Source organism: Agrilactobacillus composti DSM 18527 = JCM 14202, assembly GCF_001436375.1.
Taxonomy (GTDB): domain Bacteria; phylum Bacillota; class Bacilli; order Lactobacillales; family Lactobacillaceae; genus Agrilactobacillus; species Agrilactobacillus composti.
This window is the reverse complement of the sequence record NZ_AZGA01000057.1, coordinates 213167-255154: the sequence shown is the minus strand read 5'-3', so window position 1 is coordinate 255154 and position 41988 is coordinate 213167. Positions and strand designations below refer to the sequence as shown.

Here is a 41988-nt window from a genome sequence, read left to right as displayed (position 1 = left end):
GCAACCGTTCATTGATGATTCTCCAGTCGGTCACTGTCCCAACTGACTTGTTCAGGTGGGGGAATATCGGCGTTTACGAAATCGACGAAAAACGTAGCTTAACGGTCTAAATCTGAAGCAGTACCATAGACCGGATATGATCACACTTGATCACATTTGTATACGTTTTAGAAAGCAGGCGTTGTCTTGGAAAAACTAAGATTACAGGTCACCATCGACCGGCCCATGGGCTATCAAGATAGTTACGGGAATGTCTATCCCCTGAATTATGGCTATGTGCCGGGCATCATCGGTGGGGATGGGGAAAAACAAGATGTTTACATCATTTCCAAGCAAGTCACAGGCCCAATTCAGGTCTTTGAAGGCGTATTGGTGGCCATTATCTATCGCCAAGACGACGTGGAGACAAAATGGGTGGCCACAGCTGTTGGAGAAACAATTTCAGCCGCAGCAATTAAAGCAGCTACCCATTATTTGGAACAATATTTTCAATCGACTATTGAGATGTTGTAGCAATGATAGCCATCAATAAATAACGATTTATCCCAAGCAAGTATGCAATAAAACCGGGGAGGAGTTCATTGCATACGTTGCATGAATGGATTATTATTAAGATGAAAGATAACAATTGTGTAACCGCCTGACGCCATGTGTTGACACGTCGACAAGCATAGAAATCGGGGATGGCCATGAAGGACACAATCAATAAATTCTTAAGTGATGAGATTTATTGGCTAGCGGCACTTGATTTGAGTATTGCGCTGGTGATCGTTATACCTGCTTTTATCACCATGCGGTTCTGGACAATGTTCCCTTTGCTTTTAGTGTCGTTGTTACTGGCACCACTTTTGGCTTGGCCGTTTCGCCAGATCGATCAGCGGGCCAAGCAACGGACAACGATCACGATCGTAGCGTGGACTATTATGATTATCTTGTGGCTCGTTGGGTTGATTTTTGCAGCCGATAAATTTAAAATCGTTGTGTCAATTCTAGCAGTTACTGGGTCTTCATGGGGGCTATATCGAAGTAAGCAAAAACAAAATTCCAAATAATCACCGCAACCAAAACCAGGCTTCATCCCGCAATTTGAGATGAAGCCTGGTTTTTTAGACTTGCAATTTTATTCCAAAGATTCTTCGGCGGCAATGCGTTCCTCCACATGGACCCGATTCAAAATGACGTAGGCGATGCCACCCACCACAAAGCCGATGATCCAAGACAGGTCCACCTGCAAAAGGGCGGCGCAGGCCCCGATCAACAGGGCAATGGGGGCGTTCCATTGGACGCTCTTTTGCCGGGCTTCATCATAGAGAGCAGTCAAGTTTACTTTCTGGTGCCGCTCTAAGTAAAACTCGGTGAGGATGATCGCCGTCATTGGCCCTAGGAAAATCGAGTAGGTCCGGATGAAAATGGCTAAACCCGTGGCGCTGGAAGCTTGCACCAATAACCAAGGGAAGGAGCCGATGGCTAAGAGGCCCACGATGGTCATGGCTAATTTTTGCGGGATTTTAAACAATGAGGTCAAAACATAGGTTGGGGGCATAATGTTGGCCACCATGTTGGTGGTAATGACCCCTAAGACGATGAACAAGGAGACAAACAGGGTCAAACCATTGTTGTTAAACAACTTGGCAATGGCCCCTACAGGACTGGAGATGCCAGTGACGGCGGCTAACATGGCCCCGGTGGTCAAGGTCATGCCATAGGCCAAAGTGATGGGTAAGAAGTATAGCAAGCCCCGATGTTTGTCACTTAAGTTGGGCCGCAGTTCCCGGGCATAATCCGCGGCTGATTCAAAAATGGTGGTGTAATTACCCAAGAAGGCCATGATGAAGCCAAAGAAAGTTAAGCCCCAAGTGCCATGGACATTCACCAATTTGGTGCCGATGACCGCTGAATGTTTGGTCACTAGGATCACGAAGACACTGACCAGGGCCACCATGACAATGGTGGAGATGATGGTGGCCACGATTTTAATGGATTTGAAGCCCTTTAATGCTAACAGGATTTGTAAGGCTTGGAGGAACAAGAAACAAATGGCGGTGTTATTAAAGCTACCACCAGTCATGATCTTGGCGATTTGATTTAAGGCCAAAGCCCCGGTCCAACTTTGAAAGCCAAACCAGACGATGGCGGGGATGCCCCGGAGTAAACTGGCCGCTTTAGCGCCGTTTTTACCAAAGGATAGGCGCAGCTGCATCACATAAGGGGCCCCGGTATGATAGCCGAAGCGATCATTTAAGGTGAAAATCACCGCAATGATCAAGATGGCAATGGCCGCCGCCATCAGAGTTTGCAACAGGTTCATGGTGGCCACCCCGGCCACTACTAAAGAAGAGCCCAGGGTGATGTTGCCAATGTTAAAGCCATCCCCCAGCCACATGGCCATGTAGGCGATGACGCCGACTTTACGTTGGTCTGCGGGGATGGGTTTTAAATCTTCAGCGATAGGGGATTGATCAATTGAGAATTTCCTGTTGGCGTTTACTGTGGTCTGCATAAGCTGTGCCTCCTTGGCTGTTTTGATTGACTAAAAATGTCCCGGTGGGTTGGGTCATAAACCCGTCATCTAAGGTATAGATGGTTTGGCCCCGCAACAGGGTTTGGGTGATGCGACCGCCAATTTTAAAGCCCACATAGGCACTGATTTTATTTTTGTAGTACAGATCTTCTGGAGATAACACGTAACTTTGATTAGGGTCGTACAAGGCAATGTCCGCATCTTTGCCGATAACGAGCTCCCCCTTGTCCTTTAAGCCAAAGAGAGCTGCAGGGCCCGCGGCGATCAATTGGACGAATTGAAAAATGGTTAATTTCCCGGAACGCACCGCCACATCGTAGAACAGATCCACGTTGTTCTGGGCGCCACTGATGCCACCCCACACGTCGAAAATATTGTGGTTGGGGTCTGCCTTCATGCTGGCGGGGGCTGGCGAGTGGTCCGATGTCACGGCATTAACGGCGCCGGCTTGGACTTTTTGCCATAACTGGGTCTGCACCGCTTTGGTTCTAAGTGCAGGGGAGCACTTGGCCAAGGGGCCGATTTTTTCAAAATCCTGGCCCGTTAGCGCTAAGTAATGGACGCAGGTTTCACAAGTCACGTCTTGTCCAGCAGCCCGAGCTAATTGCACCTCGTTAACGGCTTCACCCGTGGATAAATGAACGAAGTGGAGTTTACAGCCGGTCATTTTAGCCAAGTATAAAGCTCGGCGAACGGCCTCGACTTCCACTAACGGTGGTCTAGAGTCTAAGTAATCTTGAATAGTCGTCTTGCCCTGGGCGATTTTTTCGGCAGCTAGCCGGTCCGTTAAGACGGCGTTTTCGGCGTGGAGGGACAGGCGTAACCCGGTTTTGGCGATGGCTTGCATCCCCCGGTATAAGTCGTAATCATCCACGTTTTTAAAGTCTCCGGGTAGCGTTGACCCGGTGGTGGCCATGAAAGCCTTGAAGCCCGCCGCCCCACTGGCGGCCATCTTAGGGATCTCTTTTAAGTTGCCAGGGACCAGGCCCCCATAAAGGGCGAAGTCAATGTAAGATTTCCCCGTGGCAATGGCTTTGTGCCGGTCAAATTCAGCTTGAGTGGTGCGAGCTGGCAAGGCGTTTAGGGGCATCACCACCATGCTGGTGGTGCCCCCGGCGGCTAGGGCTTGGCTGCCGGTGTGGTAGTCTTCCCAATCCGAGCGGCCGGGTTCGTTGATATGTACATGGGCGTCCACCATCCCTGGTAAGACCAATTGGCCCCGGGCATCGATCACCTCAGCCCCGGCGGTATTTAAACCTTGGCCAATGGCGACGATCTTACCGGCTTTAATTGCTAGGTCCCCTTGAACCAAGGTCTGTGGCGTTACAATTTGACCATGGGTAATTACTGTATCGTATGTCATGTAAAACAGCCCTTTCTATGTGAATGGCATGTGTTATTTTTAATTTTCTTAACTGATTCTCATTCTACAAGTTTACCGGCCAGACACATTAGGCAATATCCACAAAAAACAAGTCCCAAACTAGTAAAAAAGCATAAATTACGTTAGAAAAACTAACATAATTTATGCTATGCTGACAGTTATTGTTACCTTTGATCCAATAAAAGCAGGGCAATGAACAACCGCTGGGTCACTTCCGGGTCTTGCAAGTCGATAGCTAAGAGCTGTTGTAACTTTTTCAGCCGATAAACCACGGTGTTGCGGTGAATGTAAAGTTCCTGGGCCACTTTATTGATTTGTTGGTGATGGTATAAGTAAAGCCACAAGGTGTGTTGCAGGTCCTGGGCTTCGGATTGGTTTTTCATTTGTAATAAAGGCTGCAGAAGTTCGGCCACAAAGGTTTGGGCTTCATTGGCCGGGATCAAGTGCAGCAGTTCGGAGACTTCCTTAGGCCGGAAGCGCTGGATGGTGGTGGCGCTTTGTTCGGCTAAGGTATAGGCTTCTTTGGCCTCGGCGTATAGGTTGCCCAGCTGTGCCAGGGCTAATTTGGCATGGCTAACGCCAATTTTTAATTGGAAGCGGGGGTCGATTTTGGTCTGGAGGAACTGGGCCAAGGTTTTTAAGACATGCTGGGGGTTTTCCGAAGCCTGGATGATCAAAACCACTTGTTGTTGGTGGGTAAAGCTAGTGATCTTCAAGGCGTATTCGCTGATGAACCAGGTCACTAAGCGGCTTAGGTGTTCCACTTGGCGGGTGGACAACAAAGCCCCAGGGTCCACGGCCTTGACCCCACAAATACTGGTGAACACCACTTGGTTCAAAGCTAGATCATAGTGTTGCAGTTGCTCTTGGAGCATATCTTGGGGCAAGCCGCCCCCTAACATGTGGCTGAAGAATTCGGCCTGCTGGTGGGCGGCACTTTCATGCATCACGTCGGTGCGGCTGTTCATCAAACTCAAGGTGCTTTGGATTTGTTGCAGCTGCAGCTGTTTGGTGGCATTGGGTTGGCCGGCGTCAAAAACCCCGAAGAAGGACTTATTTTCCCCGTACATCACCATCAAGGGGTAAATGGTGAGCTGGCGCCCCAAACAAGGGATGGTGGTGCTGGTCGTCAAGGTCAAGTAGTTCACCTGACTATGGAGCCGTAACGCTGCCGTGATGGCCTGTTGCTGATTTTTCAAAGCCGGGTTGGTGTAACGGATACGAAAATGGCTGTCCAATAACAGCACATCGCTGCCTAAAAAACTGGCACATTGGGCTAAAACCGTGTCATATTTGCTGTTATTTAAGGCCAGTTGAGACAAAGTTTGATTTTGGTCTAAGACGCGGCTTAGGGTAAAGGCGTCGGATTGGATCACTACTTCGGTCAAGGCTTTGACGGTTTGGCTGAGGAATTCCTGGGCCGGGGTCAATAAGAGGGGAAAATCCAAACCATCAGCCAGCTGGATGATTTCCGGGGGCACTTGGGTGAAGTAGCGGTTGGCTTTAATGCCCAGGCCAGCACAGCCGGTGGCGGCCATTTTTTCAATGAGATTTTTCAAGCGCTTCAGGTCTTGATAGTAGTGGTAGCCGGTGGTGACCAATAGTTGGCCGGGCATTAAGTAAGCTTCAATATCCGGGGCTTCGATCATGCCGATGGCACTGACTTCCCGGGTTAAACCAGCACCCCCGGCAATCACTTGAATAGCGGCTAGTTCTGGGGCTTGCAGCATTTGCGCCATTTCCATAGATGCACCTTCTTTGGACAGATTGTTATTTTGTCTAGTTATTTTACAGCTTTTGTGCAAACTGAACAATGATTTTTTCTAATTTTCCTTTAATATTTAACTTATCAAAAGGAGCTGGTATTTTATGACACAAGTTGTTGAGCAAACAGCGATCCAATTATTAACAGAATTGGGCCAATTTGGCGGCCTGGCCAATGGGGGCGTGACCCGCTTGGTGTATGACCAAGCCTGGGTGGATGCCATGACCTATACCTTGAAAACAGCCGCCGCCCAAGGGATGCAGGTTCATATCGATGCCATGGGCAATGGCTTTATGACTTATCCCGGGGTGGACCAGACGGTGATTGCCGCCGGGTCCCATATCGACACCGTCCAACAGGGGGGCATCTACGATGGGGCTTACGGGGTAGTGGCAGCCAAGTTAGCCATGACCCAGCTGGTGGCTGAATTTGGCCAGCCTAAGCACACCATGACCGCCGTGGCTTTTAGTGAAGAAGAGGGCAGCCGTTTTCCCGTGAGCTTTTCTGGATCTAGGCATTACGCCCAAGTGGGGGATGTGGCCCCAGACTTAAAAGACGCCCAGGGCATCAGTTTTGATACCGCCCGCCGCCAAGCCGTGGCTCAATTGACCGGGAATTTTCCCCTGGCCGAACAACCTTTACCAAAGGAATGGTTAGAGCTACATATTGAACAGGGCCCTGTGTTAGAAGAAGCCGGCTATCCCCTGGGGGTGGTGTCAGCTATCTGTGAGCAAAAGCGTTTCACCATCACCTTGACCGGCCAAGCCAACCATGCCGGCACCACGCCCCAACATTTGCGCCGGGATGCCCTAAAAGCTGCCGCCCGTTTGATCGTCCAATTAGACGACCTGGCCCAAAAAATTGGGGAACCCTTCGTCTTTACCGTGGGGGAAATCAGCGTCACCCCGGGGTCCTCTAATGTCATCCCCGGCCAAGCCGTGTTTTCCGTGGACATCCGCCATCCCCAAAAAACGGTGGTGGATGAATTTGAAGCCAAAATGCGCCAAATGGTGGCTGACTCAGCCCCAGTCTCCGGCACCGTAGATTGCTGGATGGATTCCCGCCCAGCGGTGATGGACCCGAGGTTAGTCCGCCAATTTGAAAGCCTGCTCACCCAGCAAGGCTACCAATACCTGACTTTGCCATCCGGCGCCGGCCATGATACCCAAATCATGAACTTAAAAGTGCCCACAGCCATGTTATTCGTGCCCAGTCGCGGCGGTATTAGCCACGCCCCCGCCGAATACACAGCCCCCGCTGCCTTAGAGGCCGGGGTGGCCATGTTAAAGGCCCAGTTATATCACGAATGTTATTAAACTCAAATGTCTTAAAGGAGCGAAAATAGATGGATAGTTTACAAATCAACCAACGCCTGATTATGACCCCCGGCCCCGTTTTAGTGGACCCCCGGGTATCCCAAGCCATGAGCAACCAGATCCTGGGCCAATTTGACCCGGATTTCACCGCCATTATGAACGACACCATGGCTTTGATCCGCCAAAGTTTCGCCACCAAGAACCGCTGGGCCTTCCCTGTGGATGGCACCAGTCGCGCCGGCCTGGAAGCCGTGGTCAGCAGTATCGTCTGCCCTGGCGACAGTGTTCTAGTCCCCAGCATCGGCCGCTTTGGGGATTTATTTGTCGAATTGGCCCAGCGTGCCGGCGGTGTGGTCCATACCGTCAGTGCTCCCTGGGGGACCGTGCTGGCCCAAGCTGACATTATCGCGGCTATTGACCAATATCGCCCCAAAGTCGTCTGTATGGTCCATGGGGAGACTTCCACGGGCCGCCTGCAACCCTTAGATAAAATTGGGGCCGCGGTTCATCAATACGGGGGCTTCTTGGTGGTGGACGCCGTGGCTTCTTATATGGGCACCCCAGTCTTAGTGGACCAGTGGCAAATTGATGCGGCCGTGGGCGGGGCCCAAAAATGCCTGGCGATCCCCGCCGGCATCACCCCCATCACCTTTAATGACCGGTTTGCTGCTGAAATCAACCAGCGCAAACGGGTGGAACAAGGGGTGCGTACCAGCCAGGACCACCTCAGCGCGGCACCCTTGATCACCAGCAATTACTTAGATCTGACCCAATTACAAGACTACTGGTCCCCCCGGCGCTTGAATCACCATACCGAGGCTACCGCCGCGGTTTACGGTTTGCATGAAGGCCTGCGATTGGCTCTTGATGAGGGCCTAGACGCCCGTTATGCCCGGCATTTGCAAGTACACCAAGCCCTAAATACGGCCCTCAGTGCTTTAGGGTTGACTATTTATGGGGCCGGCGACCACGAAATGCCCATGGTGACCTGTGTCCAGATCCCTGCTGGCCTGGATGGGGAAGCTTTTCGCAGCCAATTATTAGCCCAATTCGGCGTGGAAATCTCCAGTTCCTTTGGCAGTCTCCAGGGTAAAATTTGGCGTATTGGCACCATGGGATACGTGGCCCAAAAGCCCTTTATCCTGAAGTTCATCGCCCTGTTTGGCGCAGCCTTACTGCAAGCTGGCGTCCCCGTGGACCTAAAGGCCGGCCTAGATGCCGTTTTGGACGCATTTGCCCCCAAGTCAGCCCCACAACTACGCCAAGTCAACGCTTAAATAGTGTTTTAAAAAAGGCAACATCTTAGCTGCAATGACTCAGTTTTGAGTCTCAGCAGTAGCGATGTTGCCTTTTTTGGTTGCCTTTATTTTGAGGTTCTGAATCTAAACGCTGGCCTTGATACTGTGCTGAGTAAAGGAAAAGTGTACCTCTTAAATTTACGAAAAGCAGACATCTAGGAAGCATAGTTCCTTATTTTGGTAAATAAGGCTATTTAAGGAAGTATACTTCCTTTTATCCTATAAATGTGTTAAAAATGAAGTATACTTCCTTTTATTGGAGATGAGCAGATTATGATTCAACGACCGTTTTATTTAAAACAGTTAGTACAATTAATGAATAACGATATGGTTAAAGTGATTACCGGTGTACGTCGGTCTGGCAAGTCAATTTTATTAGAATTATATCGGGACTATTTGAAAACACAGGGTGTCCCAGCAGATGATATTATTTATTTAAATTTTGAAGCATTTAATTTACTAAGCGTCAAAACAGAGGATCAGTTATTTCAGTTGTTGCAAGAGCGCCTCCATCACGACGCACATTTATATATTTTATTAGATGAAATTCAAATGGTTGACGGTTGGCAGCGGGTCGTCAATGGTGTTCGGGTGAGTTATGACTGTGATATCGTGGTGACTGGCTCTAATGCTAAGATGCTATCTGGGGAACTGGCAACACTATTAAGTGGCCGTTATGTGGAGAGTGGAGATTCCAATTTATCCATTTTCCTTTCGAGAGTTTCTGGAAGCTAAGGGTATTGCAACTGATGGGCGCCAAGTTGATACGGCCTTTGAAGAATATGAAAAGTATGGCGGTTTTCCCGCGGTAGTTTTGGCGGCTGAACCGATCAAAGATACTATTTTATCTGGTATTTTTGATACGATTGTTTTAAATGACGTTTCAATGCGCGCCGACATTCGCGATGTCACAACACTTCAGTCTTTGGTGGGCTTTCTAGCAGATAATGTGGGCCAATTGGTTCAGCCGGTAAAAATTGTAAATACTCTAAAAAGTACCGGTGTCCCAACGAATGCCCATACAATCACCCGCTATTTAACCTTACTTAAAGATGCATTTTTATTTTATCAGGGCCGACAATATGATATTCGTGGCCGGGAATACCTGAAAACGGCGGGTAAATACTACATCGTGGATTCAGGGTTGCGTCGTAATGCCATCGGACGCCGGCCAGGCAATTATGGGGGCCAACTTGAAAATATTGTTTATCTAGAATTATTACGGCGCGGTTATACCGTGGCAATCGGTAAATTAGATACGACTGAAATAGATTTTGTCGCCCGCCGGATTGATGAGGTTCTTTATGTACAAGTCACCTATGAAATACCCCATAACACTCATGAAACAGATAACTTATTGCATATCCCGGATAATTATCAAAAAATCCTGATTACACAACGTTACTATGATGTGCATGATATTGCCGGTATTCCGGTAATCAATATTGTTGACTGGTTATTGCAAGATGAACAGGGACCAGCCCAAGGACACTAAGCCATGCTGGGGCAATAGGACAAGTTACCATTTTCTAAATTGACAGTAAAATCAAAACCGCAACATTTTGCCGGTATAATGTTGCGGCTTTTTTACTGCCTTTATTTTGGCGCTGGCTGGGCGGTCAAAGTCACGGTACTCATACTGGTCAGCTCAGGGTTACCCACTAAATGAATGGCCACTTGATAGACCATGAGGCGCTGGCCCAAATGCAGCGGGGTGGCTTGGGCGCTTAATTCCCCCCCGGTGACCGCTTTGAGGTGATGGGTCTCGATATTGACACCTACTGCGACTTTTTCCTCGGGAAGGTAGGCGTTGGCGGCTAGGCTGGCGGCGGTTTCGGCTAAGACGCTGTTCATGCCGCCGTGGAGCAGGCCATAGGGTTGTTTGGTGCGATCGGTGACGGCCATGGTGATTTCGGTTTTTTGGGGGTCGAGGTGCTGGATTTTAATGCCAAAGTTCTCTAGAATGTTCATTGGACCAACTCCTATATTAAATTTAGAAAAAGAGGTTACATATATGGCTGAAGAAACGTTTCATTGGACCAAGGTCAAGGATTATTCGGAGATTATTTTTGAGCGCATGGATAAAATCGCTAAGATTACCATGAACCGCCCGGAACATCTCAATGCCTTTACACCGGTTACTGTACAGGAAATGATTGAGGCTTTCAATATTTGTCGCGACGATGCGTCCATTGGCGTGATTATTCTAACGGGTTATGGGGATCGGGCCTTTTCTTCGGGGGGCGACCAAACTGTCCGGGGTAACGGCGGTTACGTGGGTCCGGACCATATCGCCCGCTTGAATGTTTTAGACTTACAACGCTTGATTCGCGTGATTCCCAAGCCAGTCATTGCCATGGTCAAAGGCTGGTCTGTGGGGGGCGGCAATATTTTACAATTGATTTGTGATTTGACCATCGCCGCTGACAACGCCAAGTTTGGCCAAACTGGGCCGAAAGTCGGCAGTTTTGACGCGGGCTATGGTTCGGGTTATTTAGCCCGGGTCATCGGCCACAAGCGGGCCAAGGAAGTCTGGTTCTTAAACGAATTTTACACCGCTGAAGAAGCTTATAACATGAACTGGATCAACAAAGTCGTGCCGCTAGCCGATGTGGAAAAAGTGACCATTGACTGGTGTCGCACCATCCTCAAGCGCTCACCCACCGCTTTGCGTTTGATCAAAGCGGCGATGAACGCCGATACCGATGGGTTAGCTGGCTTGCAACAATTGGGCGGGGATGCCACCATGCTCTTTTACACCACCGATGAGGGCAAAGAAGGCCGGGATGCCTTTAATGAAAAGCGGGATCCTGACTTTGACAAGTTTCCGAAATTCCCTTAGAAAGAAGGCAGCGTAGATGCAAAACTGGCTGCAAAAACGGGTGTTACTTTCCGGTGGCAAAACCGCCCTTTATTATCAAGGCGCCCAGTATAGTTTTGCGGACTTAAAAGCCCAAGCGGATACTTGGAGCGAGAAATTACAGGGCTTGTCCCTGCCCCCCAAGGCACCCGTGGGTATTTTAGGGGCCAATACCCTGGCCACTTACACGCTGATTTTAGCCTGTTGGCAATTGGGGCGGCCCATTGCCCTGTTCAATTTTCGCTTGGCCCCGGCAGAATTAACCACCCAGCTTAAAGACGCTCAGCCCGCTGTTTTATTGGTGGATGATAGTTTGCCGGATTGGCCAGGAACCTTGGCACACTTGCCAGGACCAATCTTGAGTTACCCGCAATTGGCCCAGGGACCTAGGGCATCCTTTACCCCGGTGGCCGAATTTAATAACCACCAGGTGGCCGATGTGATGTATACCTCCGGTTCCACGGGGACGCCTAAGGGGGTTTTACAGACCTTTGGCAATCACTTTTATTCGGCCATTGGCACGGGTTTGAATTTCAAACTCACCAGTGACGATGCTTGGGTTTGTGCCGTACCGTTGTTTCACATCAGCGGCTTGTCGATACTCCTGCGTAGTTTGATTTATGGCTTAGGGGTCTATCTGGAGCCGAAATTTGACCCAGTACACATCAACCAGATCTTGGTGGACCAACAGGGAACCATTGTGTCAGTGGTGCCCTATATGCTGCAACAATTGTTGGCGCACCTCCCAGCAGGCGCTCACTACAATCCCCACTTTAAATGTCTATTTTTGGGTGGGGGTCCCATTGATCCCCAGACGTTAGAACGCTGTGTCCAGCGGGGGATTCCCGTGGTGCAATCCTACGGCATGACGGAGACAGCTTCCAATGTGGTGGCATTAAGTTTTGCCGATGCCCCCAACCACATTTGCTCGGCAGGCAAGGCCCTATTTCCCGTGGACTTGGCCATTGATAGTGCCCATCCCCAGACCCCTGGGGAAATTTTGCTCAAGAGTCCCACGTTAGCCCCGGGCTATTTACATCAACCGGCGGCCTACCAAGCTAAATTCACGGCGGCAGGCTGGTTTAAGACCGGGGATGTGGGTTATTTAGATGAGGCTGGCTTTTTATATATCAAGGGGCGCTTAGACACCATGTTTATCTCCGGGGGCGAAAATATTTTTCCCAACGAGATCACGGCGGTGTACAGCGCCTTTCCTGGGGTCGCCCAAGTGGCGGTTATTGGCCAAATTGATGCCAAGTGGGGGGCAGTGCCCGTGGCCTTGATCAAACCGGAGGCAGCCGTCCAGTTAGCCGCGGCGGCTTTGCGCCAGTTTGGCCAGGCCAGATTAGCCCACTATAAAGTGCCCAAGCGCTTTTACCAAGTGGCTGACCTGCCCAAAACCGGCAATGGCAAGCTGGATCTAGCGGCCTTAAAGCGGTTAGACTTGGCCAGCCTACCGGTTATCTCGTAGGGTAATTTACTTTCAAAAAGTAAGTTATCTTTGTGAAATCTTGACAGTATTTTATGAGGATTTTATGGCATACTCATGGCATGGAGATGTTCATCAATAATTGCGGTCCTTCCGATATGCATGATCGATGCATCTTCTCCCCTATTCCCCACATTGTAACAGCATCACAATTGGACGGGTGCAGCCGTCCCAAACCCCGAGAGCGCATTTGTCAGGTGCGCTCTTTTTTTGCGGGGTCGTTAATGGATTTACGACGTCATTTTTGATAAAATGACGTAGAAAAGGATGTGATGACTATGAAACCCTTTGATTACAAAACATTGCATGATTTAACCATCACACCGGAGATGGCCAGGAAAATTGAAACTATCGGCGAATTACGGGGACAATTGCACCAGGTGCAACAATTGACGCCCCCAGTTTTGGCGCGATTGATTGAGGTTGCTAAAATTCAAAGTACAGATGCGTCAAACCGGATCGAGGGGGTTTTTACCAGCGATACCCGCCTGCGCCAATTGGTTGCCAAAAAGACGACCCCACATAATCGGAGTGAAGAAGAAATTTCTGGTTATCGGGATGTGCTGGATTTGATTCATCAAAACCATGCTTATATACCGATCACCAGTAACTCAATATTGGCTTTGCATAAGCGGCTGTTTAGCTTCACAGCCAGCCGGTGGGGGGGCCATTTTAAAGATAGTGATAACCAAATCATCACGCAATTTTCTGACGGCACGGCTGAAGTTCGGTTTACCCCGGCCTCAGCTGTGATGACACCCCCGTTGATCACCGAACTTTGCCAAGCCTATCAAGCAGCACATCAGGCTGAAGACTTGCCACTGTTACTCATTTGTGGGGCGTTTGTTTTTGATTTTGTCTCAATTCACCCATTTCGGGATGGCAATGGCCGGATGTCCCGACTGTTGATGTTATTGGTTTTATATCAATCGGGTTATGATATTGGCCGCTATATTAGTCTAGAGGCCTTAGTTGAACGGACGAAGGCGAATTACTACGAAACTTTAAAGGCTAGTTCAGTGGGCTGGGCTGAGCAAACCAATGATTATCAACCTTTTTTAAATTATTTCTTAAGTGTGGTACTACAGGCTTATCGGCAGTTAAGTCAACGGGTTAATCCAACTGAAACCAGGAAAACAACAGCCCCTACCTTGATTGAAAATGCCCTACAAGCTGAGTTACGGCCCCTGTCTAAACGGGATCTGATGGCCTTGATTCCAAATTACAGTCAGACGACAATTGAGCGCGGCCTGCGTACCTTGATGACCCAAGGCAAAATTGAGAAGCTGGGGCAGGGAAGAGCCACTAAGTATGCCTTGAAGTTTTGATGTTATTTTTCTATTTGCGACGTCATTTCACCATAAATGACGTCGCAAATAGAATCGATGGGACATTAAAAAAGCTTGTCGACAAATTTTCGAAATTTAGCCCTTACCTTGACGACGTTGAAAAATTATGTTTTAATTAGAGAATATTAAATTACGGAAAGGAATCTTAGATATGCGACAATTACGGACAAACATTCAAACAAACTTTGGTTTTAGCAGCTTTAGATAGCGTCCGTATTGATCTTAGATGCGGACGACTTCCGGTCAGTCCGTGTCTAAGCCGCAAAGCCAAGATTCTTAACTTTGCCAACTAGACACCAGCAGTCTAGTTGCGAACCAGTATTTTCGCCAACTAGAAGGCTTTCTAGTTGGCTTTTTTGTTTCTCCAAAACGCAATCCAGAGAAAGGGCGAATTTATCATGATGCCATCCACTTCTTCAACCCAAGCTAAACCCCATATGAACCATCCTAAAATCCATACCCTGGGCCCAGATACCACCGATAGCAGCGCTGCCGCCGATTATTATCGGCGCCACTATGACAGCCAAGCCACCATTCAACTCCATGGCAGTTACGAAGCCATTTTGAAGCAGCTCAGTGACTATGACGGGGATTATTTGTTAATGCCCACGGCTTTTCAGTCCCGGCAACTTCAAGAATCCTGGGGGGACATCCATTATTGTCTCTTGGACCATTTAGAATTGGTGACCTCTTATACCACCCAACTGGATGATTTGATTTTGGTGGAAAACCCAGCGGCTGATAATCAGGTGGGCTACACCCATGCGGCCACGGCCAAATTACTGGCCCAGGTCCTGCCGGGCGTGGTGGTGCGCACGGCGGTGAGTAAGTACCAAGCCTATCAGCACTATTTAAAAGAACAGGCCCGCTATGTATTGACTAATTCTAAGAATTTGGACCTACAAGCCAATGAAACTATCTTGAAAACTTGGCGGCCCAAGATGGTTTGGTGTCTTTATGCCATCCACTAGACAGTCGTCAAATCCTGGGCTTTGTTATATACTTTAATAGACTTCAAGGGAGGCTATTATGGATAAATTATATAGTGTGTTAATTGGTTACGTGTTTGGCAACTTCTTGTTCGCCTACGTGATCTCTTACATAAAGACGGGTAAGAGTCCCAAAACCTTTGGCTCCGGCAATCCGGGCACAGCCAATGTGGGGGCGGAATTGGGTAAGATTTACGGTATTTTAGTTTTGGTCTTTGACCTGTTAAAAACCGGACTGGCGGTGTATCTGGCTTGGCGCTTGTTCCCAGCGTTACGGGTGGACCGCTTGGCCATCATTTACGCCGGCTTAGGGGTCACCTTAGGTCACAACTTCCCGATATGGCTGAAGTTTCAAGGGGGCAAAGGCGTGGCGGTGGCTGTGGCGGTGGTGTTGTTATACGACCCTTTGATCGGCTTTACCTCGCTGTTGATCGCCTTAGCGGTATTATTGTGGAGCCAATACTTAGCTTTGGGGGGCATCATGATTTTACTGGCGGACACGCTGTTTGGCCTCTTCGCCTATCCCACCCAAGCTTGGGTCATTATGCTGGTGATGACTGTGATCATGGCCATTCGCTTCCGAAGTGACCTGGTGGCCATCAAAAATAAGACCCAGAAAAAAGTTGATTTATTAAAGCGCTTTAAAAAAGCCCAATAATCCTGTAGAATGCTAATTGAGAGGTTTTCTCAATTGGCTTTTTTTTAGGTCAATTGGGCACCCCTCCAAGCGAACTGAATGGAGGACAATGCCATGACTGAAACGATTGACTTATCCAAGAGCGTTTACGAACTAGTAACTCAGCATCCGGAAGTGGGGGATGTTTTATATAATGTGGGTCTTGAAGATATTAAAAAACCCGGTATTTTAAATACCATGGGCCGCTTCATGACTATTCCCAAGGGGGCCGCCATGAAGCATGTGCCCCTGGATCAAATTATCACAGAACTGCAAAACCAAGGATTTGAGGTGCAACAATAATGGCAACTAATGAAGAGCTACATAACAGTGTCTATCGCCAAAAGAAAATTGTGGAAATCCTCAAGATGCTCCATGAAGGGGGCAAATTTGAAGACGCTAAAAAGGTCTTTGATGAAACCTTTTCCAGTGTAGATGTGTCTGAAATCACGTCGGCTGAGCGGGAATTAATTGCCACCGGCCTTAATCCTATGGAAATTCAAAATTTATGTAACGTCCATGCCTCAGTTTTTAAAGGGGCCATTAAAGATAACGGCAACGAATCCCCAGCAGCCCAAACCCCGGGCCATCCCATCGCCACCATGAAATTGGAAAATATGGTGATCAAATCCTTGCTGGATAACGAATTGCTCCCAGTGGTCAAACGCTGGCAGCAAAGCTCCGATGCCAATGATCAAGATATCTTAAACGGCCATGCCAAGGATCAGGCAACCCAAGATGCGGCTTACTTGAAACGGATTCAAAACGCCTTAAAGGATTTATTGACTATCAACAATCACTATGCCCGCAAGGAAAATCTGCTTTTTCCAATCATGGACCGTTATGGCATCACGGCGCCACCTAAGGTCATGTGGGGTGTGGATGATGACATTCGTGGCTATGTAAAGGCAGCTTACAACTTGGCCATGCAGACCCCACCGCCAGCCAAGTATGATTTGGAAGCGGCCGTGGAAAAAGCCGATAAAGAAATCGATGAAATGATTTTTAAAGAAGAAGAGATCTTGATTCCCATGGTGGATGAAGTTTTCACCCCGGATGATTGGGGGTTGATCGCCGCGGAAAGTAAAGAAACCGGTTATACCTTGATTCCTGAACCACTGCCTTGGCAACCCAGCGATGCTGACCGGGAAGCTGCGGCCAAGCGCAAACCTTCCAAGATGGCTGCCGAACTCAACGAAATGGCCAAAGCCATGGCCCAAGAAGACGTGGGTCAAAAAGCCACAAAAATTCAAGCTAAGGTGGCCAGCCATACAGCCGCCCCAGCGGCTAAGCCAGTTCCCGGCGCTAGTTCAGCTCAACCTGAACTGCCCCACCATCTGAAAGACCAAGCTGCTGCCAGCAAGTTGAAGGCCAAGAGCTATATTCAAATTGATGAAAATAGTACCGCTCAAATCAATTTCCCCACGGGGACCATGGATCTGACGGAATTGACCAATGTGTTAGCCTTACTGCCAGTGGATATCACCTTTGTGGATGACCAAGATATCGTTCGCTGGTTCTCAGACAACGGCGACCGGGTCTTCCCAAGGACCACCGCCGTTATCGGCCGGGCCGTGGTGAACTGCCATCCCCCTAAGAGCATGCCTAAAGTCCAACAGATTTTAGATGATTTCAGAGCCGGCAAGCAAGACCACGCCGACTTTTGGATCAACCTCCACGGGGAAAAATTCATCTACATCCGTTACTTCGCCGTCCGGGATGCGGACCAGCAGTATCTCGGTTGCTTAGAAGTGACCCAGGATGTGACAGAAATTCGCAATTTAACGGGGCAAAAGACATTATAATTTCAACGAAATCACGGCTTTGGTCGTGATTTTTTTGTCTAAAAATTATGGTACAATAACAGAAATTAAAGTTTTGAGGGGGTGATTCATCATCGCGGCTAGTACTACAGGTATCTTTTTACTGGAAGATAACGCTGAACAACGGCAGCATTACCAAGACACGATTGAGAAGTATTTAATGATCCAAGTTCAGTATAATATGCACTTTGTACTGGCCACCGCGGAGGCTGACGCGTTGCTGGATTATCTGGACCGTCACCGGGCGAGTTTGCACCAGCCTATTTTCTTTTTGGATATTGAACTAAATGGCCAGCAGCGCCAAGGCTTAGAAGTGGGGCTGAAAATCCGGGAGACCATGCCGGATGCCCAGATTGTATTTATCACCACCCATTCAGAACTAGCCCCATTAACCTTTGAATATCAAGTGGGCGCCTTGGATTATATTGTGAAGCATTCAGATGAGGCTCAGACCGACCAAGCTATCCGGAAGGTCTTAGATACCATTCAACGCCGGTTTGAAATTGCGGCTCAAGGCGATGTGCGCAATTTTGTGTATAAAATGGGACCTAAGCTGGTCCAAATCCCCCTAACAGATGTCATGTTTTTAGAAACCGGGCAACCCGCTACGGGGGATGTTATTCTACATAAACGGCAGGGTCGGGCTGAATTCCGGGGGTTATTGAAGGATTATCAAAGTCGCTATGCCACGTTGTTTCGGGCCCATAAACGCTATTTGGTGAATCCTGAAAGGATTGTGGACCTGGATCAAAAACAACGGCGTATTACCTTTGAAAACGGCGAAACTTGTACCATCGCCACGCGTAATTTGAGCAAACTTAACAATTTATTATGGTAGTGTCTAAAGTTCTATGAAAAACTGCCTGAGAAGTGGAAGGAGAATAATATGACAAAATTAACCGTACCAAAACATACCGGGGTATTAGGTAACTTAATAACAACGCTAAGCTATGATGATCAGTCTGATGATCCGTCACTGATTGAAACAATCATCGGTTTTTTCACAGGTAGATCTTAATCGTGTATCACCTTAATGAATTGGCATATTTTTTATCGATTCTCTTTTTCTATGCCATGGTCCTCTGGCTGCAAGTGCCGTTGGTCCCACAACGAATGACTGCCAAATTTTGGCTGAAAAATGTGGGTATCATGGTTATTGCCGCCTTAGTTGCTGATACCTTTCGATTGGAAGCGCTGGGGTATTTAGCCTATGCTGGTCTGTTGGCACTGCTTATCCGACGGCAACATTGGCGGGATAAGTTATTGACGTTGACGTTGATGTTATTAGCTTGCTTAATCCAAGAAGCGTTGATGTTGCTTAGCACAGTGCCGGTTTATTTGTTGGTGGCCAGAGAAGTTATGGTGAATCAACCCATTGTTTTATTATTCACCACGCTCCTTGAGTTCATCTTGACCCTTATTATTTTTGGAATATTGCACTATAACCTGTTTAAGCCAGCGGTTAAACGTTTTTTTAAAGCCGATCCTACCCGGCAACAAACCTTTGCCATCGCGACCATAATTGTATTTGCCGCCTTTCAGTTTATTCTGCTTAATGTGGAATATACCCGGGGGGAATATCGGCAGATTTGGCCGATTCTTGTGTTTATCGGCTTGATGAGTATCGGCGTGGTCTTTGGCACCCAGGCCTTCATTCACGGCCAACAACTGAAAGCCCAGGCTCAAAAACAACATTATGAAGACGAGTTGAATCGTCAGTTTTATGAAAATTTGGAACAGAATTACAGTGAATTACGGCGCTTTCGACATGATTTTCAAAATATATTGTTAACCCTGGATCAATTACTACAGTCGCAAAATTATCAAGGCGCTAGAACTTTTTTAAACCAAGTTCAAACCGATAAGACCGTGGCTAAAATTGCACTGGGGGAGCAAACTGATGATTTAATTGCGCTCAAAGTGCCCGCCGTCCAAGGTTTGTTTTTGCAGAAACTGCGCACAGCTTATATCCAACACATCGCAGTGCATTTTGAATGTCGGCAGCCAATTACAGATACGATACTGCCACCGGTGACCTTTAATCGCATCAGCGGTATTTTGCTGGACAATGCCCTGGAAGCGGCGAAAACCGCTGTAAACCCCGCTGTTCAGGTTGCCCTGATTCGCTATGACGCCGACAATTTGGAGCTGGTCATTAAAAATAATGGGGCGGCTCATTTTAAAGGGGATGTATTTCGATACGGCGTCAGTGCCAAAACCGGCCACGCCGGGATTGGTCTGAGTACTGTGGCTAAAATCGTCAATGAGACCCCAGGGCTAGCCCTAGACTATAGCCAGGCCGAAGGTAAGTTTAGCGTAGATTTAATGATTGCAAGAAAATAACGCCATACTGTGGGGGACTGCTGACAGTGTGGCGTTTTTAAATTGGGTTTATTTTAAAGGGCGCTTTTTATTGCCGGGTAAGAACAAGTTGATAAATCTAAGCCATAGCCTACGAAAATGCTGGTGTAATTTTTTGAAGAAATCTTTAGTGATGGTGGATTCCAGGGCCAATAAGCAAAAACCATAAATAACCGCATAACGATCCCACTTGTATTGGGTAGGTGTGCCAGTTTTACTAATAGCGTAGCCGGCTAAAATAATACCGATAAAATAGCTCGACCCCCAAAGTACACCTTGGGTTCGCATAGATAGTTTCTTCATAATGTACCCCCTCGAATGTGGCCAGTGATTTTTGTGAATTGTCAAAGGATTAAGCCGCTGCTATATTTTTTGGGATTATTTGTGACGCTTAAAAACGAAGTGTTTAAGACATAAAGCAACTACCACTATCGGAATAACGACCAACCAACGTGTTACTTTAGTCGAAGTATTTGTGAATAGTGTTAGATATAAAATGGCAAATAAATATGAGACACCAATTAATTGTATCCAAATTAAGTAAGGTGAAATCAGTTTTTTTCTTGGTTTCCAAACAAAGCGGTTTAAACATACACCTAAAGCGATTAGGAACGTTAGTCCTAGTAAAAACATGAACACCACATACTTTCTATGATGAAATCATTAATCATGCCAAACACCAATTGTGTAGAATAAATCGGTATTTATATTAATAGAAATTTTATCATTTGGATGTATAGACTGATTATAATTGAGGTCCGACGCTAGTTTCTCAAGGTATGTTGCAGTGATAGTTGCAGCGATTGTTACGCCTGGAAGTATTGCCGCCATCCCTGCCTCCGTGCCAGAAGTTTCAAGTTGATTAATTCAGGTATAAGTGAGACAAGATAAAGTTATTTACTATCAAATAATAAATGATAAGCAAAATGCTAATGATCATTAACAACCACATTATAAAACGAAAATAAGTGTAGTGGTAAAAAATGTGTTAAACGCGTAGATATTGCGGTTAAACGCATTTTCATAACGTTTATATTTGCTATAATCGAGTAAAACCTGTTTCAATAGATGCAAAAAAATAACGCCATACTGTGGGGAAATGCTGACAGTGTGGCGTTTTTTGGAGGGACGAAGCTTACAGAGATTAGTTGTGTTGTAAAGCATAATCAGGCTAAATTATGCCTTATGTTTCAGCTCAGCATAGTATTTTTAATCATAAATCCTAAAATTAACAAGAATAACAGCAAAATGGGCAGCAATAGTACGGTCAGCCCTGAGGTGAGCAGGGTATATATCAAAGCAGTACTCAGAAATAATAGACCAAGCAGGCCACTGCCCCATTTTAGCTGTTGAAATATTGGGCTATGGCGGTATTCTTTATTAGCCCAAATACCGAAGTTGAGGCAAGCTAGACTGATCAGTAAATAAGTGGGTAGGGTATTCAATGGCTGTCACCTCAATCATGGTTTAAATTGGTTAGAAGTTTGTGTTTTAATTTGTCATAAAAGCCCGTATAAAAAAGGATAGTAAACAGGCCTAAAATAACTATCAGCGCCACCAATAACAAAATATAGTTAAGCTGCTGGCCACGTATCAGTTCGATGATGATTGGAATCAACGCTACTGGCAATACTTTCAAAAATAAAGAACTGCCACGTTTTATCGCGATTCTCATAGAAGTCCTCCTTGAATGAATGGCTAAAAGGGATGCATTATTTCAATTGCCGTTTTTTATGCTTAGGCAAAAATAAGTTGATGAACCGAAGCCATAGTTTATGGAAGGTGTGGCAAGAACAGCATAGAAGTCTTTTGCGAAGGTAAAGTCCAGGAACATTAAGAAGATACCCCCGAAAAGATACCAGGGTGGGGCTGATGAATCTGTACGGGTGATTGAATAGCACACTAAGGCGATTACCCCCAAATAACTGAGACCCCAGATGATGCCTTGTATTTTGATGGGTAGTTTCAATCAGGTCACCTCATTTGTTAGGAATGTTTGTCATAATAAACTTCGGTTTTTAGGATATAAAACACAGGTTTAAGGTAAGTTGATCTCCGATGATCAAGCGCAGCCCAGATTCCGACTGCATGACCGCCGTATTTGGCAACGACATAGGCTTTGTAATATACGCCACCGCCTTGAAGATCAGACACATCCCAAGCACCTTGCTTTTTATGGGCCATAATAAATTTGTAATCCTTAGGGTTGTTGTTAAGAATCTTACGAACTTCTTTTTGATGCTTAGACCGGATCAATTCGTTAAAGGAAACGCCAATCATATCGCCGGGGAAAAGGTCGTATCTCACAAAGTGGATGCCCAGGGGAATTAGCATAACTAACAAGGCAAAGGCAATGATTAAAATGTGTTTTAATTTGTGCTTGTGCAAGACAGCATCTACCTTCTTTTGCAAAGTGTTATCTGGTGGCATTATCAATGACCACATTATAAAACGAGAATTAGTGTTGTGGGGAATATTTCAATGAACGCTGGATTTTTGCAGTTAAACGCTGTTTCTTTTCGCAGATGAGTCTAAATTTTTGAAACTGTCTAAAAATTGCAACAAAATAACACCCTGAAAATAGTGGGGAGAAATCCTATTTTCGGGGTGTCTTTGACAGAATTATTTGAGTTGCCGTTTTTTGCTTTCTGGTAGAAATAAGTTAATGAACTTAAGCCATATTTCATGCCAGGCCTGAATAAATTTTTTATAGAAGTCTTTGGTGATTGAATATTCGAGAACTAATAGGCAGAAACCACCAAGCAGATACCAGGGTGGCTCGGAAAAGCTTGAAGTTTTGAGTGAATAGATACTCAGAACAACCAGACCTAAATAACTGATGATCCAAATAACGCCTTGAACTCTAATAGATAAGCGCATGACGACCACCTCAGTTTGTGGTTGATTAGCACGGGTAAGACATATGATTGGTCAGTTGCTGATACAATTGCTAGCATCGAGGATTGATACCTATATTATAAAACGACAAAGCCTAAAAGGGTATTAAAACGACTGGCGAACTGCCTTAACTTTTAGCCCGCCGCTGTGCTTTTCTGGTCTGGGCATACAGGGCTGTTTTCTGGGTAGCTTCTGGAAATTTAGCTGTGGCTCGCAACCAAACAAGTCCCCGTTGAATCAATAGGGTTAACCCCAAATAGGTGAGGATCGTATCGCTGCTGCCGTTCCAAAGGTGATCCACCAAAACGTGGATGCCAATACCCAGCAACAACCAGACTATTCTGATCCAGAAACAAGCTAGTATATTGCTTTATGGCGCCTTTTGTAGTATCATACATTCCATGTAGATTCAAATATGAATGAAGGAGGAATACTGGATGAAGCCAAGAATTTTAATCCCTGCGGACGTCAACTTGGAAGAAGCTGAATTGATCAACCAAGTCCATGCTGACTATGTCCCACGTCCAGTCGTTGACGCGATTCAACGCGCCGGCGGCTTGCCAATTGTTTTGCCATACTCACTAAATGAAGATGATGTGGCTGCTTATATGTCTATGGGTGATGGCGTCATGTTCCTTGGCGGTCCAGATGTTTCTCCTAATCTCTATCATCAAAGATTGGGCGCTCACCTTGGCAAGACGTGTTTTAACCGGGATGAATTCGAAGTCATGATTTTAAATGCCGCGATTCAGACGCATAAAACCATCTTTGCTGTCTGTCGTGGGGCTCAATTGATCAACGTCGCTTTAGGCGGCGATTTGTACCAAGATATTGATACCCAAGTGGATTCTGCTTATATTGAACACAACCAATTGATTGCCGGGGATTTGCCCGCCCATGATATTAAAGTTGCCAGTTCAAGCCACTTATCCGATGTGGTCGGCACTAGACTTTACGTCAATTCCCGCCACCACCAAGCTATTCACAAAGTGGGCCGGGGCCTGCATGTGACGGCCAAAGCACCTGATGGCATCGTTGAAGCCATTGAAAGCAACAAAAATGACAACATCGTAGCTGTTCAGTGGCATCCGGAGAACTTAGCCGACCAACAAAGTGAAGATCAAGCCCTATTCGATGACTTCATTGCCCGGACAAAATTAAACATGGGCACCGTCACCTTGAGTACCAGTGGCTTACGCTCCATTTCTTAAGCTAAAAATAAAAGCTAGACCTGATTTAAATTCGGGCCTAGCTTTTTTGTATACTAGCAGTTGGTTACTCAGGTCGTGCAGGCTTCTTGGCTTCAAAGGTAATGGTTTGGCTAGGATCAGTGGGGTAGTGACCATAGTGATAGTTAGCCGAAATTGTGATTTCAGTAAAGCCAGTAGCCGCTAGAAGCAAACGGAATTCTTCGACCCCATACCATTTCAACGGGAACAATTCTAACTCTGTCGCCAGTAGCGCACCGCTTTGCCACTGCTCATAACGATTGTGATACGTATTCACTTGTTGGATGGCATCCGTGGCTACCAAAGTTTCTTCTAAGGTTATCAATTCATCAGGACCACTTACAAAAGTACGTTTATTGATAAACCCCTTTTGCGCAGCTTCTGGTAAAAAGATATCTACAAGCAGCCGACCATTTTCTGCCAAATGGCCATAAAAACAACGTAGTGCGGCTTTGGCTTTCGCTAGTTGGTCTAGCAATAAGAACGAACCAGTGGGGATAATAATGGCATCATAGACCTGCCCGATGGCAAAATCGGTCATATCTAGTTTTGATAGATTTGGGGTAAGACCGCGGCTTTGACAGTTGGCAACAGCTAATTGCAACATATCCTCTGAATAGTCGAAACCATCTACGGTTAAGCCCTTTTCCAGCAGGGGAATCATGATCCGGCCGTTACCCACGGCCGGTTCTAAGATCTTGCCGGCAACATTTTTAACGCGCTCATAATAATATTCAACGTCTCCAAAGGATTTCCCCACATATTTATCGATTTGGTAACACTTTGCAGACAGGTTTCGGTAGGCGTTCATAGATGTCGTTCCTTTCAGTTAATCATCATTGTTAGTTTCGTGGACCTTGACGGCTTTGCGTTCCCGCCGTGAGAGGGTCAAATAGCCAATACCGGATAAGGCGGACAGGGCGGCTACCACCATGTAAGAGGCTGTCCAGGATAAGTTGTCGGCTAAAATTGGCATGAGCCAGTTGGAACCCAGATTGCCCAGCATATAAGCCATTAAGCCCACAAAGCCCAATGCCGTACCGGCCACTTTTAAAGGTACGAAGTTCAGGGTCAAAATATTGACGATGAGTTGGGGGCCATAGATTAAAGTGCCTAATAATCCAGATACAATCAGTAGTTGAGCGTAAGAACTGCCACCGGTATTATGGATCGTTTCGTAGTAGAAGATAAGACCAGCCATTAAAAAGAGGCCAATGGCGCCGATAATGGTCATTTTATTGGCAAATTTCACAGCTAGCCAGGCAAATAAGAAGGAGCCGGGCACAGCTACCCATTCCAAAACAGAAATCGCTGTCAAAAATTGGGCGTCGCTAAAACCAGCCTCGTGGCTTAGATAAATCGGCATCCAATCCTCCACCCCAAAGCGGACGAAGTATAAAGCAGCGTTGATAAAACCCACCAGGAGAATACCTGGATTGAGGAAAACATATTTTTTGATTAAGGTCCAATAAGACAACGTCGTATCACTGTCTTCACCCACATTGGGTTCACCTTCATCCCCATACATTTCTTTGAGACTGTTCAAGCCCTCTGCTTCCGGATTATCGCCGCCTAATTTCCACATCAGAAACGCTAAGAGCAATACCATCACGCCAGGAACGATGAAAGCTAAGGAAATATTGCCAGGAGCAGCCACCCCTAAAACCCCGATAATCAGGGGCAGCATAGCCGAGCCTACATTTTGAGACACATTCCAACCGGCAATGGCGCCGCCCCGGCTTTTATTAGGAAAATAGTTGGCAATCATTGCTTGTGAACTTGGGGCCAAGGCGCCTTGAATCAATCCCGTCAAAATTAAGAGGATAGCGATAACCGCAAATTGGCGAGTAAAACCAATGGCGATACAAAGCAAGGCACTCATGCCCAACGCGCCAGCGAATAACTTACGAAGACTAACTCGGTCAGCTAAAGCACCCATAAAGAATTTTCCTAAGCCATAGGTCACAGTAAAGCAAGTTAGTAGAAAAGCGACATTTAATTTGTTCCAACCATAGACTTCGATCATATCTTTAGACATCAACTTGAAGTTGTTTCGGACTAAATACGCACAGACATAACCCACAAAAGCCACTAAAAAGACGACTTTTTGACGATATAGGAACCGGCTGAATTTTTCCGGTTCACGAGCTTCGTAACCTGTACCTGTTGTTCTCATTTTATCCACGCTCCCATTTTTATGTAAGCCATATCTGCAGTAATTTTTAGGTGCTGAACTTCCCGATTCAGCACCGGTTAACTAGCGGATAGTGACATTTATACCCCTTATTAATGCAATCGCTTACATTAATTATCTTATGACGCTTTTAAAGCGCCGTCAAGTAACAATAAAATTAGTCATAGCAATGCCTTAATGCGGGTAATCCCTTCGGTAAGACGCTGGGCAGCTAGACCAAGAAAAAACTATCTTAAGTAATTGCCACAAAGATTAAGTACTTGGGCAATTGCTTAGATAGTTTCTTCAAGATGAACCGCCGCGGCTTAACAAAACTACTGACGATTAAGTAATTATTGATGTATAGAAGATCTTGAGGCACCCTAGGGATTTATTACGATACATTCAAGCCGGACCATTAAAAGGCGGCAGTGGGTAATGCCTTGATTCAAGGCCATTAGGATATTTTTCAGCGGTTCCCATTTTGAGAGGGTCCTAGGTCTGCTTATGTTGTTTAATCAGGATGTATACCGCATATAAAATTACCGCAATGACAACGAGAGCTAGTAATGTTTTGGAATAAAGTTGAAATAAAGCCGAGACAATGAGTAACAAAACATAAGCACTGCCAATAAAATATATTCCGGGACCAATTAATTTCCGGTTCGATCTCCAAACAAAATGATTGAGAAGCAGACCAAGAATAAGTACGAGTGTAGTAGCTAACAAATACAATAGAATCACCTACCGTTGATAACGACAAGTAATAAACTAGACGTTAAGATTTGTGAACGAGCATATTATAAAGTAAGAATGGATAAAGCGGAGAAAAATGTCATGAGCGCTGGATTTTTGACGTTAAACGCTGGTCTTGAATGAATAACGTACAAAAAAGAGATGAGTTTTCCAGAAAAATGAAAACTCATCTCTTTAATTTGTTGGGTCAAGGCGTTTATTCCAGCCCCACTAAGACGAATGTTTCTTTTGGTTGATAATGTAAAGCAATACCACAATCAGGGTCAACATGCCATAAACAAGTTGTGTTAACGGATTGGTTAGGCCATAGATAAGCGTGGCAATTAAAGCAATCGTCACCGCAATCAATGCGAGAATCCGATAACCAAGGGACAATTTGTTCATCATTTTTACCACATCCCTGCAAAAACCTAATGTAACAGCAGAAATAGCGCAAACGAGCAACGTGAGAAAGCCTTTTCATTATTATTTTATGATCATGGTTCAGATGGGTCAAGCCATAACAATCAGGCTTGAGTAATTGATTGTCGATGTTTTTTATACACCAGTCCTAGTCCGGCTTTCGGAACTACGGCTTGATTCGAATGGTTTTCGGGTCTAGTGGTTTTTCTGAGGTGATCGGTTTGGTCAGTTCTTGATGGCGCTCAGCAGCTGATGGTAACAACTGCAGCATTCTAGCCAGTGCCTGATTCTCGCCCGTAGTGTCCGTGGCCGCGTAGTAACGCATGAGGCCAATCATAAAATCGGCCAAATCCAAATCATTGGTGGGTAGGATCAAATAGTCGCCAGATTTTAACGTATCAAAAGCCGCATTTGTGGCGATTAAAGCAGTTCTTTTATTGCCATCTTGAAAAGGTTGCAATTTTGCCAGCTGCGCGAATACCCGCCAAGCATCTCGCTCTTGTTGGGGCGAATGCTGATATTGGGTCACGATTACCTCTAAATCTTGCGGGGTGATTACCGCGGGGGGATAATAGGCAATTTTTGTTCTGGAACCTAAGGGAATGACAATTTTATCGTCAGTATGAATTTGGGCATTGCGCAGTCGGCCTGGTGCCGTGGGTTGTATTTTTGCAGGCGAGTCAAAAACCCGGTTGACAGCTATGATGCTTTGGGTATTGAAACCAATTTTTTGAATGGCCGCAATGCCCTTTAGCGCATCGGTAAAGATAGCAATGTCCGTTTCAGTTTGGCACAAGTAGGCCGTGCTATGGTGCGCCAACGCCAATTTCGTTTGATAAGCGGTACTACGATAATTATTGAATGACCCAAGTGCCATTATCAATCTGGCTAAGGCAGTGTACTGCATACAATCACCTCCAAAAATGAGTTATGGGTGTCAGCCATTGTACGCCAACAACAAATTTAGCACAAACCATAACAGCTGTTATCTAATCCCCCCACCAACCAAACCCGCGGCAAACCTTGCCAGCACTAGCCTACCAGCCCCAACCACTCCCCAGTGATTTACAGCAATCAAGTCAACCTGCTAAGCTAAAAACTATAAGAAAAATTAATGATAACGGTGTCATGGAGGTGGCGAGATGGGGCGCTTTTACAAAGGTAAATTGAGACTAGCACTCTTGTTAACGGTCATTGTCATTATTTTGGGGAACTTAGGCTTATTTACGTTGGTTCAGCACGACCACTTTGGCATGGGCCCTATCTTCAACCAACGTTTCACCAAAGAAATGGGCCAGCGCTTTGAAATGATGAAGGATGTGTTCACATTTCAGCGCTGAATCAAAATTAATCCGGGACTTTCCTATGTTTTTACCAAATCTAGTATATAATGGTACTTATAAGCACCAATGATGAGTGGAGGTGCCCCATTATGAGTATTTTTGTATTAATTTTAGACGTAGGGATGTTTGCCAGCGCGGCCTATAGCGTTTATTGGCAGTCCCAGATTATCTTGCGGGCGCGCTACAATTATTTCTCCGCAATTTTAGGTATTGTGTTTAGTGCTTGGATCCTTGCCACCCCAGCGGCCAGCAATTGGCCTTATATCGTGGCGGTATCCTTGTTTATCCTAGTGAGTATTATGAATGGGGTCGGCGGCGTTGGGTCCAGGCGGTTAGTGACCACGGGCTTTTTCTCCCGGGTCATCGACTACAAAACTTTTGCGGAAGTCACTTTGATCCCCATCGACTTGCCCGGGGGTAAAAACCGGGTGGTGGGCATCTTCATGACCAGTACCCAACAGCGGGTTCAATTGACTTTTAACCAAACGGTGGAAGCCATCCGCAGCGAGCTGCAAAAACACATACCGGATAATGTTGAAATTAACGTGGAGAACATTAACCAATTATAAGCAAAAAAAAAGAGATTCAAAACGGCCTAGCTTCGTTTTGAATCTCTTTTACTTTGCTACAAAATAGGTGACAAGAGGCGGGAGAAGTACTGTTTGAATTTCAACCAGCGCCCTTGATGTTCGATCATGTCATCGGTCAATAAAGTAGATTTCAGCATGTCATCAAAGAAAATTTCGGTCAATTGTTGGCTGACTTCGCTGTCATAGATATATGTATTACATTCAAAATTCAAAGCATAACTGCGGAAGTCCTGATTCATGGAGCCCACCGAACAAATTTCATTATCGATGACCAGGGTCTTAGCATGGAGAAAGCCATTTTCATAAATGTAAATTTCAATGCCTAGACGCTGTAAGAAATTGGCGTAATACTGGGTCGCCCGATAGATGAAAGGATGGTCGGGCATACAAGGAATCATAATTTTAATATTGATACCAGAGCGGGCCGCCACCATTAAGGCGTTGATCATGGGTTCGTCCGGAATCAAATAAGGGGATTGGATCAAAATAGACTTCTTTGCCTCTAAAATCGCTCGAATTGTGCCACCCTTTAAAATCTCTTCTTGACTGTCGGGGCCATCAGAGACCACTTGGATATTGCTGGTCCCGGTCAATAGGGGATCTGGCGTGCGGAAGTACTTTTCGTTGTAAGATACTTTTTGGTCCTCGTGTTTCACCGACGCATTCCAGTCCATGATAAAACGTTCCTGCAAGGAAGAACTGGCCGTGCCCACAATGCGAATGTGGGTGTCCCGCCAATAGCCAAATTTCTTCTTGCGGCCCAAATATTGGTCGCCCACGTTAAAACCCCCAGTCCAGCTGGTCATCCCATCCACCACCACGATTTTCCGGTGCAGATGGTAATTCAGCCGGGTTTTGGCAATGAGGTTTTGGGAGGTGATAAAAGGTGCCACTTCGCCACCGAGAGCCACAAAAGGGGCAAACCAGCGCTTGTTGGCCTTGGGCGAGCCCCAAGGATCATAAATCAAGCGGACCTCTAAGCCTTCTTTGGCTTTTTGTTCCAGCAGTCTTAGAAATTCATTGCCGATTTCGTCGTTGAAGAAGGAATAATACTCCACATGGATGGTTTCCTTGGCCCCCCGGATATCTTCGAACAGGGCTTTAAACTTCGCTTCCCCATCGGTAAAAATTTTTACCTTATTACGCTTGGTTAAAGGGGAGTCTTCGGTGCGGTTGAAGTAGTGAATCAACAACTTCGCCCGGTGGGTGGTGCTGGCGGGGTTGTCCCGTTGGCTTTCCAGTTTGTTATCGTTTAAAATCATGTGCTTGATCCGGGCCAAGCCAATGTGCTCTTGATGGGAGATGTCAAAGATATTCTCTTGGGCAATACCCCGGCCTAAAAAAGCATAAAGCAAAAAACCCACCACCGGCAGCAGCAATAGGGCTAACAGCCAAGCCAAGGTGGAAGTGATATTTCTAGGTCTATGGAAAACCGTCAGCATGGCGGTGACCGTATTGATGACCAATATGACAATTAATGCGTCCAAAATAATGCCCATAATTATCTCCCGTCAACGTGGTAACTTCTCATGTTTATAATGATGGAATAACTGTAACAGTTTGTCAAACGAAAAAAAGTGAGTACACAATTAAAGCTGTACTCACTGACATTTAAAGGGTCAATTATTATCCCGATTGTTGCCAAATAACAGCACCAATCTTAATAACTGTAAGAAAGTGGCTAGCGCCGCCGCCACATAAGTCAACGCTGCCGCGGTCAGCACTTTTTTAACCAAGGGGACTTCTTCGGAATTTAACAAATCCCCGTTGGCTAAAATCGACACAGCCCGCATGGAGGCGTTGAATTCCACCGGTAAGGTCACCAGCTGGAAAATCAAAGCAATGGCAAAAGCGGCGATCCCGATGTGAATCAGAGTTTGGTTCCAACTCATGATCACCCCTAAAATAATCAAGGGAAATGAGATGGTAGTGCCAATATTGGTTAAAGGCACTAAGCCCGCCCGTAAGCGCAGGGGCAAGTAATTGGTATGATCTTGAATGGCATGGCCCACTTCATGGGCAGCCACCCCGATGGCGGCCACGGAGGTGGAATCGGCCGTGGATTCGGACAAGCTTAGCAATTTGTTTTTAGCGTCGTAGTTATCGGTCAAATCACCACTGATCTGGCGGATCTGCACATCGTGAATACCAGCGTCATCTAAAATATAACGGGCGGCTTCAGTGGCAGTGACGCCCCGCTGACTGCGAACTTCATCGTATTTGCGGTACGTGCTGTTCACGTAAGCCGAGGCCATGCCAGACAGGGCCAAGCCCAAAATAACCAGGATAAAGGTGGGGTCAAAAAATGGCATGAACAATTCGAACACGTCCTTTCAATATCCCTATTGTCCCAAAAAGCCAAGGCAAAGTCATCAGTCCAAAGAATTATTTCCCCGCAGGCCCGGACTGTTCCAAGGTGTAAACCACGAATTTATCCGGGGACACACTGGGATCATGGTCCAGTACCGTTAAATCCTCCCGCACGTGGAAGCCGGCATTTTTCAACACCGCATCCGCCCCGGGTTGGTCTTGATAAATCACCGCCTGTAATTGGGCTAAGTGCAATTCATCAAAGGCAAAGCGGGTCATATGCTGCAAAATTTCCGACATGATGCCCTGTTGTTGAAATTGGGGTAGTAACTCGTATTGCACTTCGGCGGAATTAGCAGCCTTATCAAAGTTTTGGAACACAAAAATACCCAGGAAGGTCTGGTTAGACCGCTCCTGAATACCCCAGACGAGCTTTTTATCGCTCATAATTTGTAACATCTCATGGCTGACGTATTCCACCGTATCCGTCAAATGCACATCGGCGGGCCGATGCATGGCCTGGGCCACCGTGGCATCTTGGCGCAACGCATTGATTTCTTTAACTTTAAAGGCTGTGAGCCAATCTAAAGTATAGTGGGCCGTCATAATTGGATGATATTTTTCAAAACGTGCCATCTTGGCAAACCTCCTTATAAAAAATAATCTAGGAAGATTTTACCACAGCTTGGCGTTTTCAGACCTTTTCAAGCTCAGATTTAGACATATCCCCGGGATTGTTGGCCGCAAAGTCCGGCAATTTGTTTTCAAACTGGGTGATTTCAGCCTCGTGCTGTAGGGTGATGTCGATATCATCTAAGCCGTTGATAAATTTGTAACGGTACATTTCTTCAAAATCAAAGTGGAATGCCTTGCCCCTAAAAGTCACAGTTTGTTGGGGCAGGTCGATTTTAATTCGGTCTTGATCCGTGGCTTGGCCGATGAATTGAACGTCATCATGGCTGAGTTTGATGGGCAACAGGCCGTTTTTAGTGGCGTTCATGTAAAAAATCGGGCCAAAGCCTTCGGCAATGACCGTTTTAAACCCAAAGTCGGTTAACGCCCAAGCGGCGTGTTCTCTGGAAGACCCGCTACCGAAGTTGGTGCCAGCCACTAGGATCGTGGCATCCTTATATTCAGGTTTATTTAAAATAAAGTCCGGTCTAGGCTTGCCATTTTCGTCATAGCGCCAGTCGTAAAACAGGCTGATGCCGTAACCGGTTTTTAAAATATTTTTCAAGAATTGCTTAGGGATCAATTGATCTGTGTCGATGTCGTTGCGCATGATGACTGCGGGTTTACCTTCAAATACCGTGAATTTTTCCATTTAGATGGCTTCCTTTCGAATATCGATGAAATGACCGTGGATGGCGGCAGCGGCCACCATTTGTGGGCTGGCCAGGTGGGTGATGGAACCGGCACCTTGGCGGCCTTCAAAGTTACGGTTGGAGGTAGAAGCACAGTGTACTCCAGCTGGGACTTGGTCAGGGTTCATCCCCAAACAAGCTGAACAACCGGGCATGCGCCAGTCACAGCCGGCATCTTTGAAGATTTGATCCAAGCCAATGGCCTCAGCCGCTTCTTTAATGGCTATGGAGCCCGGGACCACTAGGGCGGTGAGTCCTGGCGCAATGTGGTGACCCTTTAAAATGTTAGCTGCAGCCTTTAAGTCCGCTAGGCGTCCGTTGGTACAGGAGCCAAAGAAGGCAAAACCTAATTTGATTTCTTCAGGACTATGGCCTGGGGTCAAACCCACATATTTATAAGCTTTTTCATCGTTGATATCTTTAGGTTCTGGGAATTGCCCATCAATGGGGATCGCCATCCCCGGATTAGTGCCCCAAGTGACATAAGGGGCCAGGGTGGACACATCAAAGTCCATGACCTGATCATAAGCACTAGGATCATCGGTATAAAATTGGGACCAATAATCAATGGCCGCGGCCATATCCCGTGGCGCATATTTGCGGCCCCGGACATAATCAAAGGTGGTCTGGTCCGGTTTCATCTGGCCCATCTTAGCCCCGCCTTCAATGACCATATTGCACATGGTCATCCGTTCTTCCATGGACATGGCATCAATGACATTACCATAGAATTCAATGGCGTAACCGGTGAAATAGTCAAAGCCGTTTTGACCAATCAACGCCATGATAATATCCTTGGCCGTGACCCCATTTTGCAAATCGCCATGGATATGAATGCCCATGGTCTTAGGTTTTTGCTGCCAAATCGTCTGGGTGGCAAAAACATGCTCCACCTCAGAAGTCCCGATTCCAAAGGCGATGGCCCCAAAAGCCCCATGGGTGGAAGTATGGGAATCCCCACAAACGATGATTTTCCCGGGTTGGGTCAAGCCCAATTGCGGCCCCACTACGTGGATAATCCCCTGATCCTCAGTGCCCACACTGGCCAGGGTCACCCCAAACTCTTCTGCATTATGCTGCAGGGTAGTCATTTGTTTCTTGGCAATCGCATCTTTGACGTTGAAGACATCTTTAGTAGGGACATTATGGTCCATGGTGGCGAAAGTTTTATCTGGCCGCCGCACCCGGCGCTGGTTTTCCCGCAGGCCTTCAAAAGCCTGGGGGGAGGTGACTTCATGGACCAAATGCAGATCCACATACATTAATTGGGGTTCACCGACTTTGCCGGTGATGACATGTTGATTCCAAATTTTATCGAACATCGTTTGTGGTTTTGACATAAGCAGACTCCTTCGTAGCTTCAATTGCTTTAATAATTGCTGTGGTCATGCTGGTCGTGGTGGCGTTCCCGCCAAAATCAGGGGTCAACGTCCCGGCTTCAATGGTTTGATTTAATGCGTTTTGAATGACCCCAGCGGTCTGGGTATCGTGGAAGGTGTTGGTCAGCATCATCACCACGGAATTGATCATGGCGATGGGGTTGGCAATGCCTTTGCCCGCGATATCCGGGGCGGAACCATGGATCGGTTCGTAAAGGTTTGGCCCCGCGATCCCCCGACTTTCAGAAGGAATCGTCCCAATAGAGCCGGTAATGGCGGCGGCTTCATCACTTAAGATATCCCCGAATAAATTCGAAGTGGCGATGACATCAAACTGGGTGGGGTTGCTGACGATTTTCATGGCTGCCGCATCCACGTATTCAAAGTCCATGGTCACGTCTGGGTAATTTGGGGCCACGGTGGCGGCCACTTGGCGCCAGAGCTTGCTGGTAGCCAACACGTTAGCTTTATCCAACACCGTCACATGTTTTTGGCGACTTTGGGCCATGGTGAAGGCTACTTCTAAGATGCGTTTGATTTCCGCCTCAGTATAATGGCTGGTGTCCACGGCGTCGGCAGTCCCTAAACGCCGGGGCTGGCCAAAGTAGATGCCAGAAGTTAACTCCCGGACGATGACAAAATCGGTATTCTTAGCAATGTCTGGTTTCAAAGGGGAATATTGCACCATACCTGGGGTGATTTTAGTGGGGCGAATGTTGGCAAACAGGTTTAAAGATTTTCTAATTTTCAATAAACCGGCTTCCGGCCGCTCCTTAGCATCGTTCCACTTGGGGCCACCAATGGCCGCTAATAACACGGCATCGGCAGCTTTAGCTCCGGCTAGGGTGCTGGCAGGTAAAGGTTCACCCACCGCATCAATAGCGGCGCCCCCAAAGGGATAACTTTGGATTGTGTAGTTGGTGTTGGTGACCTGTTGGGCTGCTTTGAAAATTTCCAGGGCAGCGTTCATAATCTCAGGTCCGATACAATCTCCAGGTAATACGGCAATATTTGGCATTCTTAGTTAGCCTCCTTGATCATTTCAGTAGGTTTATTTTCCATAATATTTTTCAAATCTTTTTCAGATACCAGATCCACGGTATCCGCAATGGCCTTGAAGGCTGGGAAAATGGCGCGCATGTCTTCACGGGTCACCTTATAGCCCATTTGGTTCAAGCGGGCCATGACTGCGTGGCTGCCGGACAACTTACCCAGGGGCATTTGGCTATGGTGCATGCCCACAGTTTCAGGGGTGAGGATTTCATAAGTGGCATGGTTTTTCAAGAAGCCATCTTGATGGATCCCAGATTCGTGGGAGAAGGAGAAAGGTCCGATGACCGCTTTGTTCTTAGGAATTGAAATTTCTGAGAATTCGCTGACCATGTCACTGATTTTTTTAGTTTCAGCCATGTTGATGTTGTTTTCACATTGATAGTAGTCTTTGCGGACGTACATTTGGGCAGCGACTTCTTCCAAAGCCGTATTGCCAGCCCGTTCGCCGATACCATTGATGGTACCTTCCACCCGACCAGCACCATGTTTGATGGCTGCCATGGCGTTGGCAGTGGCCATGCCCAAGTCGTTATGACAATGGGCAGAGAAGGTCACTCGGTTCGAATTAGGAATTTTGGCGATCAATTCGTCGAAGATGTGACCGAATTCTTCAGGATTGGAATAACCAACCGTGTCCGCGATATTAACCACGGTAGCCCCGGCATCAATAGCCGTCTGGCAAGCTTGGATCAAGTAGTCCATTTCAGTTCTGGTGGCATCTTCTGGTGAGAATTGGACGATGTCAAAGAACTTTTTGGCATAGCGGACTTTCTCATCGATTTCATGGAGGACTTGTTCCTTGGTCATATGTAACTTGGCTTCCCGATGGACAGGGCTGGTGGCGATGAAGACGTGGATCTGCTTGTTGGCGGCGTCTTTGGTGGCAGCGGTACAAGCGTCGATATCTTTAAAGGTCATCCGAGCCAACCCGGTGACTTGGGCGTGTTTGATGTTTTTAGAAATGGCTTCAACACATTTGAAATCGTTAGGTGACGCGATTGGGAAGCCGGCTTCAATGACATCAACACCCCAACGTTCCAATTGTTTAGCGATTTGTACTTTTTCAGTGATGCTAAAATTAACCCCTACAGTTTGTTCCCCGTCTCTCAATGTTGTATCAAAAAATTGAATTTTACGCATAGCCAAAACCTCCAAGTTTATTTTCAGTAAAATAAAAACGCCTCATTATGGAATGAGGCGTTTTACTTGGAAGCCCCATTCTCGTAACACGAAAAGGACTCCACACATTGTGCGAGTCCAGGTCATAATAATAAGGCGTTAGTATTTAGAGCGTTCGTCATATTTTTGACGTTAATTGTTGTTTGAATTTTCATAATGACGAACCCTCTTTCTGAATTAATTTATGGTTATAATATAACGCATATTTTAATAAAGTCAACAATTATTTTCATTTCATTTTAATTTTCCCGATGAAATCCATTCTTGAAATCGGTATCATTTTGTCTAAAAATAGCTGGTTATTCTGGAGGTATAGACCAATATTCAGCGTTCAGGGGCTAAAATCCAGCGTTCAGGGAAAAGTTTCCACAGAAGTGTTTTCTAATGGTACACTGCTTTTGAAACTGAGAAATCAATTTCAAAACTTATTGAAGGAAGTCTTATGTAATGAAGAAGATGAGATTATTTGTACTCTTTGGTATCTCGATGTTAGCGCTGTTAGTTTTGGTTGGACAATCAAAACCGGTGCATGCCGCAACGCAACCTGTGGATTTGGTGGCCCGATATTCTTTAAAGGATATGGATGCTAAAACATTAGCGACCATCAAACAAATTGATGCTGAACATGATGATGTCTCTACGCATGTCGAAGGGGATAACTTGGTTATTGATACGATGGTTGGAAACGGACCTAGTAATGAGATGGATTCAAAGATGGAAATGAATGCTACTGGGTATAAGAAGCTAGACTTCGGTGAATATATCGATAAAATGGATGAAATGAGAAATCAGCAAGGTCATTCTGAACAGCAAACAAATGTTATTATAAATCCTGGATCTGGCTATAAGGGACAAGATAATGGAGACAAGGTATTGACAGGTGACTATGTACATTGTGATCGCTTAAATGGGCCTGCTTCCGACCACCATTATTGGAAGCATAGCTTACCGCAAGCATGGATTGATTTTGTCGGCAGTGACTGTTATGATAATGCACTCGCATATGGTTGCTATTCGGAAGAATCTGTATCAATGGCAGCATGCCAAGGGCTTGACGAAAATGGCATTGGTGTCCATGACTGTTCTGAGATTACTCCGGGATTACCAATGACAGCTTGGTTTAGAAATTAGAGGTGTTTTATGATAAAGCGGCATAACAAACTATTCGTAAGATTTTGTCTTAGTGTTGCGATAATAACGTTTTTAGTTTTAGTGACACACTTTGTAACTTACGTAGTTTTTCCTGAAAGGTTTATCAGCCGTGATGTAAATACCTTTATTCGCGCAAATAAGGCCAGTCAAATTCAAGCGGTGACGCATGATAAGGTGATGACCGATTATTTATTGAAATATAGAACAGAGGGCATTAAGAGGGGATCAGACGCTGTGCCATATGGTCGCAAACAGAATTTGATTTACATGGTTGGCGCTTTTCATAAAGTCCATACAGATATATACGTAAAATTAGACCAAGGGCGGGCCAATTTTTTGATACCGAAATTTAAAATCGTACAGATACGTGTTTTAAATCCTTGAACTTGCAGCGTGATTTGAAGGTGTCTGGGACTGAATGCTAGGTGCAAGAATAATTTCGAAATTAATTGAAAGAAGTCTGATGTGATGAAGAAGATGAGATTGCTGAGCCTGTTTGCCATGGCGCTGTTGGCGTTGGTTTTAGCAGGCTCCTCAAAAGTCGCCTATGCCGCAGGGCAACCCGTGGATCTGGTGGCGCGCTATTCAATCAAAAATATGAGTGCTACCACGTTAAACACCATCAAACAAATTGATGCAGCTAACACCAATGTTTCCACCTATATTCAAGGGGACACATTGGTCATCCATACGCTGATGGGTAGTCACTCAAATGGTATGGTGACGTCACCAATGTCTGGGCCAAGAATTGGTTATCAGACCATGGATTTTAGTCAATTTATCAGCAAAATGGATGGGGTGGGGCAACAGCGAAGTGAGTTACAACCCGGTCCAGTGGCAAACGGACCAATGACGTCCGAAGTTGTACCTTACCCGACGCGAAATTACGCTGAGATAACACCTGATATGCCCGTATGCGCTTGGTTTCAAAATTAAAGGATAACATTGACCATAATACATAGGGGTGATTGGCATGCGTGATGTTCGAGATAATTTTGTTTGGCAGCAACGCTTTGAACCCGTGCGCCGGCGCTTTGGATTCTTAGGCTTATTTCTATACAAACGTTACAGTAAAAAAGCAAAGTGGCAGCGTACTGGCTACGTGCGTAAATTATATTCTGGCTGGTTTTATCTGATTTATGGGATGCCCCTTAGTGCAGGGGAACTGTACTATTTCTACTTATCCGGGAAGTTTGTAGCACTATCTTTTTGGGGTTTGTTGAGTTATGTGGTTTTCGGCTACATCTACGGCCGCTGGGCTGAGGATTATTTTGAGAAGTTCAAACAACGTTAAGAGGTTATAGCATGACTAAACGCAGCAAATTTGGCATTGGTATCTGTGTTGGCGGTATTCTAATCGCCTTTTCAATATTGATGATCCACTTTTTGACTTACGGTATTTTTCTGGGTAATGTGATTGGTTATGATTTTAATCAATTTGTAAAAACTCACAACGCGCAGGCCATCGAAAAAGTGACACAGCAACCCTTAGTCACAAAATATTTAGTGCAGCATCGAACGGATAAGTTGATTGAATATCCAGATGTGCAAGGCACAACGCGATCTGGTGGACTCTATGTGGTGGGGGCTTATCGAAAGTCCATGGTGACGTTAACTGCTCAGTTAGACGCCAAGCACTCAAATTTCTTATTACCTTGCTACAACATCGTCAAAGTAGACGTGATACCCCCTGGGATTAATAGCGGCACTTAAAAAGACCTGCCAAGACTGGCTGATACCAGTTCTAGCAGGTCTTTTTGAGTATTTATCAAGCGCGTTTAGCTTCCATGCGCCGTTGGATAAAGCCTAGGACTAAATCAGAAATGATGGCCATCAAAGCTGTGGGTAAAGCCCCAGCTAGAATGATGGCCCCGCCGTTGGTGGCGTTGGTGCCCCGGATGATGATATCACCCAGACCACCGGCACCCACGAAGGAACCGATGGCCGTGATCCCAATGGCCACCACTAAAGCATTGCGAATCCCGGCCATAATCACCGACAAGGATAGGGGCAGCTCCACCATATATAAAATCTGAAAGGGCGTCATCCCCATGCCTTTCCCAGAATCCAGAATATCCTTATCCACATTTTCCATCCCGGTATAGGTGTTTTTGATGATTGGCAAGAGGGAATACAAGAACACCGTCACAATAACGGTATTGACCCCCAGGCCCAGCCCTAACATGATAATGGACAGCATGGCCAAAGACGGCACGGTTTGAATCACGTTGGCCAGGCCAATGACGGTATCACTCAAATGCTTGTGCCGGGCAATTAAAATGCCCACAGGAATCCCAATAATGGCCGCAATGAGCACGCCATAAATAGAAATTAAGAAATGTCGGGTGAACTGACTCAAGACATAAGAGCCGTTGTGGTCTAAATAGTACCAAAATTGCGCCCATGTGCTTAAACTACTCATCTTGATCACTTCCTTTGAAATAATTATGCGCACTCAAGAACTGCTGGGCCACCACTGAAGGTTCCAAAAGCTGGTCATCGACTTTGTAGTTCAATTTTTGCATAGTTTTCACGTCGATTTTACCGTCCAAGCGATGCAACAGTGGTCCTAATTTAGGATGAGCCTTTAAGACCGAGTCGTTCACCAGTAAGGAACAGTCATATGGTGGGAAGAAGCGTTTGTTATCCTTTAAAACTTTCAAATTATAACTTTGAATCCGGCCATCGGTGGAATACCCCAAGACTGCCTGCATCTTGCCAGCTTCCACGGCATCGTAGACCAAGCCGATCTGCATAGGATAGACCCGTTTGAAATCAAAACCATACGTTTGGGAGAAGTCCTTATAGCCATCCCCCTTACGATTCATCCAAGACGCATCCACCCCGGCATTCATGTTAGGGGCAATTTTACCTAAGTCAGAAATAGTATTGAGCTTATCTTTCTTAGCGGTCGCTTGGGTCACCATGAAGGCGTAAGTATCCGCAAAGCCATAACTTGGGAACCAAGTTTGGTGATACCGGGATTTGAATTCCCGCTTAACAATTTTACTAGCGATCTTAGGATCTTTTTGGACCGGCAGTAACAAGGTAGCGGTCAAATCCGTCCCGGTATAACGGGTGGCGGAGATATCGGCGTCGTTGCGCACCATGGCCTGATGGACCACGGTGGTGGAACCCAGATTATTCACCAAGGTAGTTTTATAACCTAGTTCATGATTGATCAATTCAGCCAACATATTGGCCATGATTTGCGACTCTGTGGAGCTTTGGGCCGCAATCCGAATCGTGTCGCCACTGCTGCTGCTGACCCCCGGAAAGCCACAGCCCCCCAGGACTAACACCAGGGTACTGGCCAATAGGGATAATTTTAAAACTAATTTTTTCGTCAATTTTCTCATCATCACACCCCCTATGACCGTTGGTTAATTGGGGTCAGCCGTTTTTCCAGCTTGCCCAACAAGTAATCTACCAACAAAGCCAATAAGGTGACGGGGATGGTCCCGCCGATGATCAAATCAGGTTGGAAGAGATTCAACCCACTGAAGATCAAATCCCCTAAGCCCCCAGCCCCAATGTAAGACGCTAAGGTCGCCCAAGCGATGACGTAAACGGCGGATAAACGAATACCCGCCATGATCACCGGCATGGCCATGGGCACTTCCACTTGGGTGATGGACTGTAAATTGGTCATGCCCATCCCCTTGGCACTATCTTTTAAGACCGGGTCCACATCCTCCATGCCAATATATGTATTTCTAAGAATTGGCAATAAGGAGTAGATGAATAAAGCGACGACGGCCGGCAGTTTCCCAATCCCAAAAATTGGAATCATCAAAGCCAACAGGGCTAAAGATGGCACCGTTTGCAACATACTGGCAATGCTGATCACCACTTTGGCGGTTTTGGGAAAACGGGTCAAGATAATGCCCAGTGGGACAGCGACCACGATCCCCAATAACAAAGCAATGGCAGAAATATATAATTGTTCCCAGGTCTTCGTGACCAACTCACTGCCGTGGGCGTTTAAGAAATCAATCATAATTACGCCTCCTTATGATCAGTTGGCGTATCGGTGGCTAAATTATGCCCCGCTGCAACCCCGGTCACATCATCAGTGGCGGGTTGGCTGGTATCGTCGTTGTCATCATCGCCACCATCACCATTGTCACCCCAGATGGTATCGTAGACCATGTCCACTAAGGCGGCCCGGGTAACGATCCCCAGGAGTTTGCCAGCTTTATCGACCACCGGCACATATTTTAAGCCCCGCTTCAAGATCCGGTCCACGGTGTCCCGCAATAGGGTATCACTGGCCACATAGAAAATCTTGGTGTTCAAAATATCCGACACACTGGTGGCCCGGCTGTA

At 46.3% G+C, this 41988-nt stretch carries 45 protein-coding genes and 1 pseudogene (1 of these 46 running past the window's edge); 23 read left to right on the top strand and 23 right to left on the bottom strand.

Annotated elements, in window-relative coordinates:
• Positions 1-225: 225 nt before the first annotated feature.
• Positions 226-513, top strand: a complete 288-nt coding sequence (locus FC83_RS10135) for an inorganic diphosphatase (protein WP_152537749.1) — start codon at positions 226-228, stop codon at positions 511-513.
• A 176-nt stretch (positions 514-689) separates the two neighbouring features.
• A complete protein-coding gene (locus FC83_RS10130; protein ID WP_035453413.1) occupies positions 690-1052 on the top strand; it encodes a hypothetical protein in 363 nt (120 codons plus the stop codon).
• A 68-nt stretch (positions 1053-1120) separates the two neighbouring features.
• Here FC83_RS10130 and FC83_RS10125 read toward each other — a convergent pair whose 3' ends face one another.
• From FC83_RS10125 to FC83_RS10115, 3 genes are all read right to left on the bottom strand, one after another.
• Complete coding sequence (locus tag FC83_RS10125) at positions 1121-2500, bottom strand: NCS1 family transporter (RefSeq protein ID WP_057002732.1); 1380 nt, start codon at positions 2498-2500, stop codon at positions 1121-1123.
• On the bottom strand, positions 2460-3884 hold the full coding sequence (allB, locus tag FC83_RS10120; protein WP_057002731.1) for an allantoinase AllB: 1425 nt from the start codon (positions 3882-3884) through the stop codon (positions 2460-2462). The genes FC83_RS10125 and allB overlap by 41 nt, the downstream gene beginning before the upstream one ends.
• Before the next feature lie 185 nt (positions 3885-4069).
• Positions 4070-5650 carry a PucR family transcriptional regulator gene (locus tag FC83_RS10115; RefSeq protein WP_035453411.1) on the bottom strand — a complete coding sequence of 527 codons (1581 nt, stop codon included), beginning with the start codon at positions 5648-5650 and terminating at the stop codon, positions 4070-4072.
• A 124-nt stretch (positions 5651-5774) separates the two neighbouring features.
• On the opposite strand from FC83_RS10115, the gene FC83_RS10110 reads away from it, so the two are divergent.
• The 3 genes and pseudogenes from FC83_RS10110 to FC83_RS10100 all read left to right on the top strand — a co-directional run bounded on the left by FC83_RS10110 (position 5775) and on the right by FC83_RS10100 (position 9779).
• Entirely contained in the window at positions 5775-6986 is a 1212-nt protein-coding gene (locus tag FC83_RS10110) for a Zn-dependent hydrolase (RefSeq protein ID WP_035453408.1), read from the top strand.
• A gap of 29 nt (positions 6987-7015) precedes the next feature.
• A complete protein-coding gene (locus FC83_RS10105; protein WP_035453406.1) occupies positions 7016-8263 on the top strand; it encodes a pyridoxal-phosphate-dependent aminotransferase family protein in 1248 nt (415 codons plus the stop codon).
• 294 nt (positions 8264-8557) lie between these two features.
• A pseudogene (locus tag FC83_RS10100) lies at positions 8558-9779 on the top strand (ATP-binding protein).
• A 101-nt stretch (positions 9780-9880) separates the two neighbouring features.
• Here FC83_RS10100 and FC83_RS10095 read toward each other — a convergent pair.
• On the bottom strand, positions 9881-10255 hold the full coding sequence (locus FC83_RS10095; RefSeq protein ID WP_035453404.1) for a PaaI family thioesterase: 375 nt from the start codon (positions 10253-10255) through the stop codon (positions 9881-9883).
• 43 nt (positions 10256-10298) lie between these two features.
• On the opposite strand from FC83_RS10095, the gene menB reads away from it, so the two are divergent.
• The 10 genes from menB (at position 10299) to FC83_RS10050 (ending at position 19813) form a co-directional block, all read left to right on the top strand.
• Positions 10299-11126 (top strand): 1,4-dihydroxy-2-naphthoyl-CoA synthase, encoded by an 828-nt coding sequence (gene menB, locus FC83_RS10090; RefSeq protein WP_057002730.1) that lies wholly within the window; start codon positions 10299-10301, stop codon positions 11124-11126.
• 16 nt (positions 11127-11142) lie between these two features.
• Positions 11143-12615 (top strand): o-succinylbenzoate--CoA ligase, encoded by a 1473-nt coding sequence (menE, locus tag FC83_RS10085; RefSeq protein ID WP_057002729.1) that lies wholly within the window; start codon positions 11143-11145, stop codon positions 12613-12615.
• A 296-nt stretch (positions 12616-12911) separates the two neighbouring features.
• Positions 12912-13961 carry a Fic family protein gene (locus tag FC83_RS10080; RefSeq protein WP_057002728.1) on the top strand — a complete coding sequence of 350 codons (1050 nt, stop codon included), beginning with the start codon at positions 12912-12914 and terminating at the stop codon, positions 13959-13961.
• 419 nt (positions 13962-14380) lie between these two features.
• Positions 14381-14953 (top strand): amino acid biosynthesis protein, encoded by a 573-nt coding sequence (locus FC83_RS10075; protein ID WP_235184296.1) that lies wholly within the window; start codon positions 14381-14383, stop codon positions 14951-14953.
• A 58-nt stretch (positions 14954-15011) separates the two neighbouring features.
• Positions 15012-15629 carry a glycerol-3-phosphate acyltransferase gene (locus FC83_RS10070; RefSeq protein ID WP_057002727.1) on the top strand — a complete coding sequence of 206 codons (618 nt, stop codon included), beginning with the start codon at positions 15012-15014 and terminating at the stop codon, positions 15627-15629.
• Positions 15630-15722: 93 nt separating this feature from the next.
• Positions 15723-15950, top strand: coding sequence for a DUF1858 domain-containing protein (locus FC83_RS10065; RefSeq protein ID WP_035453400.1), 228 nt, complete (start codon positions 15723-15725; stop codon positions 15948-15950).
• Positions 15950-17452 (top strand): DUF438 domain-containing protein, encoded by a 1503-nt coding sequence (locus FC83_RS10060; protein WP_035453398.1) that lies wholly within the window; start codon positions 15950-15952, stop codon positions 17450-17452. Before FC83_RS10065 ends, FC83_RS10060 begins: the two co-directional genes overlap by 1 nt.
• A gap of 88 nt (positions 17453-17540) precedes the next feature.
• Entirely contained in the window at positions 17541-18308 is a 768-nt protein-coding gene (locus tag FC83_RS10055; protein WP_338028712.1) for a response regulator transcription factor, read from the top strand.
• Positions 18309-18356: 48 nt separating this feature from the next.
• Entirely contained in the window at positions 18357-18488 is a 132-nt protein-coding gene (locus FC83_RS17560) for a hypothetical protein (protein WP_268744863.1), read from the top strand.
• Positions 18489-18490: 2 nt separating this feature from the next.
• Positions 18491-19813: a sensor histidine kinase gene (locus FC83_RS10050; RefSeq protein WP_035453394.1), complete on the top strand. Its 1323-nt coding sequence runs from the start codon at positions 18491-18493 to the stop codon at positions 19811-19813.
• 48 nt (positions 19814-19861) lie between these two features.
• Here FC83_RS10050 and FC83_RS10045 read toward each other — a convergent pair whose 3' ends face one another.
• The 4 genes from FC83_RS10045 to FC83_RS10020 all read right to left on the bottom strand — a co-directional run bounded on the left by FC83_RS10045 (position 19862) and on the right by FC83_RS10020 (position 23057).
• Positions 19862-20134, bottom strand: a complete 273-nt coding sequence (locus FC83_RS10045) for a hypothetical protein (RefSeq protein ID WP_035453392.1) — start codon at positions 20132-20134, stop codon at positions 19862-19864.
• Positions 20135-21287: 1153 nt separating this feature from the next.
• Positions 21288-21506, bottom strand: a complete 219-nt coding sequence (locus tag FC83_RS10035) for a hypothetical protein (RefSeq protein ID WP_035453388.1) — start codon at positions 21504-21506, stop codon at positions 21288-21290.
• Between the two features lie 311 nt (positions 21507-21817).
• A complete protein-coding gene (locus FC83_RS10030) occupies positions 21818-22261 on the bottom strand; it encodes a hypothetical protein (protein ID WP_057002726.1) in 444 nt (147 codons plus the stop codon).
• Between the two features lie 595 nt (positions 22262-22856).
• Positions 22857-23057 (bottom strand): hypothetical protein, encoded by a 201-nt coding sequence (locus FC83_RS10020; RefSeq protein WP_156405592.1) that lies wholly within the window; start codon positions 23055-23057, stop codon positions 22857-22859.
• Between the two features lie 109 nt (positions 23058-23166).
• Between FC83_RS10020 and FC83_RS10015 the strand changes: the two genes are divergently transcribed.
• Positions 23167-23940, top strand: coding sequence for a gamma-glutamyl-gamma-aminobutyrate hydrolase family protein (locus FC83_RS10015; RefSeq protein ID WP_052004710.1), 774 nt, complete (start codon positions 23167-23169; stop codon positions 23938-23940).
• Between the two features lie 64 nt (positions 23941-24004).
• On the opposite strand, the gene FC83_RS10010 is transcribed toward FC83_RS10015, so the two are convergent.
• The 4 genes from FC83_RS10010 to FC83_RS10000 all read right to left on the bottom strand — a co-directional run bounded on the left by FC83_RS10010 (position 24005) and on the right by FC83_RS10000 (position 28196).
• The gene (locus tag FC83_RS10010; RefSeq protein WP_057002725.1) at positions 24005-24769 is read right to left on the bottom strand and encodes a class I SAM-dependent methyltransferase; all 765 of its coding nucleotides are present in this window, start codon (positions 24767-24769) and stop codon (positions 24005-24007) included.
• Positions 24770-24787: 18 nt separating this feature from the next.
• Positions 24788-26134 carry an MFS transporter gene (locus FC83_RS10005; RefSeq protein ID WP_035453380.1) on the bottom strand — a complete coding sequence of 449 codons (1347 nt, stop codon included), beginning with the start codon at positions 26132-26134 and terminating at the stop codon, positions 24788-24790.
• Between the two features lie 963 nt (positions 26135-27097).
• On the bottom strand, positions 27098-27274 hold the full coding sequence (locus FC83_RS17080) for a hypothetical protein (RefSeq protein ID WP_156405591.1): 177 nt from the start codon (positions 27272-27274) through the stop codon (positions 27098-27100).
• Positions 27275-27455: 181 nt separating this feature from the next.
• Complete coding sequence (locus tag FC83_RS10000) at positions 27456-28196, bottom strand: Fic family protein (RefSeq protein ID WP_035453379.1); 741 nt, start codon at positions 28194-28196, stop codon at positions 27456-27458.
• 235 nt (positions 28197-28431) lie between these two features.
• Between FC83_RS10000 and FC83_RS09995 the strand changes: the two genes are divergently transcribed.
• Both FC83_RS09995 and FC83_RS09990 read left to right on the top strand, forming a co-directional pair.
• Entirely contained in the window at positions 28432-28629 is a 198-nt protein-coding gene (locus FC83_RS09995; RefSeq protein ID WP_035453378.1) for a hypothetical protein, read from the top strand.
• A 92-nt stretch (positions 28630-28721) separates the two neighbouring features.
• Positions 28722-29201: a hypothetical protein gene (locus FC83_RS09990; RefSeq protein WP_035453376.1), complete on the top strand. Its 480-nt coding sequence runs from the start codon at positions 28722-28724 to the stop codon at positions 29199-29201.
• A 56-nt stretch (positions 29202-29257) separates the two neighbouring features.
• Here the strand turns inward: FC83_RS09990 and cls are convergent, their stop codons facing one another.
• From cls to FC83_RS09955, 7 genes are all read right to left on the bottom strand, one after another.
• Positions 29258-30721 (bottom strand): cardiolipin synthase, encoded by a 1464-nt coding sequence (gene cls, locus FC83_RS09985; protein WP_057002724.1) that lies wholly within the window; start codon positions 30719-30721, stop codon positions 29258-29260.
• A gap of 120 nt (positions 30722-30841) precedes the next feature.
• Complete coding sequence (locus FC83_RS09980; RefSeq protein ID WP_035453446.1) at positions 30842-31534, bottom strand: zinc metallopeptidase; 693 nt, start codon at positions 31532-31534, stop codon at positions 30842-30844.
• 73 nt (positions 31535-31607) lie between these two features.
• On the bottom strand, positions 31608-32168 hold the full coding sequence (locus tag FC83_RS09975) for a GNAT family N-acetyltransferase (RefSeq protein WP_052004709.1): 561 nt from the start codon (positions 32166-32168) through the stop codon (positions 31608-31610).
• A 58-nt stretch (positions 32169-32226) separates the two neighbouring features.
• Positions 32227-32856, bottom strand: a complete 630-nt coding sequence (leuD, locus tag FC83_RS09970; RefSeq protein WP_052004707.1) for a 3-isopropylmalate dehydratase small subunit — start codon at positions 32854-32856, stop codon at positions 32227-32229.
• Positions 32857-34218 carry a 3-isopropylmalate dehydratase large subunit gene (gene leuC, locus FC83_RS09965; RefSeq protein ID WP_035453443.1) on the bottom strand — a complete coding sequence of 454 codons (1362 nt, stop codon included), beginning with the start codon at positions 34216-34218 and terminating at the stop codon, positions 32857-32859. It lies immediately after the preceding gene.
• On the bottom strand, positions 34208-35293 hold the full coding sequence (leuB, locus tag FC83_RS09960; RefSeq protein WP_035453374.1) for a 3-isopropylmalate dehydrogenase: 1086 nt from the start codon (positions 35291-35293) through the stop codon (positions 34208-34210). The genes leuC and leuB overlap by 11 nt, the downstream gene beginning before the upstream one ends.
• Positions 35294-35295: 2 nt before the next feature.
• Positions 35296-36468 (bottom strand): 2-isopropylmalate synthase, encoded by a 1173-nt coding sequence (locus FC83_RS09955; protein ID WP_052004705.1) that lies wholly within the window; start codon positions 36466-36468, stop codon positions 35296-35298.
• Positions 36469-36954: 486 nt separating this feature from the next.
• Between FC83_RS09955 and FC83_RS09950 the strand changes: the two genes are divergently transcribed.
• The 5 genes from FC83_RS09950 (at position 36955) to FC83_RS09930 (ending at position 39372) form a co-directional block, all read left to right on the top strand.
• Positions 36955-37638, top strand: a complete 684-nt coding sequence (locus FC83_RS09950) for a hypothetical protein (RefSeq protein WP_052004703.1) — start codon at positions 36955-36957, stop codon at positions 37636-37638.
• 9 nt (positions 37639-37647) lie between these two features.
• Positions 37648-38043, top strand: coding sequence for a hypothetical protein (locus FC83_RS09945; RefSeq protein ID WP_035453372.1), 396 nt, complete (start codon positions 37648-37650; stop codon positions 38041-38043).
• 84 nt (positions 38044-38127) lie between these two features.
• A complete protein-coding gene (locus tag FC83_RS09940) occupies positions 38128-38595 on the top strand; it encodes a hypothetical protein (protein ID WP_057002723.1) in 468 nt (155 codons plus the stop codon).
• A gap of 37 nt (positions 38596-38632) precedes the next feature.
• Complete coding sequence (locus tag FC83_RS09935; RefSeq protein WP_035453367.1) at positions 38633-38953, top strand: hypothetical protein; 321 nt, start codon at positions 38633-38635, stop codon at positions 38951-38953.
• A gap of 11 nt (positions 38954-38964) precedes the next feature.
• On the top strand, positions 38965-39372 hold the full coding sequence (locus FC83_RS09930; protein ID WP_035453364.1) for a hypothetical protein: 408 nt from the start codon (positions 38965-38967) through the stop codon (positions 39370-39372).
• 55 nt (positions 39373-39427) lie between these two features.
• Here FC83_RS09930 and FC83_RS09925 read toward each other — a convergent pair whose 3' ends face one another.
• The 4 genes in view from FC83_RS09925 to FC83_RS09910 are tightly spaced (at most 11 nt apart) and all read right to left on the bottom strand, a layout consistent with a single transcriptional unit that may run on beyond the window.
• Positions 39428-40081 carry an ABC transporter permease gene (locus FC83_RS09925; RefSeq protein ID WP_057002722.1) on the bottom strand — a complete coding sequence of 218 codons (654 nt, stop codon included), beginning with the start codon at positions 40079-40081 and terminating at the stop codon, positions 39428-39430.
• On the bottom strand, positions 40074-41018 hold the full coding sequence (locus FC83_RS09920) for an osmoprotectant ABC transporter substrate-binding protein (protein WP_035453361.1): 945 nt from the start codon (positions 41016-41018) through the stop codon (positions 40074-40076). The genes FC83_RS09925 and FC83_RS09920 overlap by 8 nt, the downstream gene beginning before the upstream one ends.
• A gap of 11 nt (positions 41019-41029) precedes the next feature.
• Positions 41030-41659 (bottom strand): ABC transporter permease, encoded by a 630-nt coding sequence (locus FC83_RS09915; protein ID WP_035453358.1) that lies wholly within the window; start codon positions 41657-41659, stop codon positions 41030-41032.
• Between the two features lie 2 nt (positions 41660-41661).
• On the bottom strand, positions 41662-41988 hold the final stretch of the coding sequence (locus FC83_RS09910) for a betaine/proline/choline family ABC transporter ATP-binding protein (protein WP_052004701.1). 930 nt of this gene lie beyond the right edge of the window; the window shows 327 of its 1257 coding nt (coding positions 931-1257); its start codon lies off the right edge, out of view — the gene reads right to left on this strand; it ends in the stop codon at positions 41662-41664.

Coding starts and splice junctions, on each gene's coding strand:
- FC83_RS10065 (WP_035453400.1), top strand. CDS start 15,723: ATGACTGAAACGATTGACTTATCCAAGAGCGTTTACGAACTAGTAACT.
- leuC (WP_035453443.1), bottom strand. CDS start 34,218: ATGTTCGATAAAATTTGGAATCAACATGTCATCACCGGCAAAGTCGGT.
- FC83_RS10000 (WP_035453379.1), bottom strand. CDS start 28,196: ATGCAGTACACTGCCTTAGCCAGATTGATAATGGCACTTGGGTCATTC.
- FC83_RS09990 (WP_035453376.1), top strand. CDS start 28,722: ATGAGTATTTTTGTATTAATTTTAGACGTAGGGATGTTTGCCAGCGCG.
- FC83_RS09955 (WP_052004705.1), bottom strand. CDS start 36,468: ATGCGTAAAATTCAATTTTTTGATACAACATTGAGAGACGGGGAACAA.
- FC83_RS17560 (WP_268744863.1), top strand. CDS start 18,357: ATGACAAAATTAACCGTACCAAAACATACCGGGGTATTAGGTAACTTA.
- FC83_RS10115 (WP_035453411.1), bottom strand. CDS start 5,650: ATGGAAATGGCGCAAATGCTGCAAGCCCCAGAACTAGCCGCTATTCAA.
- FC83_RS09920 (WP_035453361.1), bottom strand. CDS start 41,018: ATGAGAAAATTGACGAAAAAATTAGTTTTAAAATTATCCCTATTGGCC.
- FC83_RS10125 (WP_057002732.1), bottom strand. CDS start 2,500: ATGCAGACCACAGTAAACGCCAACAGGAAATTCTCAATTGATCAATCC.
- menE (WP_057002729.1), top strand. CDS start 11,143: ATGCAAAACTGGCTGCAAAAACGGGTGTTACTTTCCGGTGGCAAAACC.
- FC83_RS09930 (WP_035453364.1), top strand. CDS start 38,965: ATGACTAAACGCAGCAAATTTGGCATTGGTATCTGTGTTGGCGGTATT.
- FC83_RS10080 (WP_057002728.1), top strand. CDS start 12,912: ATGAAACCCTTTGATTACAAAACATTGCATGATTTAACCATCACACCG.
- FC83_RS10075 (WP_235184296.1), top strand. CDS start 14,381: ATGATGCCATCCACTTCTTCAACCCAAGCTAAACCCCATATGAACCAT.
- FC83_RS09995 (WP_035453378.1), top strand. CDS start 28,432: ATGGGGCGCTTTTACAAAGGTAAATTGAGACTAGCACTCTTGTTAACG.
- FC83_RS10010 (WP_057002725.1), bottom strand. CDS start 24,769: ATGAACGCCTACCGAAACCTGTCTGCAAAGTGTTACCAAATCGATAAA.
- FC83_RS09915 (WP_035453358.1), bottom strand. CDS start 41,659: ATGATTGATTTCTTAAACGCCCACGGCAGTGAGTTGGTCACGAAGACC.
- FC83_RS09925 (WP_057002722.1), bottom strand. CDS start 40,081: ATGAGTAGTTTAAGCACATGGGCGCAATTTTGGTACTATTTAGACCAC.
- leuD (WP_052004707.1), bottom strand. CDS start 32,856: ATGGAAAAATTCACGGTATTTGAAGGTAAACCCGCAGTCATCATGCGC.
- FC83_RS09975 (WP_052004709.1), bottom strand. CDS start 32,168: ATGGCACGTTTTGAAAAATATCATCCAATTATGACGGCCCACTATACT.
- FC83_RS10035 (WP_035453388.1), bottom strand. CDS start 21,506: ATGAGAATCGCGATAAAACGTGGCAGTTCTTTATTTTTGAAAGTATTG.
- FC83_RS09940 (WP_057002723.1), top strand. CDS start 38,128: ATGAAGAAGATGAGATTGCTGAGCCTGTTTGCCATGGCGCTGTTGGCG.
- FC83_RS10005 (WP_035453380.1), bottom strand. CDS start 26,134: ATGAGAACAACAGGTACAGGTTACGAAGCTCGTGAACCGGAAAAATTC.
- FC83_RS10030 (WP_057002726.1), bottom strand. CDS start 22,261: ATGCCACCAGATAACACTTTGCAAAAGAAGGTAGATGCTGTCTTGCAC.
- cls (WP_057002724.1), bottom strand. CDS start 30,721: ATGGGCATTATTTTGGACGCATTAATTGTCATATTGGTCATCAATACG.
- FC83_RS09935 (WP_035453367.1), top strand. CDS start 38,633: ATGCGTGATGTTCGAGATAATTTTGTTTGGCAGCAACGCTTTGAACCC.
- FC83_RS10130 (WP_035453413.1), top strand. CDS start 690: ATGAAGGACACAATCAATAAATTCTTAAGTGATGAGATTTATTGGCTA.
- leuB (WP_035453374.1), bottom strand. CDS start 35,293: ATGCCAAATATTGCCGTATTACCTGGAGATTGTATCGGACCTGAGATT.
- FC83_RS10015 (WP_052004710.1), top strand. CDS start 23,167: ATGAAGCCAAGAATTTTAATCCCTGCGGACGTCAACTTGGAAGAAGCT.
- FC83_RS09945 (WP_035453372.1), top strand. CDS start 37,648: ATGATAAAGCGGCATAACAAACTATTCGTAAGATTTTGTCTTAGTGTT.
- FC83_RS10135 (WP_152537749.1), top strand. CDS start 226: ATGGGCTATCAAGATAGTTACGGGAATGTCTATCCCCTGAATTATGGC.
- FC83_RS10045 (WP_035453392.1), bottom strand. CDS start 20,134: ATGAAGAAACTATCTATGCGAACCCAAGGTGTACTTTGGGGGTCGAGC.
- FC83_RS10105 (WP_035453406.1), top strand. CDS start 7,016: ATGGATAGTTTACAAATCAACCAACGCCTGATTATGACCCCCGGCCCC.
- FC83_RS09980 (WP_035453446.1), bottom strand. CDS start 31,534: ATGCCATTTTTTGACCCCACCTTTATCCTGGTTATTTTGGGCTTGGCC.
- FC83_RS10060 (WP_035453398.1), top strand. CDS start 15,950: ATGGCAACTAATGAAGAGCTACATAACAGTGTCTATCGCCAAAAGAAA.
- FC83_RS17080 (WP_156405591.1), bottom strand. CDS start 27,274: ATGATGAACAAATTGTCCCTTGGTTATCGGATTCTCGCATTGATTGCG.
- allB (WP_057002731.1), bottom strand. CDS start 3,884: ATGACATACGATACAGTAATTACCCATGGTCAAATTGTAACGCCACAG.
- FC83_RS09950 (WP_052004703.1), top strand. CDS start 36,955: ATGAAGAAGATGAGATTATTTGTACTCTTTGGTATCTCGATGTTAGCG.
- FC83_RS10070 (WP_057002727.1), top strand. CDS start 15,012: ATGGATAAATTATATAGTGTGTTAATTGGTTACGTGTTTGGCAACTTC.
- FC83_RS10110 (WP_035453408.1), top strand. CDS start 5,775: ATGACACAAGTTGTTGAGCAAACAGCGATCCAATTATTAACAGAATTG.
- FC83_RS10095 (WP_035453404.1), bottom strand. CDS start 10,255: ATGAACATTCTAGAGAACTTTGGCATTAAAATCCAGCACCTCGACCCC.
- menB (WP_057002730.1), top strand. CDS start 10,299: ATGGCTGAAGAAACGTTTCATTGGACCAAGGTCAAGGATTATTCGGAG.